Source organism: Bacillus sp. BML-BC051, assembly GCF_019656175.1.
GTDB classification, from domain to species: Bacteria; Bacillota; Bacilli; order Bacillales; family Bacillaceae_G; genus Bacillus_A; species Bacillus_A mobilis.
Genome location: NZ_BPLI01000003.1, coordinates 1 through 54,907, shown reverse-complemented (window position 1 = coordinate 54,907; position 54,907 = coordinate 1). Strand labels below are relative to the sequence as shown.

Genomic DNA, 54,907 nt, shown 5'->3' with positions numbered 1-54,907 from the left:
AGTTCTTTGTATGTGATTTCCTCACCTTCAAAAGTTACTGCGATATGATTTGGTGTCTTCTCTACCTGTTCTTCGAACAGTTCAACTACCGTCTTTTCTCTTGGATACTCACTAGAAGTATTGTTAAATTCTCCTGTGATAAGAGCTTTTTCTTCCTCTGGTGTTGCGTCTATTTCTATTAGTTTTTTCTGTGGGTTTAAAGCAATTTCTTGCAGTACTGTTTTTATCCTTGTAAGTATGCTTTGCATTTCACTTTTTTCATACTCATTTGGATTGTACATCATATCCCACCCTAACTCTGTACCATCAAAATGTACACTGAGAGACATTGCATAATTCGTTTGTTCTCTTGCAGATTCCATTCCTATCTGAAGTCCGTTTTCACCACTCTTTAATCGCTCTTCATCTACATAATAGTTCTCAAATACAAATAATGTTTTTATCAGGGCAGAACCTAATTGTGTTTGTTTTTGGATTTCTGCCAATGAACAATAATCATAATTACTACCTTCAATCCCCTGTTTCTGAAGTACTCGTAACAATTCCGCGACCGTCATATCTGCTTCTCTTTTTACCCTGACTGGTATTGTATTTACAAATAGACCTACGATTTCTTCAATTCCCTTTATCTTCGCATTTCTTCCTGATACAACTTTTCCAAACACTACATCATCCGTACGATTGTATTTTTGTAAAACAATACCCCAAGCGGCTTCCATAACAGTATTTATTGTCACATGATTAGCTAGTGCCACCTCATTCAATCTTTGGCTGATTTCTTTATCTAAACTTACTCGTATACGGTTCATTTGTTCTTCGGTCGGTGCTGGCTTTTTCATTGGCTTTATGTCTGCAGGCTCTTCATATGCTGATAAAAGCTCTGTCCAATATTCCATGCCTTTTTCTTTGTCCTGACTTTCAAGCCATTTTATATATGTACTATACTTGGCAGTTTCTCTTCGCTTTTCATCAATACTATTTTCTATGTCTTCCATACACACACCATTTTTTAACTGTTCGTAATATCTTAGAAAATCACCGAATACCAATGACAAACACCATCCATCCATTATGATATGATGGATGCTCCATATCAACTTATGTACCTCATTACCTAACTTAATATACTTTACCCTTAACAACGAATCCTTTTGTAAATCAAAACCACGTTTCACATCAAGTCTTGTAACTTCTAAAATCTTCTTTTCTTGCTCTTCTTCACTAAAGTTAGACAAATCCAACACTTCGTACTCAATGTCTTTGTTTCTCAATACTACTTGTCTTGGTTTATTGATTTTTTGATGTAATATAACGGTCCTAAGTACATCATGTTTTCTTGATAAGAGCTTAAGCGATTGTCCAATTTTTTCTTTATCAACCGCTCCATCCAAATTATATACACTTTGTACTACATAACTTGTTGATTTTTTGTCTAATATATTTTGGAAAAGCATTCCTTCTTGCATTGGTGTGAGAGCATAGATATCCTCGATTGTCGAATTTACAATCGTTTGTTTCCCCATTATGACATGACCTCCATTTATCAAACTAATTCATTAATATAGATAGTTGCATAATTTTAATTCCTTGATAGACACAATCTATTCAAAGATTGCGTACTAACATTATTTTACACCTTTTTACATTTTTTTCATATATTTAAATTGAAAAAATGTAAAATCTAAAAAAACAAGTGTTATCGATAAACCCAAAAATATAATAACAATTTGATCATTTGCGAAAATTCAAGGATTTCATTATACAAGAAAACGAATTATCAAATTGATTCATAGAAAAATCGCATAATAATTAACGGTATTCCCCGTGTAAAAAATTCACAATTCGCCTTGTATAGATATTGCCTTGTCACTGTATAAACAACAACTAAATTACAAGTTCAAAATAAAATTATACGAACAGAAAAAACATTTTATCAATTCCGAGCGGGATTAAACAATAAATATATAGAAAAAATGTATCATTGAACTTCTGATTATTTTCCCTTTTTGATATAATAAAGATATTGTAAACATTTTTTGTAAATCATGGTTTACAAACTTATAAAATAATACACATCACTTATTAAGAAAGAAGTTGAAAACCACATTGTTAGAATTATATTTAGCTAATATCACTGATTATTCCGAAAAGGATTATTTATCATTTTATATAGCCGCTGATGATTTAAAAAAACAAGAAATAGATGCCTTTAGACAAAAGGAAGATAAGCAAAGATCTTTACTATCAAACGATATGTTAATGAAACTATTAACTGCATCTACCCAACAAAAGGTTGAAATCCAAAAGAACAAATACGGTAAAAAATATTTGACAAGCAATGAAATTTTTTTCAACATTTCTCATTCTGGTAACTGGATTCTAATAGGCATAAGTAACTATACATTAGGAGTTGATATTGAAAGGATAGAAATTCTCGATTTCATCAGCCTTTCTACATTTTTTTCCAAACCGGAACAGGATTACCTTAAAAGTGTAGATACCCCTCGCCTCAAGAATGAATTCTATCGAATTTGGACAGCTAATGAAAGCTATGTGAAGTTCTTAGGAAAGGGATTATCGATTCCATTAAATTCTTTCGTCGTACCCTTAACAAAGAATGATAATCTTGTTTTGAATTTATCAAGAGATTCTCGTGAAAATTCAAAAATCCAATCGTTCTTTTTGGAAGATTATAGTATAAGTATTTGCAGTCAAAAGCTCGATTATTTATCATTTCATTATTATCATCCCACAGATGAAATCATCAGGGTAAATAACAATAAAAATTACATTCTTTCAAAAATAAAACCATGGCAATAAAAAATCACCCTATTCTATACCTTAAAGCTATTCAAAATACCCGTAAGAATAGCTTTGAATCTCAAATTTCTTTCGTTATAAATGAAAAAGAGAGATGGTCTTCTTGTATCACCTCTCTTCCTAGCACTATTTTAGTTTTTCAATCCGTTTCTCCATCTCTTTTTGCGTCATCGGTCCAATAAACTTATCTTGAATGACACCTTTCGTATCTATAAAATACGAGGTTGGGATCGTAATGACTTTATACGCTGTTGTCACATCAATGTTCTTGTCCAATAAAATAGGAAAAGTAATTCCTTTCTCCTTAGCAAAATTGCTTACCTTTTCTACTCCCCCACCTTTTTCTGAAGGCGTATAATTTATTGCTAAAATTTCTACGTTCTCTTTATGTTCTTTATAGAAAGCTTCCATATCCGGCATTTCTTGCTGGCAAGGCCCACACCACGTTGCCCAAAAGTTTACAATCACTTTCTTTCCTTTTAAATCTGATAACTTTACATTCGTCCCATCTAACTTCGTTAATGTAAAGTCTGGCGCACTCTTCCCTATTTCAATACCATTACTTGCAATCATCTCTTTCATAGCAGCTTCACTTTTTTCTTGCTTTCCTTGTACAGCCTGATCATTTTTACCAAACTGTTCATAAGCTGCATATCCCGCTAAACAAAGTAACACTACAATAATCGTAAGCTTCCGCCACATTTTATATCACCCTAACGTGTTTATCTTCTTGTAACTTAATCACTCAAATACTATATACCTTATTTTAGCTTATACGGACAAGCTTGGAAATATTCACAGTCTAAATAATCTAAATATTCGTAATTAAGATGGAATATTTCCCTTTTTATCATATAATTAGAAGAGCAAATGAAGTGTTGCTTATCTTCTTATGGACCCATTCATCTTTTTACTCTCGTAGTTATAAACCTATAACAAAAAGGGGGATTGTTTATGAATTCATTCGAAAAAACAACATTATATATTCTTAGTTTTCTTTTATACCCAGTCGGTATTATTACATGGATCATTTCACTCTTTAGTAAAGATCTTGAAAAAAAGAAAGTAGGGCGTATTTGTCTCTACGTCTCTCTAGTCTCATTCGTCCTTTTCTTAATTCTTGGAATTGCCACTTTCCTTATGACTGCTACCTTTAACGTTGATCTGAATCATTCAGAATCTATCGAGTATCAAATTAATGATGCTGAATAAGGATAAGAGCAGTGCTCTTATCCTTATTCACATTTCTTAAAAAATGAATGACTATATATTAATTTTTCAGGACTTCCACATGCAACAATACTACCTTCTTTCATTATGACAACACGATCTGCTAGTATTGCTTTCTCCACATCATGCGTTGCCACAATTCTCGTGACCTTGCTTCCTAATCCTTCTATCATATCCCAAACAGTTTCTTGATTACTCGGATCTAATCCTGCAGTCGGTTCATCTAAAATAATAAGATTCGGATTTGAACCCATTGCTCGCAATATTGCAAGACGTTTCCTTTCTCCTCCTGAAAACTCTTCACCACTTTTATGTAATACAGTTTCAATCCCCCCAGATAAATCTCTAATAATTGGTTTCACATTTACAAGTTCAATATTTTTTTCTAATCGATCTTCTAAATACTCTTCTCCGAAATACATATTCTCTTTTACTGTCGTCCGAAAGAAACGAGGTTCTTGCCACACTGTAGTCATACGTGCCTCATTACCATAGTAAACAATGCTACCGTTTGATGGTTTATACAACCCTGTCATTAATTTTAAAAGCGTTGTTTTTCCTGCACCACTTTCCCCCACAATAATAACGAGTTCACCAGGGTAAATTTGCAAATCAATATTATGAATTCTGCATTTCTCTTCATCATTCTCCTGAAATGAAACATTTGTTACCGTCATCCCTATCGCTCTTTCTACCTTACTATCTGCCACTTTTTTATCTAAAAATGAAAAAACTCTATTTGCCGAAGCGACTGCAACTTGTGTCATCATTAATAAATCGCCAACGTAACGAACTGGAAAAAAGAGCATTTCAATTGTAGCTAATACCGCAACAAGTGAGCCAACTTCCATTTCCCCCTTCATTATTTTCTGCGCACCTATAATGAGAACAACGATATATGCTCCTGTTTCAATCATTGTTCCAACTACTCCAATACAATGTTGCATCATCGTCTTCTTTACTTCTGTTTTATAAGATTGTGCCGTTACTCCTTTAAATAAGCACATGGCCCACTTTTCTTTTTGCAAACTACGTAAATCTTGTGCTCCTTTTACAAACTGTGAAACCATCTCTACAACACTTGATTGATTGCTTTGAGCAATGCTTGCAATATTTCTTACCTTTTTCCCCATCACCACCGGAACCGTTGCACTTAAAAATAAAAACGGAGTTACCCACAATATAAACTTCATATCTATATGTTGTAGTGCTATGAACGCACCTATAAATTGCGCAACGGCGTGTATATATTCTATTAATATAGAACCATACAATCTGACCCAGTTTGGAATATCAGACACAACTAACGTCTCTAACTCTCCTTGTTTAATCTTCTCACTCTCTTCAAACGGTAATGAGAAAAAATGACGTAATACATCTATACGTTTCTTTCGCAATATTCGTTGACTTGCTTTGGAGCTTACATAATCAAATGAAAGATTGTTGATCCACATCAACAAGCGACTAACTGTAAACAAAGTAATGTAAAAATACACCTCCTTTAACTCCCGTTGAATAAGGTTATCTACAATTAATCCCATTAAAATCGGTCTAGATAAGTTTAAAATAGCTGCGAAGGATCCACTGCATACAGCTGCTATTACTAACATTTTTTCTTTCTGTAACGGTAACAATATTCTTTTATATTTTTTCATGACCTTTCCCCCATTTTTTAAAGTAAAAAGAAAGGGATGAAACCAAATGGTTTCATCCCTTTTCATAAAATAAGGAAGCTAACAGTTGTTAGCTTCCTTATCGTTCATTTCAATTATTTAGTTCGACACTTTAGACTCTTCAATTTTCTCACGAAGAACCATTTGTAAGATACCACCGTGACGGTAGTAGTCAATTTCAACTTCACTATCGAAACGAGCTACTACTTCAAATTGTTTTTCGTTGCCATCTGCATCAGTTGCAACTACTTTTACAAGATCGCGTGGTCTAACTGTTTTGTCAATTTGAATTTCAAATGACTCGTTACCAACAAGACCTAATGTTTCAGCGCTTTCGCCATCTTTAAATTGAAGTGGTAATACACCCATTAACACTAAGTTACTGCGGTGAATACGTTCGAAGCTTTCTGCGATTACTGCTTTAATACCTAATAAGTTTGTACCTTTCGCAGCCCAGTCACGAGAACTTCCCATACCGTAATCTTTACCAGCAACAACTAGAAGGCCTGTGCCCTCTTCTTTATATTTCATAGCAGCATCATAGATAGATGTTACTTCACCAGTTGGCCAATGTGTTGTATATCCGCCTTCTGTTCCTGGTGCGATTTGGTTTTTAATACGGATGTTCGCGAATGTACCACGCATCATAACTTCATGGTTACCACGACGAGAACCGTAAGAGTTGAAGTCAACTGGTTGTACGCCGTTTTCTAATAAGTAACGTCCAGCTGGCGTGTGCTTACCGATTGAACCTGCTGGTGAAATGTGGTCTGTCGTTACAGAATCACCAAATTTACCAACTATGCGTAAGCCTGATAACGTTTCAACTTCACCTGGCTCTTTTGATAAACCTTCAAAGAATGGTGGGTTTTGAATATAAGTTGAATCATTATCCCAAGTATATAGAGCTTCATTTGAAGTTTGGATTTCGTTCCAACGCTCATTGCTGTTAAATACTTGTGCATATTCTTTTTTGAACAGTTCAGATGTAACAACACTTTGAACTACATCTTCAATTTCTTTAGCTGATGGCCAAATATCGTTGAAGTATACAGCATTGCCATTTGCATCTTTACCGATTTCATCATTTTTCAGGTCAATATCAACAGTACCTGCAAGTGCATATGCCACAACAAGTGGTGGTGATGCTAAGTAGTTTGCTTTTACAAGCGGGTGAATACGACCTTCAAAGTTACGGTTACCAGATAAAACAGATGTTACTAATAAATCGTTTGCTGCGATTGCTTCTTCTAATTCCTCTGCTAATGGACCAGAGTTACCGATACAAGTCGTACAGCCGTAACCAACTGTTTGGAAACCTAATTGATCTAAATATGTTGTTAAACCTGATTTATCTAAGTACTCAGTAACAACTTTAGATCCTGGTGCTAATGATGTTTTTACGTACTCAGGTACTACAAGTCCTTTTTCAATTGCTTTCTTCGCAACTAGACCTGCCCCAATTAATACGTATGGGTTTGATGTATTTGTACAGCTTGTAATTGCAGCGATTGCAATTGCACCTGTTTTCATCGTTACTTCTTTATCTTCTAATGTAACCTTCACTTCTTTATCGAACTCTTGCTCATTAAATCCAAGTCCTTGTGTTCCAACTGGTGCTACAACAGCTTTGTGGAACGCATCTTTCATATCTGAAAGTGGAATTAAATCTTGTGGGCGTTTCGGTCCAGAAAGGTTAGATTCAATTGTATTTAAATCAATTTCAACAAGATCAGTGTAAATTGGATCTTTGCTGTCCGCTGTATAGAATAAGCCGTTCGCTTTACAGTATTCTTCCACAACGCGAATTTGCTCTTCATCTCTACCTGTTAAACGTAAGTATTCTAATGAAATATCGTCGATTGGGAAGAATCCACAAGTTGCTCCATATTCTGGTGCCATGTTTGAAATTGTTGCACGGTCAGCTAAAGGCATGCTCTTTAGTCCATTACCGAAGAACTCAACGAATTTACCAACTACACCTTTTTGACGTAATACTTGTGTTACTTTTAATGCAACGTCTGTTGCTGTAGTACCACTTGGAAGTGTACCAGTTAATTTCACACCGATTACTTCAGGTACTGGGAAGTATGAAGGCTGTCCAAGCATTCCTGCTTCTGCTTCAATACCACCAACGCCCCATCCAAGAACGCCGATACCGTTAATCATTGTTGTATGTGAGTCTGTTCCAACTAATGAATCTGGGTATGCAACTAAGTCACCTTCAGCATTTTTCACAGCATGAACAACTGGCGCTAAATATTCAAGGTTTACTTGGTGTACAATACCTGTAGCTGGTGGAACTGCACGGTAGTTATCAAATGATTTTTGTGCCCAGCTTAAAAATTTATAACGTTCTTCATTACGTTTAAACTCTAAGTCCATGTTGAATGCAAGCGCGTCTGCCGTACCCGCTCTATCAACCTGTACAGAGTGGTCAATTACAAGGTCTACAGTAATTTCTGGATTAATTTTATCAGGATCCCCACCCATATCTGCCATTGCTTTACGAAGCGAAGCCAAATCAACAACAGCTGGTACACCAGTGAAATCTTGTAAAATTACACGAGATGGTTTAAATGGAACATCGATATCTTGCACATCTTTCGTTCCCCATTTCGCTAAATTTGTAACATGCTCTTCTGTAATTACACGTCCGTCTACTTGACGAAGTACTGATTCAAGTAAAACTTTCACGGAATATGGTAATTGAGATACGTTGCCAACCCCTGCGTTTTCAAGCGCTTTCAAATCATAATAATGATACGTTTTTCCATCTAATTCAAAAGTTGCACGTGATTGAAATGGATTATGTTTGACCATTATGTTTCCCCCCTGTTAAACGTGACTAAGTTGTCTGAATATAAAATGTAGACAAACTTTTCAATACCTTACGATAATATCTTATTACAACTTTCTAAATAAGTAAATAATAAGAAACTTATAGATTATCATAAGTTTTCTTTATGTTTCTAAATTTGAATAATGTTCATGCTCCTTATGAATACTATTACCATAAAGTAAAGTGCTCTATTAGCGCTTTGCTTACAGTTCATACATACTATGAACTGCTTATCATTCAACACACAAAAAATGTTATAGAGGTGAAATAAAATGGGTAAAAGAAAAGCAAATCATACTATTTCAGGAATGAATGCGGCATCTGCACAAGGACAAGGTGCTGGTTTCAATGAAGAATTTGCAAACGAGCCTTTAACTCCAGCAGAGCGACAAAATAATAAGAAACGTAAAAAGAACCAGTAACGAAAAATCCCAAAAGGTCCATTTTCCTTTTGGGATTTTTTCTAATGTTTATAACGTAGTAATTCTGAAACCGTTACAAATCGATAGCCTTGTTTTTTCAACTCAGGTAAAATTTTTGCTAACGCTGCTACTGTTTGACTACGATCATTTCCTCCATCATGTAACAATACAATATCTCCACTTTTAGCATTTTTCACTACATGATTTACAATGGATTCAACCCCGGGATTTGCCCAATCACGCGGGTCTTGATGCCACGACCATAGAACCGTTTGATAACCCGCTTCTTTCGCGGTTTTAAATACAGCATCGTTAATATATCCGCCAGGTGGACGGAATAGCAAAGGTTCTTTCACCCATTTTTTAAAATATTTCTTCCCATCTAAAATATCATTTTCTAATTTTTCGTCTGATGAATTACTCGCATACAAATGATTCACCGTATGGTTTCCAATTTCATGTCCCTCTTTTAACACTTCTTTCACTAAATATGGATTACGTTGCACTCGAAATCCAATCATAAAAAATGTCGCTTCTGCTTTATATTGACGTAATAAATGTAAAACTTGTGGTGTATAAGTTGGATCTGGTCCATCATCAAATGTAATGGCAATAATCTTTTCATTATTAGGTACTTCCCACGTTACATAGCCCGTTGGTTCTAGCTCTTTTCTGAGCAACATTTTCGCTTCCACTTTTTCAACTTGAAATATATGTACTGCGCATAATAAACAAAAAACGAATAGAAAAATCTTCTGTTTTAGCATAACGTTCGTCAAAGTAATAAGGTTGTCGAATACACAACAATCTCATTTACTTTTCTAATTGATCTACATTTCGCATAATGTTTTGGAGATTATTTTCGTATTGCTCAAGTTGTGGGCGTTGTGTTTCCGAAGCTACTTCTAATGCATTTTGAATTTGTTCATACGCTTCCTGAACCTCTTGGCGTAACTCTTTTAAATCATGATCGTAGTTTGGATCATTTTTCACAATGTTATTAAATGCGTTTTCTGCTTGTGTAACTCCTTGCTGCGCTGCTTGAAAAGCTTGTTGTTTATCTTTATGATATGGCACTATATAATCCCCTTTCCATAATAGTTAGTCCCATTTATCTTTACCTTTTTTTCTAAAAACATTCTCGTATAAATTTGCAAACTTCTCTCATTCTAAAGAGAAAGAGGAGGTGTCACATACAATGGGCAAAAACAATCGTGAAGCGAAAGAAAAAAAGGGACAACCTGAACCATTAAGCGGATCTCATAAAGTAAAAAACCGTAACCATTCACGCCAAAAAAATCATGCACATCATGATATGTAAAACAAAAGGCTCACACTAGCTACCTTTGCCACATACAATGTTTATATTTTTCCATTTATTCTTCACCCCTACTTCATTCATGCATAACATAGTATGAATTGAGATTTTACGGAGGGTGTCTTACATGGGCAAGAAAAAGAAGGATTGTCTTTTTCATGTTGATGGTTTCGAAGAATGGATGGATCAATTTTGTTCTGATTCTTGTAGTAACTTTAGTTTTCCAAATCAAATTCATATTGACCTTTGTGAAACTGAACAAGAGTACATTTTGGAAACAGATGTACCAAATGTATCCGAACAAAATGTAGTTATTAAAAAGATGGAGACAGGCCTAAATATTTGTATACTTCATAATAATAGTGCTTTGCAGCGGACCATTCCTTTACCCGCTACTATTATTTATAAGAAGATGCTGGCCTGCTTAGAGAATGGATATTTAGCCATTCATATTTCCAAAAGTGAAGTTGCTGATAAACATGAAGAAAAAGTTCTTTTTCAAATTGAGAATTAAAATAAAGTAAAACTTTAATCAATGGAAGTTTTACTGCCCGCAAATAGCGGGATAAATACAAAAATAAGCCCCAGCCGTCTACTGGGGCTTATTTCACTTCGCATGTAATTCTAAATTACAATTTTTATCATCTCTTTTTTTCAATAAACCTTTTGTAACTAAAAGTACAGGAAATGCTACAGTTGAAAATATAGCTAGCGCTGAAAAGACAATAAATCCATTTTGGTACCCGTAGTAATCGAGAAGTACTCCTCCAAGCCATGGACCAATTACTGCTCCAATTCCTGAAAATCCCATTGCTCCAAAATATGTGCCTTTTAAATGTGAAACAGCTATACCATCTATAAATACATCCGTCATTGAAAACATGAGAACTTCTCCAATGGTAAAAATAATTGTGCAAATAGCAGCACCTAGCGTAGATTCTACTATTCCAAACCCAAACAGTCCTCCGCTCACAAATAAAGTTCCAACCATAATGGATACTAACGGTGTATACTTTTTACACATTTGAATAACAGGGTATTGAATTACGACTACAACAATCGCATTTAAAGCTAACATATATGAAAATAATCTCACTCCATCCTGAAATATATGTGCATTTGCAAAATATTGAGATACTGTTGTCGTTAAGTGAGAAAAACCACAATTACTCAAAATAATACCGACTAAAGCAACTAAAAATACGACATCCTTTCGCAAAATACGAATTGCATTTAACATTGTGACAGGCTTTTCTGTATTTACTTTCTTTTTTTCAATTGGATACTTCTTAAATTGAAACGCTAATATAGCTGTATATAGAATGTATACTCCAGCTGCTACTAAAAACGGAATTGTTGATTTTGCGCTTCCAATTTGTAATCCGACAAGTGGGCCAATTGCTACTCCAACATTGATTGCACCGTAACGCAAATTATATACGAGTAAACGATACTCTGGTTTCGTTAAATCTGATAATAATGCTCTTGACGTCGGTTCAAAAAAGGACCTACATAATCCATTCAAAGCATTTAATAAAAAGAAACTTAAAACATGATCTGCAAGTGAAAAACCTATGAATACAAACACCCAAACGATCATGGACCATATTATAATCATATTTCGGCCGAACCGATCCGATAAATTCCCTCCGATAAAACTAGCAAATACTCCAACAAATGCACTCGTTCCGATAATGGCACCTGTCATTCCAGCTGATACGCCTTTCACAGTCGTTAAATAAATTGCTAAAAAAGGAATGCTCATTGACGTGGCAAACCTCGCAAATAAAGTCCCTATTATAATTGTCATTCCTAACGGATGAATATTTTGCAACTTCCCCTTCATCTAAAAAACCTACTCTCCCTGTTCTTACATGAAAAAAGAAAGCAAAGGATCTGCTTTCTTTTCCCTTTTTATACTTGAGCTGTTGATACTCGAGTTGTTCTCGTTATATCCATATCTATGCCATATGTAAACTGTAATTCTTTACAAACATCTTTAATTAAAATTGCGACATTGTATTTCTCATTAAATTGTAAAACGATACTTTCTACTTCTTCATATGTATACTTATATTCCCCTGTAATGACACTTTTTAGATCAAAGCATTCATTTATACAAAGTTGCACAAGTAGCTGGTCATATTTCTCTATTACATCTTCTTTCTTCCACAGTACCTCTTTTACGTATAACCGATCGAACTTCACACTTTCTCGATTACAGTCCGTTAAAATCCGGGTCATTTCATTTAATTCTCGATACAATTCAGAAATATTTTTGCTTAAACTAAGCATTTTATCTACGCCGTTTTCATATAACATATTCATTCCACCCCCGCATTTTCTTTTTCTTATTATAGCAAGAAAATTCTAAAAATAGTTTCTTTCTTCTGAAATATTAGGAAACTAATTTCAATTGCTTTACAATGAAACTATTGAACACGAAAGGGGAAAGAAAATTGAAGCAAAAATTATATTACACTGACACTTATAAGAAAGACTTTACTACTAAAATTATAAAGCAAGATTATGATAAAGACGGTAACTTATACGTTGTTTTAAACGAAACAGCATTTTATCCGACAGGTGGCGGGCAGCCCCATGATACTGGAACTTTAAATGGCATTGCAATAACCAATGTTGAAGAAGTCGATGAAGAAATCCGCCACTTCATTACAGAACAATTACATACAGAAGAAGTTGAAGGTAAAATCAATTGGGAGCGCCGTTTTGATCATATGCAGCAACATGCAGCTCAGCACATTTTATCCGCTGCTTTTTGGGACCATTTTAACATACCTACAATTGGATTCCATCTTGGTAAAGAGACGGTAACGATTGATTTAGAAACAGAAAATCTGCATGCAGAAACAGTTGAAAAAGCAGTACAAATTGCAAACAAAATTGTTTTTGAAAACCATCCAATCCGCATCCAGTGGATGAACTTAGAAGAAGCGAAAACGTTGCCCCTTCGTAAAGAACCGACTTTAACAGAAAATATACGTGTTGTTATAATTGAAAACTTCGACTACAACGGCTGTGGCGGAACACATCCGAAATATACAGGTGAAGTAGGTCCTATTCAAGTATTAGGATGGGAGCGCAATAAAGGCGGCATACGATTAACGTTTATAGCTGGCTGGCGCACACTAAAACTTATGGGGCAACAGCAACAAATTATAAAAAATGTTTCTAAGCAATTAAACAGTAGCGAGAATGATATTCCAGCAAAAGTATCACAACTTCTTACTTCCCAAAAAGAAAACGAAAAAGCAATACAAACAATGAATGAAAAATTATTATATGCAGAGGCAAACGAACTACTTCAACAATCTTTAGAAATACATGCTGGCATACTTATTTCTAAAGTATTTACAAATCGTTCTATGCAAGAAATCGCAAAGCTTTCTGCTATTATTACAGAACAACAAGAGCATGCCCTTACATATTTCGTTATCGAAAATGATGACAAACTACAATGCATCCTCGCTTGCGGAAAAACAGTCACACTTGATATGAACGCACTTTTAAAAGACGCTCTTCCTGCTATTGAAGGAAAAGGTGGCGGAAATAAAAAGAGTGCGCGCGGCGGCGGAAAAGCGGTTATGACCGGAGAAGAATTTTTAAATCAACTTGTTTCTTCTTTACAGTCAGCGGTGTGAAATATTTTTGCGAAGGATAGCTAATAGCTATCCTTCATCTATACTTACAGGCCTATATTTTGTTTCAATCCTTGATAACTCCCTGCATTTGCAAACCCTTCATTTACCAGTTTTATAAAAGTTTCCGAAAAACCATAATGACTTAATTCGTTAATCGGTACCATTTGCACATCATGAATCGGATTATGATCGAACTCGTTAGAAGGTAGCGTAATTTCACCTTCAATCTTTTCAAGCAGAAACGTAATATGTAATAAAGATGGACTAGCATCTGGTTTATCACAAACATAGAGTAGCTTCTTAATTTTAACTTCTAATCCTGTTTCTTCTCTCATTTCTCGAATCATCGCTTCTTCTAACATTTCACCATTCTCTATCCTTCCTCCAGGTAAAGACCAATCGCGATTAGCAACTTTTTGCTTTACTAGCAATACTTTTTCATCTTCAATTAAAATTCCCGTAACACGAACTTGCATTACATTTTCCATATGTAATCTCCTCTTCCTGTTATATTTACAAATTAATCCTTCCACACAAAGAACGTATGTTTTATAATTAAAGAAAATTATGGAAGAAAGAAGTTGTTACATTCATGCGTCCAACTTTAACAAAATTTATATCACTTGAAGATTTCCAAAACTATTACTGGTTAAAAGCAGAACTCCAAACATTTTGTCGTGAGCATGGTTTGCCAGCTAGTGGCTCTAAGATTGAAATAACAGAGCGTATCTCACATTATTTACATACTGGTAAAATATCGAAAAACAGCTCTGATCAAAAAGTGAGTAAAGCTTCCCTCTCTTATAAGGACCTTTCCCTTCAAACGATTATTACTAAAAATCACCGCTGTAGCGAAGATGTTCGTGCTTTTTTCAAAGACAAAATTGGAGCAAACTTCCGCTTTACAGTAGCTCTTCAAAAGTTTTTTAAAGAGAATGTTGGAAAAACATATGAGGACGCGATAACGTTTTGGTATGAAGAAAACGAACGAAAAAAAGATCCTACATACAAAACAACTATTAGCGCGCAGTTTGAATACAATCGTTTCACTCGCGACTTTTTCGAAGATCCAAATAATAAAGGAAAATCAAGAGCTGATGCTATCGCCGCTTGGAATGAAATAAAAACAAAACCTGGTAGCAATGCTTATGTTCCTCAAAAAGTAGAAAACTAGTTCTTTTCTAGTCTTCTACTTTTTCAAATAATAGCGCTAACCCTATCCCACCACCAATTCCCAACGTCGCAATTCCATATTTTATATACTCTCTTTGCGCTTGATAAAACAAACGTGTCACAAGCATAGCTCCAGATGCACCGTACGGATGACCGAGCGCAATTGCTCCACCATTGACATTCAATTTTTCATATGGAATTTGTAACTCCTTTGCACAAGCAACAACCTTTGAAGCAAATGCTTCATTTATTTCAAAATAATCGATGTCCTCTACTTTCATATTCATTTCGTTTAATAATTTGTTCACCGCAAATATCGGACCAGTCCCCGGAAGATTTGGATCCACTCCAACTACAGCACTACGAACGAAACGAAGTACAGGCTTATATCCTAATTTTCGGGCTTGCCCCTCTTCCATCACAAGAACAGTACATGCTCCGTCATTTACACCGCACGAATTACCTGCCGTTACTGTACCATTTTGTAAAAATGCAGGCTTAGTTCTTTTAATCATTCTTTCATACTTCATTTCTCGTTTTATAGCTTCGTCAAAAGAGCCATTAAACGGAAGTATTTCATCTTGTAAATATCTATTTTCTAATGCTTGCAGTGTCCGTCTATAACTAAGACAAGCGTATTCGTCTTGCATTTCTCGCGTTATATTATAACGCTCTGCAACATATTCAGCCGCCACTCCCATATTAGGATCACCAATTGTTTCTGGTGAAAATCGCGCTTTATTTTGAAATGGTGATGTACTTGTACTCTCTACTCCTCCTGCAATATAACAATTACCTGCCCCGCCTTGAACGTAATGACATGCGGTGCGAATCGCTTCCAATCCAGCACCACATTGCCGGTCAATCGTTACACCAGGAATATAATAGCCAAGTCCTGCCTCTAAAGCAGATAACCTTGCAATATTCCCTCCTGGTCCCACAACATTACCTAATATGACATCGTCTATTTCTCTCTCAATTCCTTTACTTAAAAACGTAAGAAGCGGCGCTGCTAATTGCTGAACTTCATAATCTTTAAACATCCCATTCTTCTTCCCAATGGGCGTCCTTTTCGCTTCTACAATAACCGCTCTATTCATATATCTTCTCCCGGTTTTCAATCATATTTTTTGCTGCAATACGAGCGATTTTCCCGCTGTCTGTATACGGTATTTCATCTACAAAATACCATTCTTTCGGTATTTTAAACGAGGATAATCGTTGTAAGCAAAAACTTTTTAATTGTTGCTTCGTAGCACTTCCTTTTACGATGGCGACAGGTTTTTCACCCCAATAACTATCTTTCACACCAACTACAACTATTTCATCAACTGCTGGATGTTCATGTAATACACTTTCTATTTCTTCTGGGAAAATATTAATTCCTCCAAATAAAATCATATTCTTCTCTCTACCGACAATATAAATAAAGCCTTCTTCATCTTCATAACCTACATCTCGTACTGTCATCCAGCCATCTGTAGTCAACTCCGGAATGAAAACCTGATCCAATATGTATCCCATAAAAAACTGATCACTTTTCACATAAACAGTTCCTATCTCGCCTTTCTGCACTTCTTCTCCTTCCTCATTACATATTCGAACTTGCACATTGTGACAAGGTTTCCCTACTGAATTTGGCCTTCTATCGCTCTCTTCATCAACTAGTGCTGTTACAAAACTTAGTTCCGATGCACCGTAAAATTCATATTTTCGTGCATAAGGAAATATACTCTTTATTTTTTCTTTCGCTTCAGCTTCCCATTTCGCTCCTGAAGAAATAATTTTCATTTCATTTTCTATTACTCTGTTTTCTTTATATAAAGATTCTAGCATTGTCGGAACTGTATACATGACCGAGATATGTTCCGTTTCTAACTTATCCAACACTTGATCTGGAATAAACTTTCTCATAACGTGCACCGTTTGCCCTACATATAATGCACTTATTGTGCCATATAAGAAAAGAGAATGAACGAGCGTCCCAGCTATTAAAATAGAATCTTCTTTTTTCATATGAAAGTCCTTTATATTGCAATCAAAACTATGAACCCACGATTGTTGTGCACGTAAAAATGCTTTCGCCTTCCCAGTCGATCCTGATGTAAATCCCATATAGAACGGAGCATGTTGCACATTTTCTATAGGATAATATGTAGGCAGGTAGTTCTCTATCCTACTTTTCCACTCATCAATTTCTATTACTCTTTCTTCATCCGGTAAATCATTTACCTTATATCGCTCTATCACAATCATATCCGGATTACTGATTACAATTCTTTCTTTGAGCTCATCCTGTTTCCACTTTATATCTAATGGCACACAAACCCATCCGGCCATAGCAGCACCAGCAAATAGTTGTAAAAATTCTATACTATTCTCTAATACAATTGCTATCGTTTTATTCTTCGATTCTTTTTCATTCAACCAGTTTGCTACTTTACACACTGACTCAAACCATTCTTTATATGTTAAAATTCGATCATTTTCCTTTATCGCTATTTTATTTGATTGTATAGAGAGATGTTTTTTATATTCTTTTGTAATTCCCATATAAGTTGTCCTTTCTCTACAAAATAATAAAAAGAAACACGCAATGAACGTGTTTCTTCTCTTTCTTATCCTGCATTTGTATATTTCCCACTCTTTAGAGCAGGCGTAATAATATGTTTCAATGAACGATGTAATTTCGTTACAAGAATCGCTGCTATAATCGCTTTTATGCAATCACCTGGTAAAAATACGGCACTTACTTTCATCGTCTGCCATATAGAAACATCCATAAAGAAAGCTTGTACAATAATACCAAATACATAAACTACGAAAATACCACCAATTATATTAATACATAATACCTTTATTATAGAAACTTCACGTAAACGCTCAATTAAATAACCAATGACAAACGCTCCAACGATATAACCGAGTAAATATCCTGCACTTGGCCCAACAAATACGCCTGGACCACCGCGTCCACCAGCAAGTAATGGTGCTCCGACTCCAACTATAAGTAAGAAAATAAGCTGACTTAACGCACCAAGGCGTGATCCTAACAATCCACCAGCAAGCATAACACCGAGTGATTGTAATGTAATCGGAACTGGTGTAATAGAAAGAGCAATTGGAGGTATTAACCCTAACACTCCCATAATAGAACTAAATAAAGCGACGAAAACTAAGTTTTTTGTATTCATATTTGCTTCTCCTATTTGTAAACTTAAAATGATTTTTAGATAACATATTATAGGAGTTATATTATCTTTCTATTTAGTCTTTGTCAACTTATTTTAAATATAGGTTTACAAATATTTTTTCAATTATTTCTCTTTATGCAAATGCTCAAGTTCTTTCCGAAGCGCCTGTTTTAAAAACTTCCCAACAGATGTTTTCGGTATTTCTTCCATAAATACAATATCGTCTGGTAACCACCACTTCGCAAACTGTGGTTTTAAAAATTCATATATTTCTTCTTTTGTTACTGTACTATTTTTCTTTTGAACGACGCAGGCAATTGGTCGCTCTTGCCACTGCGGATGAGGAACGGCAACGACAGCTGCTTCAAATATAGCATCATGTGCCATTAATGCATTTTCAAGGTCAACTGAAGAAATCCACTCACCTCCGCTTTTAATAACATCTTTCGTACGGTCAACAATTTTCACGCAGCCTTCCTCATCAACTGTAACAACATCACCAGTATATAACCAACCGTCTCGGAATCCTTCGACAGTACGATCATCGTTATAATAGCTTTCAGCGATCCAAGGTGCTCGTAAACATAACTCTCCCATCTCAGTACCATCCCACTTCACTTCACCGTTTGTACCGACTACTTTCATCTCTACACCAGGGACAAGATATCCTTGTTTTGAGCGGATTTCTAATTGCTCTTCATATGATAATTCTCTTTCATAACTTTTTAAACGTGCAAGTGTTACGAGTGGGCTTGTTTCAGTCATACCATATGCATGTACGAAAGGAACATTATATTTTTGTTCAAATGCTTTAATAACGCTTTTCGGTGCAGCAGCACCACCGCATAATATTCTCGTTATACTAGATAAATCGTAACTATTATTTTCTAATTCTTGTAATACACCGAGCCAAATTGTCGGCACACCTGCTGCTATCGTTACTTTTTCAGCTTGAATCATCTCTAATAAAATTTTTGGCGTAAACATTGGTCCTGGCAGAACTTGTTTTGTTCCAAACCAAGTAGCTGCAAAAGGAAGCCCCCAAGCGTTCACATGGAACATCGGTACAATTGCCATTGCCGCATCACTTTCCGATAAAGCAGCTGTATCCGCTAAGCCGAGTGCCATACAATGCAATACAGTACTACGATGCGTATATACAACACCTTTTGGGTTTCCTGTAGTCGCTGACGTATAACACATACCAGCAGGTGTATTTTCATCAATATCTTTTACAAATTGGAAAGTTGGATCGCCTTCTTCTAATAGCTTTTCATAATGATATACAGGTTCTAGCGTAGTATTGGGAAGTTCATCTTTATCAGTCATAATAATATAGGCTTGTACAGTTGATAATTGTGATTGAATATTTTCAACGAGTGGTACGAGATCTTCATCTATAAGTAGAATACGATCTTCTGCGTGCTGAATAATGTATGAAATATGTTGAGGAGATAAACGAATATTAATTGTGTGCAAAACAGCAGCAATACCAGGAATAGCAAAATATGCTTCCACATGTCGATGATGATTCCACGCTAACGTTCCTATACGCTCGCCTTCTTTAACTCCTAATTTTTTTAACGAACTGGAAAGCCTTCTTGTCCTTTCACCTAACTGCTTATACGTTAACGTCGTAACTGTATCATGTGTCCGTGAAACAATTTCTTTCTTTGAAAACAGTTTTTCTGCTCTTTCCATCATAGAACTAATTGTTAGCGGTACATTCATCATCATATGGTTACATCCCCCTTTAAAGCGTTTTCATTTTCCGTTTATTATAACAGACTTCCATAAACAATTACGACATTTTTCTGTATTTTCTGAATTATTTCTTTGGAAATAATTCAGAATGATAAAAAACATGTTTTGAATACGTTGATTCGAAACATGTTTTTTATTTTTTATAAACTATCTACCTTTTTCCTTACTTTCTTCTATACATTTTTGTATGTCATATAGCGACAGTATATGTTGTCATCTCCTTATATAAGGCATATTCATATATGTATGTAAAATATTACTCCTATTAACTTCCCTAATAAAAACACTTTTCAATAATCATAACGGCTTCTGCTTAAACTTTTCATAATGTCGTACTTTTAATAAAAGGACATTCCCGCAATCTGTACAAATATAAGCATCTACTGGTGAAGATGTGAACATCGTCTCCTTTTTCCGTATTTGTGCATATCCGACAAACTCACCTTCTCCTATGTTTTGAGAACCACAATTAGAGCATGTCTGCACGTCTTTCTGTTTCATGAGAGCACCACCTTTAATCTGTTTCCACTCCCTTCGACAGTTCACTTCCATTTCCCTTCCAAAAAACCTCTTATTCTCTTACGTTTCAACAGGAATCTCAGAACAAACATCGTATATGTACTATGAGATATATTAATTAACGGAGGAATTTTATGAGTACAATTATGACGCTCAATACAGCACAAGAAATAGAAAACGCAGAAATACATATGCTTTCTTCTAGATTAGCGCTACTACAAGCAACAAGTGGAAACCCAATGCAAATACAAATGAAAAAATTTGGGAGCGCCACTGCCTTTTCATCAAAAGTAATTGCTGGTCCGACTTTTAACACTGTAAAAGGTATTACATTTACAAATACATATGAGATAGATGAAATCATCTCTTATTATCAATCGCTACAAATCCCTTGTCGTTTTGAAATTACACCCGCTCAAGGTACAGCTGAATTATTTCAATACTTATCTCAAAAAGGATTTTACCAATCCAGCTTCCATACCGCTTTATATAGTATACCGAGAGAAGATCCATCCCTGCTTCCTTCTAACATTTCAGTACGCCAACTGAAGGAAGGTGAATTTCATATTTTTGCAGACATATATGTACGTGGATTTAATATGCCATCCTTTACAAAAGATGGCGTCCATCAAAATAACGAAATTCTCTACAATAAACCCGGTTGGCATTTTTTCATAGGCGAAGTTCAAAACACTCCTGCTAGTATAGGAGTTCTCTATATAAATAACGGTGTTGCTTCATTAGCTGCATCTGCTACTTTGCCAGAATTTCAACGTAAAGGCTGTCATACTGCATTAATTCAAAAACGAATTGAAACAGCTATTGAATCCAATTGTAATTTAATAGTTGGACAAGCAAGGTTCGGTAGCGGCAGCCAAAATAATATGGAACGGGCCCATATGAAAATTGCTTATACAAAATCAATATGGACTGCAAAAGACATGTAATTTACATTCTTTCTCTTCTCATTACAATTTTATACATTTTATGACAATTCCTTTTCTATCTTATTAATCATTTGAATATTCAAACTAGATTTGTTACGCTATTACTAGATACATCATTCAACTTGCAATATGAAAAGAGAATTCTAATCAAACTACAAGGAGGAGAAATGTATGACTAAACATGATCATGGTTTAAAAGAAAAAGTAGAAGGTGCTATTGATAAGGTAAAGGGTGAAGTAAAAGAAGTTGTCGGGAAAGTAACTGACAACAAAAAATTACAAGCCGAAGGAAAATGGGATAAAGTAAAAGGCACTGCTAAAGATACGGTTGGTAATGTAAAAGAGAAAGTACATGAATATAAAGAGCATAAAGAAAATAAATAAAAAAGAACAAAGATTTATGGCGGTGCAAGTAGTAAGTTACTAGATTTGAGAAAAGAGAATTTTTATTTTATATTTACCCGTAAAATCATTTTAAAACGACAAAAAGATGCCTGAAGGCATCTTTTTGTCTATAAACAACTATTTTACATCTTACTTTGTGAAATTTGGTTTTAGGTCACCTGTATAAGGTTCGTGCTCAACAAAGATTTTTATATCATTTCCATTCGCATCTTTCCCGATTCTTGTATACGTAAATTTCTCTTTATTTAACTCTGTAAGTTCAAGGACCGCACCATATTTATTATTTCCTAACGAAGCGTGAGCCCTTATTTTATTACCATGTACAACATCAAAGAAACCATAGTCTCCACGACTTTCTCCTGTATTCATATTGAAAAACTCGTATTTATTTGTATTTTTATCGTATTTTGCTAGACTGATTAAGTTTGAGTTATATTTTGTTACATTATTACCCCGTTCGTCTAATACCACCGTTCCGTTCCATAGTGTACTAGATAAAATTTCATCTCCATCAACGTCTGTAACTATTTTACCTGTCGAGCTTTCTAAATTTTTATCAGGTCGCGTGAAAGATAGTTCTTTTTCATGGTAAGGAACATGTTCAACAAACACTTCTACATCGTTCCCTTTTGCATCTTTCCCCATTCTTTTATATGTAAATTTCTCTTTATCTAATTGCGTTAATTCAACAACAGCTTGATAATTTTGCGTTTCAGAAATTAGCACTCTTTTCTTTCCATCATTCGTTATAAAAAAGGTACCGCTATCATTACGACTCTCTCCTGTATTTGCATTAAAAAATTCATACCTTGCAGTTTTAGCATCATATTTTGCAAGCCCAATGAAATTTTGATTTTCTTTCGTTACATCATTATGATCTTTGTCATAGACTTTTGTCCCTTGCCAATTTGTTTCACCAAGTATGCTAGCTAGTAGTTGCCCTTTCGTTTGTTGAGTTCGCTCAGTTTCTTGTATTGCTTTATATAAAAATTGTGCGTACTGTTCACGCGTCACATCCATACTTGGAGCAAATCTCCCTTCTCCTACTCCTTTTGCAATATTATTTGTTTGAACAGCACTAATTGCGTTTCTTGCCCATGAGTTCGATGAAACATCATTAAAAGTGTGATCACTCTTTGCCTTTAAATGAAAAGCATTTGTAAGAACTTGTGCCATTTCTGCACGTGTTAAGGATGCCTTCGGTCTAAAGTTCCCATGCTCGTCACCCGTAAACACACCCATTTCTGTTAAAGATAAAATTTCCTTTATATAGCTTGTTGAATCTTCACTTACGTCACCGTATGGGTTTTGATAATTTTTGTTTTCTTCCATATTAAAATAACGATACATTAAAGCTGCAACTTGTTCGCGTGTTACGTTATCTCCAAAACCAAATCTTCCATCATCATAGCCAAAAATGATTTTCTCACCTGTTAATTGCTGAATCGCCTCATATGCCCAGTGCCCCTTTGGAACATCTTTGAATACACCAGTATGATTCGTGTTTGGTGTAACTGCTTCTGCTTTCACCTCTCCAGTCGTTTCACTTAATAGACTTCCACCTAAAACTGCTGATATGATACATGTTTTTAAAATTGTTTTATTCATAGCTTCCCAATCCCTTCCTTCATTTAACAAAGAATTACACCACTTTTCTTTCAAAAGAAAAGTCTATGTGAGCAATTCATGTTATAAATTTTGATTACAGCTAATTGGATACAAAGTGTTACACATCCAAATTTCTTCTTTGTAGTATCCATAGCTGTTATATATAGGAATTATAAATAGCAACTATAAATTGCCCATAAATAAATTATTAAAAAAAGATAAAATTAAGATAATATATTTTTAATCTCAATCCAAAAAAAACGTTATTCTTTCTCATCTAGCTTGTTAAGAAAGAATAACGTTTTTTAATTCTAGGATCCCAGCAAAAAAGAGGTCTTATTTTATATGTCCAAAAACAATTTCACGGCCCTTTCCAAACAAAACATCGGAAAGAAGCCGTGGCAAATACTTATTTTATAATTGGAGAAAATTTACTTCCCTTCATTCTTCTCTAACACATACAAATCTTCTTCAATATTAGATAGTTTCTCTGTTACAAGCTTTCTAGCATCTCCAATTGCTTGATTGTATGCAAACGGTCCTACTAATTTAATCATTTCTTCAATTAAACGCTCTGCTTGGAAACGCCCAATTTCATCTAAATCTTCTTCAACGAAAAATTGCTGAATTTGTGCTACAAGCTCTTCTTTTTTATCATTTGGTATTTTTATATTCATCATCATTTGTTACTCCTCTATATTTAAGATATTATGTTTCTTAACTCTACCATAGAAAAACGCTTTCCAGGACAACTTTTTGTAACGCCTTCTAGCTCCCTATGACCGAGTATATTTTCTTTCGTTATAGCAAACTGCTTCATAAACATATTACATAAAGAATACAATGCATTCATTTGTGCGGTAGTTGGATCATATTTATCAAAATTACCCGTTATACATATCCCAATTGTATCTCTATTATTATCTTTCGCATGTGCTCCAATATGTAAACCTCGTCCTTCGACTACAGTTCCATCTGCTTCAATAAAATAATTGTAACCGATCCCGCTCCATCCTCTTACTTTTTGATGAAATTCATGTGTTTTATACACATCCCATCCATCTTCGGATGTATGGTGGATAATCAGTTTATTTACTTTTTCTAAAGGCACTAATTCATCTTGAAATGTTAAATTAACACATTTAATTTCCATTTGAACATCCTCCCTTAAAAATCAATAATCATCATTGTTTTATCATCTGGTCGTATTCTCTTTTCCTCTTCTAGCTCTTCAATAATTGCTACATATTCATTTATACTATTCTTTCTTATATATGCAACAGTTTGTTCGAGTGGCCAATCTGGGTGGAATAATCCGTCTGAACAAATAAAAATCCCGCTTACTTCATCAATATATAATTCACCACGCTGTAAATAATGTATCGCTTCTTTCATTCCATTTGCAACGGAATACCCGCCCTGCATATTTGCAAGATAACGATTATATTTTAACTGTTCCCGCACATCTTGAAAAACATGTTCTTCCGGTACAGATAACCCCTTTTTACGATCTTCTTCTCTTTTCTTTTTTGCTCGTTTACTAATTCCTTCAACCGTGTCTTTCGTTAATACTTGCATCGTTCCATTTTGAAGTATTGCGACAATCATACAGTCCCCTAATTGTGCATATTCAATTTTCTCACCAACTATCTGGACTGCCGCGATACATGTGCACCACAAATGCTCTTTTTTTCTTGTGTCTACTTCATATTCTAACATTTTGCTTTGCAATGCTTCATTTGCTTTTGCAACGGCAACTTGTAAACTATGATTTTCACGTAATGAAGCAAAATAACTTGCAAATAAATGGGAAGCGATGTATGCTCCATTATGTCCCTTTTCATCACAAAATGGGACAAGTGGTGTGGCACCGTCACATACACCATAAATCTTTTTTTCTTCATTACAAAAATAAGAATCCTCACATTCTTGCTTCAACGGGCTTTTCTGTTGATATGTTTTTATCTTCACAACTGTATCCCCTTTCAAACGATAAAATACTCCAATTCTTTTGATTAATCTAATTTCCCGAAATAAACTGTTTTTACCCAAAACTTTCAATATCATATATAATCTTGAAATAATATGAATTTTTTAGTGAAGGACGGGAAAGAAATGGTTAGATTTCTTGGTGTTATTATTGGTTCTATTATTATTGCGATTGCCTTTAATCTTTTCCTTATCCCCCACAAAATTTTAAGTAGTGGAATTGGCGGAATTGCTATTATTTTAGGGATTGTAACGCCTGTAAACACAGGTATTATTAACTTCGTATTAAACTTACCTATCCTTATTTTAGGATACATAGGTCTTGGAAAAAAAGTAATTTTTAACACTGTTATCTCTGTTATTGTATTATCTGTTGCATTATACTATGTTCCAGTGAAAGTCGTAGCTACAGATCCACTTTTATCATCTATCTTTGGTGGTGTCATTGCGGGAGCTGGTATCGGTCTTGTTTTTAACTGTAATGGTTCAACTGGTGGATTTGATATTATCGGTATGTTGTTATCTCGCAAACGAGACATTAAACTTGGTGGATTCCTTATTATTTTAAATGCAATCGTTGTAGTAATTGCAGGATTCTTCTTCACTTGGGATGTTGCTCTTACAAGCTTACTTTCCATTTATGTAACTGGTAAAGTTATCGATGCTATTCATACGAAACATCGAAAGGTTACACTTATGATTGTAACAAATGAAGCAGAAAAAATGAAAAAACAACTTCTTTCAACTGTTGTACGTGGAATTACATTACTTGATGGCGAAGGTGCTTATTCCAGCGAAAAGAAACGTGTACTTATGACGGTCGTTTCTCGTGAAGAATTGGCAAGTATGAAATTAATAATTTCTGAAATTGATCCTCATGCATTCGTTAACATTACAGAAACGGTTGAAGTATTAGGATTGTTTAGAAAAGGTTAAAAAACTAGGTGGATTTCCACCTAGTTTTTATTTTCCATAAATTCAATTCGATTTCCGAACGGATCTGACACATAAAATCTAATTACATCTGGTCGTGCATGATCATCTATTACTTCAATACCTTGCTTTATTAACTCTTGTTTAAATTCATCTATTTTTAAAACATAAAAAGCTGGATGCGCCTTTTTAGCTGGATTGAAGTTTTGCTCAACTCCGATATGAATCTCTTGATTTCCACACTTAAACCAACATCCACCACGCTTCTTTAATTCCTCTGGCTTCGGTATTTCCTCCATACCAATTTTTTCACCATAAAACTCTCGTGCTTCTTCTTCACACCCTACAGGCGCAGCGACTTGTACATGATCGATACCTTGAATATAATTTTTCATTTTCTCTCCCCCTCTTCTACCCTAATGTTATAAGGAAACCCTACTCCTGTAACTTACAAAAGATTTATAAAACAATATAAGCTCCCCTTATTAACACCTTACACTCAATTTTCCAAAATAAAGAAAACAAAATTTATTATATAACTTCCATTTTTTATAGAAATATACATTGCATCTATATTATAGTTATGAATAGACAAATCTTTTTAGATGCTATTTGTACGGAGGAACTATTATGAGTCGTAAAAAATATTCATCAACTCAAAAAAAACGTCATCCGAACATTTCTAGACGTTTGCGAAAACATATACAAGATTGCTCTTTAACAGAAATGTATGCATCTCTGTTCGAACACAATCCTGATAGTATTATTTCATTAAATTTAGAGGGAGTTATTCTCCATATAAATCCTTCTGCCGAAAGAATATTAGGTTACACTTCTTTAGAATTAGAACAAAAAAATATTATCTCTATTTTAGAAGCCCATATTTCTGAGCAAGTAATACAAAATATAAAGAATACGGAAGCGGATAATCAACAAGAGTATATGTTATCTATTTATCATAAAAATGGATTCTTATTAGACGTCGTGACAAAACTAGTTCCTATATTTATCCAAAATCGTTTAACTGGCGTATATGCCATTATGAAACCTCTTGAAAAATCAGAAAGAATTGAGAGTATGCTAAAAGAAAGTGAGAAGAGATTACGTACATTAGTGAACTCTATGCCTGCGTTTGTTATATTTAAGGATCATGAGGGGCGCTGGCTTGAAGCAAATAACTATGCACTTTCTTGCTTCAATTTTCACCATGTACCTTACCACGGGAAAAAAGATAGTGAACTCATTCAATATAACGAAGCGTACCGAGAAGCTTTTTTACATTGTGAAGAAGTCGATGAACTAGCATGGCAACAAAGACAAATTCTGCATGGTGAGGAATTTATTATACATAGAGATGATTTTGACCTAATCTTAAGTATATCGAAAGTTCCACTTTATCATCCTGACGGCTCGCGTAAAGGTCTTATCGTAATGGGAAGAGACGTTACCGAACTGAAAGAAACAGAAAAATTATTACGAAAATCAGAAAAACTTGCCGTAGTCGGACAACTGACAGCTGGAATTGCCCATGAAATTCGAAATCCACTCACTTCACTAAAAGGTTTTTTAACATTGCTGCTCCCTGAAATAAGTGAGGAAAATAAATGGTATGTTGATGTTATGTTAAGTGAAATTTCACAAATGGAATCTATCACAAGTCAATTTATGGCCATGTCTAAACCACAAGTATTATCAATTAAAACTTGTAACATACAAGCTTTGATTGAAGAGGTAGTTACATTTATTTTACCAACTGCTATTATGCATAGTGTTCACATCATTATGGATCATTTTGATTACAAACATGATATTCAATGTGATGGTAACCAATTAAAACAAGTTTTTATAAATATATTAAAAAATGCGATAGAAGCGATGCCAAATGGCGGAAATGTTTACATCCAAACAAAACCATTTGAGGATGCTTTCATTTTAATACGAATTATCGATGAAGGTTGCGGTATCCCAGAAGATCGTATCTCTCGTCTAGGCGAACCATTTTATAGTTTAAAAGAAAAGGGAACTGGACTAGGATTAATGATGTGTTACAAAATAATTGAAGAACATCATGGTAAATTACACATTTCAAGCGAATTAAATAAAGGTACGATCGTTGATATTCAGCTACCACTTTCTTCATCTCCTCTTGCGATTCAGTCCCAAATAAAAAAAGAAGCATCTGCTAACAATTAGCAGATGCTTCTTTTTTATTTGTTTTTATAATACTGTATTGCCATACCATTCTTTTGCTTTTTCTACTTCACCCATTGTTAATTGATGACCTCTATTTTCCCAATGTATTGTTACATTAGCGTTTGCATTTTCTAATAGTACCTTCAATTCCTCTGACTCTGCTGATGAACAAATCGGGTCATTTGTCCCAGCAGCGATAAACACGGATTTTCCTGCTAAATTAGGCAATTGTGTTCCTCTTCTAGGCACCATTGGGTGATGAAGCACAGCGCCTTTTAATGCATTATCGTAATGGAATAATAAGCTTGCAGCAATGTTTGCTCCATTTGAATAACCGATAGCTACAATGTTATTTCTATCAAATTCATATGTTTTTGCAGCTTCATCTAAAAACTCATTTAATTCCTTCGTACGGAAAATCAAATCCTCTTCATCAAAAATGCCTTCTGCCAATCGGCGGAAGAAACGTGGCATGCCATTTTCTAATACATTCCCCCTAACACTTAATACAGATGCTTCCGGATCAACTATTTCTGCAAGTGGTAATAAATCTAATTCATTACCACCTGTACCATGAAGTAATAACAACACTGGTTTTGACGTATCTTTTCCTTTTTGAAAAACATGTTTCATCATAATCCTTTTCCCCTTTCAATCACTTTAATCTAAATTTCTCACTTCAAATGGTAAAAGTGTTTGTTCAATTTGTTTTCTATGTGGTTCATATTGCTCCGGTAACTTTAATTCCTCACCCATCGTCTCTAACGATTCGTCATGAGCGAAACCAGGAGGGTCTGTTGCAATTTCAAATAAGATTTCCCCGTGTTCTCTAAAATAAATTGCGTTAAAATAATTTCGATCTTGTACAGGAGTTACGTGATATCCAAAACGAGACACATGCCCTTTCCAATCTAATTGATCAGCATCATCACTCGCTCTCCAAGCAATATGATGAACTGTACCAACACCCATTTGGCCACGTCCGATTGTTGATAATCTCAAGTCGATAATATTTCCAATATCAGCAGAAGAACGGAATCGAACAAATTCACCTTCTTCTCCAATTTTCTCAAGACCCATAACATGCTCTAATAATTCAGCAGTTTTTTGAGGTTGTGCAGATAAAAGAACAGCACCGCCAAATCCTTTAATTGCCACTTCTGGTGTAACTTCTCCAAAATTCCAATTATTTAATTCGCCTTCTTCTCTTTCAACTAATTCTATATGCAAACCATGTGGATCATCAAACTCTAAATACTGCTCTCCAAATCGAGTCATTTTTGTATAAGAAACATCGAATTTTTCTAATCTATTTTTCCAAAACTCCATTGCACCCTTTGGTACGACATAAGACGTAATGCCTACTTGACCTTCCCCAATAATGCCTTGACGAGCACCTGCCCATGGGAAAAACGTAATAATTGTTCCAGGCTTTCCTCCTTCATTACCAAAATAAAGATGGTACGTGTCTGGATCATCAAAATTCACTGTTTGTTTCACTAAACGTAAACCTAACACACCAGCATAAAAATCTACATTTTCTTGTGGATTTCCTACGATTGCTGTAATATGGTGTATCCCCATTGTTTTCTTTTCCATTTTCTCCGCCCCTTTTTATTTCATTTTTAAAACTTTTATACATTCAATTTCATTATTCATTTTGTCCATACTGCAAAGTAAAATCCTCTATTATAATTTTATCTCGGATTCGAGATATTAATCATAAAATTACACATCAATATCTAGCTTATCGAAATTATCTCAAATTCGAGATAATCCCCAAAAAATATTTACTCCCTCTGAAATCTTTATTCGTAACACAAATTATCTTGAACTTGAATTTATTATAAGTTACTTACTTTTAGTTGTCAACAAGTTCCTTATTTTCATTTTAAATAAAAAGAGAGTAAACGCCAGTTTCGTTTACTCTCTTCTCTAATTATTTCGTTTCCTCTTCCAGCACTGCTTCCATCTCATTAAATTCACGATGAATTGCTTTCACTGGTTCTTTCGTTAATAAACTTACAACAATAACAGCTAATAAGCTAAAGAAGAATCCAGGTACCATTTCATACACAGTCGCTTTTAAACTTGGAATTTGTACCCAAGCAATAACAACCACTGCACCTACAACCATACCAGCAAGAACGCCCCATTTATTCGTTCTCTTCCAATATAAGCTTAATAAAATAGCGGGTCCGAATGCTGAACCAAATCCCGCCCAAGCATAACCGACAAGTGTTAAAATTGTATCACTAGGATGATACGCTAAAGCAACTGCGATCATAGCTACTACTAATACTGACAGCCTACCGATAAATACAAGTTCTTTGTCACTTGCGTCACGACGGAAAAATGTTTTATAGAAATCTTCCGTTACCGCACTTGAAATAACAAGTAATTGCGAGGAAATACTACTCATAATCGAAGCCAAAATAGCTGATAATAAAAACCCAGTAATGTACGGGTGGAATAGAATATTTGAGAATGTTACAAAGACCATTTCTGGGTCTTGTAACGTCGCTTTATTTTTAGCGTAATAAGCAATACCAATTAAACCAGTAAGCATTGCACCTATAATTGAAATTGTCATCCAACCGATACCGATTCTACGAGAAGTTTTTAAATCTTTAATAGAGGTAATCGCCATAAAGCGCACAATAATATGCGGTTGACCAAAATACCCGAGACCCCATGCTAAAAATGAAATAATACCAAGAATTGTAGTCCCTTTAAACATATCTAAACGCGATGCATCAACTTCCTTAATTGTATTGAATGTTTCTGTTACACCGCCCACATCTGTAAAAGCAACAATTGGTACTAATACAAGAGCAATAAACATAATACACCCTTGCACAAAGTCGGTCCAACTTACTGCTAAAAAGCCACCGAATAGTGTATAAGCAACTACGACACCGACAGTTACAAATAAACCAACTTTATAATCTAGGTTGAAAGAGTTCTCAAACAAACGTCCACCTGATACTAAACCAGCCGACGCATAAAATGTGAAAAATACTAAAATGACGATAGCGGAGACAAAACGAAGTATTTTTGTACGATCTTTAAAACGATTCTCTAAAAAGTCTGGAATCGTAATTGAATCATTTGCCACTTCTGTATACGTTCGCAAACGCGGGGCAAGAATTAAATAGTTTGCATAAGCACCTATTAATAAACCTATCGCAATCCATACACTTGATAACCCTGTTGCATACATCGCACCAGGTAATCCCATTAGCATCCAACCACTCATGTCAGAAGCACCAGCTGATAAAGCTGTAACTGCTGGACCGAGTCCCCTTCCGCCTAACATATAATCTGATAAATCGGATGTCTTCTTATAAGACCAATAACCGATATACAACATACCTGCCATATAAATAGCAAGCGAAACCATAATCTCAATCTTCACCAAATCTCTCCCTTAGTTACATAAGCCATTCAAAATTTCGAAAAATGACTTTTTCTATTTTCTTGTTTTCGCTTATGGTTCCCTACCTTACCAAACATTTTTTGTTCTTTCAAGTGAACAAGCCAATTTCACTACATGTAAAAACCTTTATAAACGCCTTTATCCCAGTGGATTACCCGGCTTTCAACATAAATTAAAGTAAAAATGTTCAGAAAATTTTTCGTGCACTTTTTCACTCCTCATTTCCAAATTAAAAAGCCATACAAATGTATGACTTTTAATCTATTAAACATAGCTTATTTTCTATTTACTAGTAGGAAACAGTTCCGAAAGAGGCACCACCCGCCCCACCTCATCTTTAAACACAATATGCTCTCTCGTTAAATGACGTGGACTCTTTACTCCCGCTGCTCCCGCAAGTGAGAACAAACTATATCTCATACTAACAACATAATTCATGACGCGCCATTTCTTCTCATACGGATCTAACGCTTTTTGATAATGAGGATTCGTCGTCGCCACACCAGATGGACATTGCCCCGAATTACATTGAAGCGCCATGATACAGCCACTTGCCATCATAAACCCGCGTGCTGAATTTATAGCATCAGCACCAATAGCTAAAGCAATTGCCACTTTATCTGGTGTAATTAATTTCCCTGAGGCAAACACTTTGAATTTATTCCGAACACCATAATGACTCGCTGTATCAATACAAGTTAATAATGCTGGAATAAGCGGCATTCCCATACTATCTGCCATCGATTTATATGTTGCTCCTGATCCACCTTCTGAACCATCAATTGTAATGAAATCTGGATAGATGTTTAACTCTTTCATCGTTTTGAATAAATCTTCCAACGGCCCCTGCTGTCCAATTACAATTTTCATTCCAACTGGTTTACCGCCGCTTTCTTGCAGCTGTTGAATAAAATAAAGTGTCTCTGCTGCATTATTTAAAAATGAAAATCGATTCGGTGAATTAATCGTTTCTCCTTCTCGTACATTTCGAACAGAAGCAATTTTCTCATTTACTTTTTGTCCCTCTAGATGACCGCCACGTATTTTAGCCCCTTGCCCAAATTTCAATTCGAATGCTTTAATATTTCTTTCTTTCGCTTTCTCCATGAATTGCTCCATTGAAAAATTACCATCCTCATCACGGTAACCAAATAAACCCGGACCAATTTGCGCAACGATATTTGCACCTGTATGTAAATGCTCCGGTATTACACCACCTTCTCCCGTATTAATCCACGAACCGCCAGCCATCTTCGCACCAAATCCACTCGCTAATATATAATTTTCGCCAATCGCACCGTAAGAAGTTGCTGATGCTCCAAACATGCCATACAGTTTCCATGGATATTTACGATTTTCACCGACGATAACCGCATCATCTTCTTCATATAACCAAAGATTCGTTGTATCCGCTGTCAATTTTTCTCTTCGTGAAAATAAACCTTCTTTATGAATCACATACTTTTTCCCTTCACGTCCTTGCGCTACATTCACACTTAATTCTTCTGTTAATATCGGAAATAATGTATTAGCAATATAATAACCAGATGTATCAAAATCTCGTTTTGATCCAAAGCCAAGTATTTCAGAACGGTACTTCGCTAAAAACATTACACTTTGAAAATCATACCGTGAAAAAGGCTTTCCATCCGTATCATGATCAAACCAATATTGCCTAAATTCCGGCCCTATCTTTTCAAGTAAATAACGCATCCTTCCTAAGTATGGATGTAGCTTTAATATAGAATGATGCGTCCGTTTTTTAATAAAAAATGTAATAATAAAAAAAATGATTAATAGTAGCATGAATAAGAGCAATATACTAATAATAACGAGTAGCGTTTCACTCATCCCGCTTCCTCCTATGAAAATCCATAATAAAAGGAGAACACCTGATGTGTTCTCCTTTTATCTTTATTCAAATTAATGTAACAAGATGCTCTTTCGCATCATATTCAACTAAACTTTCAGCATTTTTAATTCGATGAACAAAATCTGGATTAGCAATTAAAGGTCTTCCGAATGCCGCTACATCAATCGTTCCTTCTTGCAACGCTTCTTCAGCCTCTTTCGGATTTAAATTCCCTACTCCTACGATCGTACCATCCCAATATTTTCTTACTAATTGATGAAAATTCTTTCCGTCAGCAATAACTGCCGTATAATTCATCGTTGAAGGGTGAATCATCGTTAATCCAACTTCTTTGAACATATTTATAAACGTTTCAATTGCAAGCTCAGGGTTTTCCCACATATAAGTAGGATTATCACCTTTGAAAGCAGAGAAACGAAGAAGTGTTTTATTAGCTCCAACAGCTTCTATTACAGCCGCCGTTACTTCTTTCATAAACGTTAACCTTTCCTTTAAGTCTCCGCCGTATTTATCAGTACGCTTATTTGCAAACTCATAAGTAAATTGATCGATTAAATATCCGTGTGCACCGTGTATTTCTACTCCATCAAATCCAGCTTCAATTGCATTCTTCGCAGCTTGTGCGTATTGACCGATCACTTCTTGTATTTCTTCTAACGTCATTGCTTCTGGCGTATCAAACGGTTTACGAAAACGTGGAACATTTCCCTCTGCAGCGATAGCAGACGGTGCTTGTGGCATTTGCCCACCAATTATTTCGTGATGACTCATACGTCCAACATGCCATATTTGAGCAATAATCGTTCCGCCTTCTTTATGTACTGCCTCTGTAACAGGCTTCCACGAATCGATTTGTTCTTGTGTATAAATTCCTGGTACTCCTGGATTTCCTTTTGCTCTTGGGCTAATGACGATTCCCTCTGTAATAATTAATCCAACTCCATCAGCTGCACGCTTTCTATAGTACTCGACTACATCAGTACCAACTACTCCCGTTTCATGATTTGCGAAACATCTCGTCATCGGTGCCATTGCTATACGATTACGAAGAGACCAAGATCCAATTTGAATCGGATCAAACAACTTCGTTTCTTCAATGTTTTCAAAAGATCCCCAAGCGTTTATATTTGTTCCTTCATAAATACTTGCTGCTTTATTATTTGAACTTGTCATTTTTCTTCCCCCTAAAAATATTCTTACTATAATCGCATCATACTTACTTTTAAATAGTAACGTCAATTTATACGCTTTAAACACGAAATATTCGAATATAAAACAAATAGAATGCTATAAATAAACTAAAAAAGCTTCCTTAGTAGGAAACCTTTTTTAGTTGACCATATATGGTTGTCAATTTGTTTATCTCTTTTATATAAAGAATATAAACAATTATTATCTCTTCACATATAAAAAATTCCTTAGCAGTAGAAGTGAGAGTGGTTCAGTATTCTTCTAAAAATAATAACTTATAAACCTAAAACAATGAAAGCCCTACCTCTCTTTCATCCTTACGGCTCCTCGTCCGTGCCAGTGTGAATCAGGATTGCAAAAATCAAGTAACTATTCTATCGAAGTGTTTAATTAAACTTCGAACATTCGTAAAGAATTAAAAAATAAAAATGGATTTGATTGTAGTAATAACAAAAGAGGTTAATGCTCTAAAAGTGGTTTGAAAGAGTTGAATGTCTTTGAAATGATTAATTTTCTATAATTATGTTCCCAAAAAATTCAAAACCTTTTTTGGGATCTAATACATTATTTGTAATGAATCTTAACAAAAGCTTTTTATTTGACTTTCTGTGATACCTTCAATTAATCCCAGTTCACTAATCAAAAATTCGTGTGCGTTATCTAACATTTTCTTTTCGCTTGCATTAAGTGCTTTTTCTTTCTGCATACGTAATAAATCACGTACAACTTCAGCACCTTCTTGTATTTTACCCGTCTTTATTTTATCAGTGTTCAATTTATACCTTTGTTTCCACGTAAGTAATCTATCAGATTCTCCATGTTGAAAAATATTCAATATGTGTGCTATTGCTGTTATATCCGTGACTGGTCGTATATTTGAGCTCAATATTCTCCCTGCCGGAATCATTACTTCCATATTACTACCCGACATTTTTATAACATAATATTGTTGTTTTTTCCCTGCGATTTCCTTCTCTTCTATGGCTTTAATTATACCTGCTCCTTGCATTGGATAAACAATGTTATCGCCAATTTGAAACAAATAATCCACCTCCATATATGGTAACCTTCTCAATCTTAACACACATTCACTTTTTTAGCAAAATTTTTATTTTATCATAAAATTATTTTTAGTGTCAATCCTTTCAAACCCAAAAAATAAAGTCGTAAAATATCACTTAAAACCCACAATCTTCTTAACTTTCCCACACATATATACACTCTAATTTCGCCTTCTCTTTTTACATAAAAACACATTACTACATATGAGTAGTAATGTGTCTCTTTTTATACGGAATCGGTAAAAACCCTCTATTAACTTCACGTTATATACTAACCTGCTTACGGACTGTTTCCCTCGCTAAAAGAAAACTCATAATCACTTGCGCAGCTACTCGGCTCGTCATATCCCTAAAATCGAGGGTTGGATCGATTTCTACAATATCCATACCTTGCACAAGCGGTTCTTTACCAAGGAATTCAATCGCATCAAGTAAAGTCATACTATCCATTCCGCCAGGGCCAATTGCTGGACAACCTGGCGCGAATGCTTGATCTAGTACATCCATATCAAGAGAAATATAAATAGAAGTCACGCCTTGCTTTCTTAATACTTCAATACTTTCCGTCATAATATCTTTTATTTCTCGCTCTCGTACATCTTTCATTGTATACACTGTCACCCCATGTTCTTTTGCATATTCATGGTATGCTCGTGCATTTGAAAAATTACGAATACCGATTTGAATGAGTTGTTTTCCTGTAATGACACCATTTTCTAGTAAACTACGGAAAGGGGTACCATTTGACGGACCACCATCATCTAAATTACGTAAATCATGATGGGCATCAAATTGAATAATACCGATCTTTCCTTTACTGTTTGCAAATCCTGTTATACTCGGAAAACTAATCGAATGATCCCCGCCAAGAACGATTAGTATCATGTTCGGATTTACTTTCGTTACATGACCAACTGTTTTCGCAATCCGGTTATGATTTTCTTTTATATCCGTCACATGCATCGTAATATCGCCGCAATCATATAAGACACTTTCTTTCATGTCGTGTTCTTCTGTAATTGCGTACGTGCTATATGCATCTAACATCGTACGAATTGTTTTTGGTGCAAAACTCGCTCCTGAATGACTAATAGATGGTTTAGAAAGGGGTGCTCCAATTAAGGCAGCACCGAATATTTCTACACCTTCCTCCCAATCTTTAATCATCTCACTCCATTTCGTCACTTCACGATCGATAAACTTTGCATTCTTCTTTAAATAGTGGCCGTGCTCCACGATTGTTCACCTCTTGTATATGCAATATTACCATTCTTCCATACTGTATTTACATGACTTACGCCGTAATGATACGGTACGTAAGCATAATTATAAGCATCCCATAAAACTACATCTGCCTTGCGACCAACTCTAATTTTCCCAGCTACATCGCCTCGATTAATAGCATAAGAAGAGTTAACTGTTACTGCATTCCAAACTTCTTCTGGTGTCATTTTCAGCTTCAGCATTGCGATGCTCATAATAAGCTGAATGTTTTCAGTTGGACAGCTGCCTGGGTTAAAGTCTGTAGCTAATGCAACTGCAACACCTTCATCAATCATTTTTCGGCCGCGGGCAAAGCTTTCTTTATTTAAATAGAAAGTTGTTCCTGGTAATAAAGTGGCTACTGTATTAGAGTTTGCAAGCATTTCAATTCCTTTATCAGAAGCGCCAACTAAATGGTCGGCTGATGCTGCACCAATTTCAGCCGCTGCTTCCGCACCACCAAGAGGGTCAATTTCATCTGCATGAATTTTCACATCAAAGCCAAGCTCTTTCGCTTTTAATAAAAACTCTTTTGATTCTTCAACAGAAAACACGCCTGTTTCACAGAAAATATCAACGAATTCAGCTAATTGCTTCTCTTTCATTTCTGGTAGTAGGTCTAACATCCATTGTAAAAATTCTTTTGATTTCCCTTTATACTCTTTCGGAACTGCATGAGCACCTAAAAATGTGGAAACTAAATCAATCGGGTGCTCTTTTTGTAATTGCGCAGTTGCCTCTAATTGTTTCCATTCTGTCTCATCATCTAATCCGTAACCACTCTTCGCTTCTACAGTTGTAACTCCGAAAGATAGCATACGGTCTAAATGGAATTTCGCTTTTTGAACAAGTTCTTCTTTCGACGCCTGTTTCGTTGCATTTACAGTTGAAAGAATACCTCCGCCTTGTTCTAAAATTTCTAAGTACGGAACTCCTTGCAATTTTAGTGCGATTTCATTTTCACGAGATCCACCAAATACAAGGTGAGTATGCGGGTCAACAAGACCAGGAGAAACCATTTTCCCTCCGCAATCAATAACTTCTTTCGCTTGTAATCCTTTCGCTTCTTCCGCTATTCCAACGAAAGTAATTACGCCATTTTCAATTCCAATCACACCGTTTTCGATAACAGGAAGCGTGTTCATCGCTTCCCGTCTTAACAAGCCATCTTCTTGATCCATTGTTAGTAATTGACCGATATTTATTAGTAAAGTGTCCAGCATGTTTTCTCCTCCTTATTTCATCATTGGAATGTTAACGCCTTTTTCTTTCGCAGTTTCCACAGCTAAGTCATATCCCGCATCAACGTGACGAACAACACCCATACCAGGGTCAGAAGTTAATACGCGTTCAATACGTTTTGCTGCTGCTTCTGTTCCATCTGCAACGATAACCATTCCAGCGTGAAGTGAATAACCCATACCAACGCCACCACCGTGGTGAACAGATACCCAGCTCGCACCGTTTACACTGTTAATTAATGCATTTAAAATTGGCCAGTCGGCTACTGCATCACTACCGTCTTTCATCGCTTCTGTTTCACGGTTTGGAGATGCTACTGACCCGCAATCTAAATGGTCGCGGCCGATAACGATTGGTGCTGATAATTCACCATTTGCAACCATTTCATTAATGATGCGACCAAATTTCGCGCGCTCACCGTAACCAAGCCAACAAATACGTGATGGAAGACCTTGGAATTCAACTTGCTGACGAGCCATACGAATCCAGTTACATAAATGCTCATTGTCAGCGAATTCACGTAAAATTACTTCGTCTGTTTTATAAATATCTTCTGGATCACCAGAAAGTGCTACCCAGCGGAATGGTCCTTTTCCTTCGCAGAATAATGGACGGATAAATGCTGGAACGAATCCTGGGAAATCAAACGCATTTTTCAAACCTTCATCGAAAGCAACTTGGCGAATGTTATTTCCGTAATCAAATGTAATTGCGCCTTTTGCTTGCATAGCAAGCATTGCTTCTACATGTTTTGTCATGCTTTCTTTTGATAATTGTACGTAACGTTCTGGATCTTCTTCACGAAGTTTTGCTGCTTCTTCTAATGTGTAGCCTACTGGAATATAACCGTTTAATGGATCATGAGCAGATGTTTGATCCGTAACTAAATCTGGCGTAATATTACGCTTCACTAGCTCTGGTAAAATTTCTGCCGCATTTCCTAATAAGCCTATAGAAATCGGTTCTTTCTTCTCTTTATACTCGTTCGCAACTGCTAACGCTTCTTCTAACGATTCTGTATACATATCACAATATCTCTTTTCAATACGACGATCGATGCTGCGCTTATCAACATCAATAGCAATAACAACACCGCCGTTCATCGTTACAGCAAGAGGCTGTGCACCACCCATACCACCTAAACCAGCAGTAAGTGTTATTGTACCTTTTAATGAACCATCGAAATGTTGACGTGCCGCTTCTCCAAACGTTTCATATGTTCCTTGTAAAATACCTTGTGTTCCAATATAAATCCAGCTACCTGCTGTCATTTGTCCGTACATCATAAGACCTTTTTTCTCTAGTTCACGGAAGTGATCCCAGTTCGCCCACTTCGGTACTAAGTTTGAGTTCGCTAAAAGAACGCGTGGTGCATCTTCATGTGATTTAAAGATTGCAACTGGTTTTCCTGATTGAACAAGTAATGTTTCATCGCTTTCTAACGTTTTTAATGAATCTACAATCGCCTGATAACTTTCCCAGTTACGAGCTGCACGGCCAATTCCTCCATATACAACTAATTCTTCTGGTTTTTCAGCAACTTCAGGATCTAAATTGTTCATTAACATACGAAGTGCAGCTTCTTGAACCCATCCTTTCGTTTGTAACTCAGTACCTCTTGGCGCGCGAATTGTTTGTTTAACTTTTTCCATTTCAATCTCTCCCTTTTCTCATTTTATAGTGCTGCGTTTACATCTAATCTTTCTTTTATTGAATAATTCGTTTTTAACCAATACGCAATATTTTCAATATCCGTTGAGAATATACGGTCATTAGTAATAGAAGGTACTTGCTGACGACCTTGATGGTAGAAGCTCTTTGTCACTGTACTCATCTTTTCAATACCGCGATATTCTGCAGCTTGCATCGCACAAATCATTTCAATTGAAAGAACACGTCTTACGTTTTGAATAATTTGATGTGCATGGCGTGAAGCGATTGTTCCCATACTTACGTGATCTTCTTGGTTAGCTGATGACGGGATTGAATCAACACTCGCCGGATGTGCTAACGTTTTATTTTCAGAAACAAGTGACGCTGCTGCGTATTGCATAATCATTGCACCAGACTGAAGTCCTGGTTCTGGACTTAAAAATGGAGGTAAATCATTTAATTGCGGATTTACTAAACGTTCAATACGACGCTCTGAAATATTTGCAAGTTCCGCCATTCCTACTTTTAAGAAGTCCATCGCAAACGCAATCGGTTGACCATGGAAATTCCCACCCGAAATTACTTTTTCTCCGCCATCAAAGATTAGTGGATTATCTGTTGCTGCATTCATTTCAATTTCTAATTTTTCTTTCACATAATTTAAAACTTGCCAAGAAGCACCGTGTACTTGCGGGATACAGCGAAGTGAATAGGCATCCTGTACTCGTAGTTCTCCTTGTTTTGTTGTTAATTTGCTATCATGAAGGATGTCACGAATTCTGCTCGCTACTTCCACTTGCTCTTTATAACCACGTGCTTTATGAACATTTTCATCAAATGCATCAATAATGCCTTGTAACCCCTCAATTGTCATCGAAGCAATGAATTCAGCTTGATAAGCCGTTGCTTCTGCTTCTATATAAGAAAGAACTCCTTGCGCTGTCATCGCCTGCGTACCATTGATTAATGCAAGCCCCTCTTTCGCTTCAAGTTCAATCGGCTCAAGACCTTCTTCTGTAAGAGCCACCATCGCATGAACGCGTTTCCCCTTATAGAACACTTCACCTTCACCTAGTAATACAAGCGCAAGATGAGATAAAGGTGCTAAATCGCCACTCGCACCAAGTGAACCTTGTTGCGGAACGACTGGATGAATTTTACGATTTACAAACTCAAGAAGCATATTTACAACAAGCGGTCTAACGCCAGATACTCCTTTAAGCATCGTATTCGCTCGTAAAATTAACATACCGCGTGATACTTCTTCAGGGAATGGATCGCCTATTCCGCATGCATGTGACTGAATTAAATTGTGTTGAAGTGCTTTTACATCATCTTTTTGAATAAGCACGTCACTGAACTTTCCAAATCCAGTTGTAATACCGTAAACGACTTTTCCGTCCTCTACAATTTTCTCAACTACTTCGCGGCACTCTGCCACCTTTTGCATACTATTTGGACAAGCTGTTACACCTTCTCCTTCAAGTAACAACCTCTTCATTTCTTCAATTGTCAATGTGTGTCCTGTTAACGTAATCATTCTTTTTCCTCCTTAAAAAGGCAAAAGGGGACCTTATCTTTTTAAGACAGACTTCTGTCCTAAAAAAAGTAAGGCCCCCTTCTAACTAATAGACTATGGGCAAATCATATGTGATTAATTCCTAAACCAATCGCCTCATGCTCAGATCCTTTTACAGGTGCACCAATCGTTCCATATAATGCAACAGCAACCCATTCGCCTTCTTTTTTTCCGTCGTATGGTGTACCGCGCACAATCGCAAAGCGAAGTCCTACTGTACGAAGAACGTCTGCTAACTGAATTTGACCTCTCGTCACTCCGTACAAAGCTTCCATAATTGCATGATAAAGTGCATGTGTTTCTCTGTAAACGTCTGTTTCAATAACTTGGGTGCTCTTAGCCGCTGTTTCCATTGCTGCTACAACTTTTTGCGAATTCATCGAACCCACTTTCCCCGTACAATACTTCCAACCTTTAGGAATAGATAATACAGGGCTTTCATTCTCATCCGCAAGTGCCAACAACATGGCCATACGACCAATTCGATGTGTTCCTTGAAGAAGCATGTGACTCTCTCATTTCTTTTAATTATTTGAATATTTCTTAATTTAAGAATATATGAAAACGGTTAAATCGTCAATAGTTTAAACTCACATTCAAACAATTTTTTCATCTCCTCCATTTGTGTACACAAATGATTTACACAAATTTTCTATGCGTGCTATAGTCTCACTAACAGATGCAAAGGAGCGAGATTTCATTGACGAAGCGAAAAGATATTCATTTTCGAATTGAAGAAAAATTACTTGAAAGGTTTGAATCTGCACTTCATTACGAAGGTTTAAAGAAAACTGACGTATTAACGCACGCGATTCAGCAATTTTGTACGAAAGTGGAATACGAAAAGATGAATGATGTAAAACGCCAATACAACGTAAGCAACCATTTACAGACACGTATCGATACACATAAACATTATGAAGAAAAACATGTGAATTTAGATGAAGTCGTCATATATCATTTACAACTTCAAGGAGTCGAAAAAATATTAGAGGTTGGGTGCGCTAACGGGAATTTTCTTTCCCTTTTACAAACTAACGGGCATACAGGACTTTTAACAGGTTTGGATCAATCGAAAACGATGCTTTCTGAAGCTACAATAAAAAATAGCATAATTGAATGGAGACTAGGTGATGCTGGTAAACTTCCTTTCGAAGCTAATTGCTACGACTGGATCGTCGCAAGACATATGTTATACCACATGAAAGACGTCGAAAGAACAGTCCAAGGATTCCATAAAGTAATACGTCCTGGTGGCTCACTTTTAGCTACAACAAATTCTGACGTTACATTACCTCGTATAGTTGAAATGTGTAACCGCATGTTAGACGCATTTGATTTACCGAAAACAACATCATCAGTCACTCCATTTTGTTTAGAAAATGGTAAAGAGATATTACAGTCTGTTTTTCCAGCTGTCGAAGAAACTATTATTCACAATGCACTCGTTTTCCATCATGCTACTCCAATTATCAACTATATTTCTAGCATGTTTCCATCACTAAATATACCTGACAATACATGTCTTCACGCCGAAATGAAGGAATGGCTAAAAAAAGAAGTAGAAAATGAATTGGCAATTCATAACGGTATATGGCGCGATCCGAAAACGTTAGCCATTTATCGATGTCAAAAAGAAAAAAGCTAGCAAATGCTAGCTTTTACACATTCTCAGGCAAAAGCTCCTCCATCATCACATTCCCCTTACCACCATAAAAATTTATATTATGTTCGTTTGTTACTCCAAAATAAGAGGCAATCGCTATTCCGAATGGTACGAAAGCATGTCCTTGTGCTGTAATAATATTTGAGTGTTGCACAACTTCTTCATATACAAAATTCCCCAATGGAAAACAATCTAATTTTTGATAATCCATAGTCACCGTATACGAGATCGCTTTGAATAAGCCTGCTTTTGCTAGTGCATACGGTCCAGCACAAATCGCAGCTACTAATTTTTCTTGTTCATAAAATTGGCGAATGACTGTAAAGAGTACTTCTGCATCCTTCATATGTATTGCATCTCCGCCTGGAATAATAATCCCCTCATATTCTTCTACACGCACTTCACTTAATTCTATATGTGGTTGCACTTGCAAACCTGTTTCACTAATAATCAATTCTTTTGTTACACTTGCTGTAATGATTTCAAATTTATTTTTCAGCAATGCTGTAGCTACCGTTATTTCAAACTCCGCAAATGTTGGATATACGAATAAAAGTATTTTTTTCATAACCCTCTCTCCTTCAACCATCTCATAAAATATGCCTCTAATTCGTCCATTGTTAACCTATTCGTGTCTACATAAGTTACAGGAAATTGTTTATACCATTCCTTTTCAGTTTCTATTAATTTAAATTGCTCCTCAAATGTACTTCTATTTCTTGTCCTATCGCTATTTTTTCTATCATATACATTCTTTTTCGTGACATCTAAATAAAAAATCGCATCTGAACAACATTCTCTTAGTTTATATAATTCATCTTTCAATTCAGTTTCTATATCCCACTCTTTCCCTATAGTCATTGGATAAAAAAGTGTGGAAAATTCAATGTCTTCTGTTCCACGATCAAAAATAACGACTGAATTTTTCACATTTTGAAACTCCTTTATTTTTGCTTCCATAAACATTTTTTGGTTTATAATAAATCCTTCTTTTGAATTCATATCCAATTTTAATTGTTTTCGCTTTTCTACAATTGGATATGGATTTTCATATATAACTGAAAGTCCACATCGCTCTAACCTTTTAGCCAATGTTGTTTTTCCACTTACCATCGGTCCTTGGAGTGAAATTACATTTGCCATTCCTCTCATTCCCTTGCACTTTAGTACATCTACAATATACAGAATTTTCAATACCATCAACAATATATATATCATCTTGTTTCTTATTCTTATCTAACTTATAATAAAAAATAGAGATTGTGACGGACGCATCAATAATGTAAGCTTGGAAATCCAAGCTTACATTATTTTTTGCTTTCCCTTTTCTAATAAAAAGAGTATACTAGTTTAGAACGTATGTTCTTAACGATTACATACAGTAAGGAGATAGAACAATGGTATACGATACAAAAGCAATTTCTTGGAATGAGTCTTTAAAACAACTTCAACGCCGCTATACAAACAAACAAGTTGACCGAAAAGAATTTGAGGATATTGAACTGATGGAATTCTTCCGCGATAACGACTACATTTCTTTACCTACACATATAAGCGGCCTATCAACAGCACGTTTTACTTCTTACTCTATTTTCACAACTGAAGATAAAGATCGTAAAGTTGGCACATTAATCATTGAATATGTAGAAGATGATAATAATAATTTATGTGTGGAACAACTATACTTTGTTTAAATGATAACGCTTGGTCAAAATGACCAAGCGTTCTTGCTTTCTATGAATCTCACTGTTTATAATATGAATAATAGAAAACCGCAATCATTAAGGGGGGATACACTTGCTCGAAGGATGGTTCAGCTGGTTCATTGTGCTATGGACTGTTATTTTATTAGGACTTATGTCTATCGGTGGATATTTTATGTTCAGAAAATTTTTAAAACGATTACCAAAAGAAGATGGGATGTCCATTTTAGATTGGGAAGAGCACTATATTAATAAAACTAGGCATTTATGGGATGACGAACAAAAACAATTGTTAGAAGAGCTCGTAAGTCCTGTTCCAGAACTATTTCGCGATGTTGCTAAATCAAAAATTGCTGGCAAAATCGGAGAACTTGCATTACAAGAAAAAGCCTCTCAAATCACACAAGATTTAATTATTAAAGGATATATTATTGCTACACCGAAGCGTGATCATAAATTTTTAGTAAAAAAACTACAAGAAAAAAAGATTGATTATTCTCATTATCAATCTTTACTCACAAAATCCTCATCGTAAAAAAGATTGCTAGCCTATAGCAATCTTTTTTAACTTACAGTTACCGATTTTACAGCTGTTAATCTAGCTTCTGCCAAGTCGATTTGTAATCCAATCGCACTTGTATAAATCGTATCGCCTGTACCTGTAATGTTTACTTGTGTAGATGTCGTATTTGGTGCAATAGAACCTGTTGCATTTACATTTGTAATATCAAATTCAGCTCTCGCATTTGCATTAGTAGTTGTTCCAGAAAAATTTCGATCTGCAAAACTACCTATTGTATTTAAATTTCCATTAATGTCATTCACTTGCCCTCTAAAAAAATTCCCCGACGGATTATTCGGTCCCGTTAATGTTACAGAGTTCAATTGAAAGTTATCTCCTGTAAAATTCGGATCACCATTCACTGCCATTACAAAACTCCTTGCCGTCACCGTTCCTGTAGCTGGTGTAAAGAATCCTGAAAGAGTTTGTGGTGTCCCTGATAATAAAAACCCTGGAAATAAACTCACATTTCTCATCGGATATGAGGAATCACGATATACAACAATTAACGACCATCCCGCACCATAACCGACTGGCTGACGTGTAGGTAATCTTGTTACGCTATATCTTCCTGCTGCTCGATTTGGTAACCCTTGTAGTAAAGATGTAACGTCTGCTGCTCGATTATAAACATTAGCTATAAAGGGTAAATTCGTCCCTTCCGATGACCACGCTGAATTAATTGTCACTTGTGTACTCGTTCCATCAGGCGTAACTAAATTTGGAGGATTCGCATCAACAACAGCAGTTGTAACAGCAGTATCCAATCCCCCTGACCAAACAAGTAATGCAAAATCTACAACAGCTGTAACAGGAACAATAGTAGTTGCCGGATTTAATTCAGCCCATGAACCATCTAATGTCCAATCATTTGTTGTACCTCCAAATGTATTCGGATCCGTCGATGAAGGAACTCCTCCAAAAGTAGAATCTGTATTTAATGTTATAAGCGCATTGTAAGCAAAGTTTGTATTAGCAGTACCTCGCATTCCCATCGTATTGCCTGTGTGTATCATAAATAAGTTATCATTTTTACCGTAAGCTTGAACGAAAGCCAATAGAACTCACTCCTATTAGGATAAAAATTTTCATTAACTTTTCCTATTATTTCAACTTACAGTTACTGATTTTGTAGCAGTTAAACGTGCCTCCGCTAAATCTATTTGCAAACCAACAGCACCAGCGTAAATATAATCAAATGTATTTGGGATATTAACCGTAGTAGAAGTGGATGCAGCTGTTAATACGCCATTTGCAGGTACATTTGTCACATCAAATTCCGCACGACGGTTAGTCGCAGAAGTACCAATTGGCATATTTCTATCCCCAAAACTTCCAACTGTATCTAAATTTCCTAAATAATTATTTACCTGTGAAGCAAAAAAGTTGTTTATTAAATTATTAGGTCCTGAAAGTCCAGTACCATTTAAGTTAAATCTATCACCTGTCGCATCTGTATCACCATTAATTGCCATTGTAAATACACGAGCATTAACCGGCGATACAGCTGGAGTGATGAAATTTGAAATCGTCGCTGTCTCACCCAATGTAGAAATGAGTAAACCAGTATATAAACTAACATTCCTGACAGGATATGAATTATCACGATACACAACAACTAATGCCCATCCTACTCCTGTTCCTTGCAAAGGTGGATTTGCCGTTGGAACACGTTCTACAAAATAATCACCTACAGCACGATCAGGGAGCCCTTGAAGAACACTTGTCACATTAGCTGCACGTGTATAAATCGTACCTTGAAATGTCCCACTCGATCTTGTTTCTCCCCACGCAGGCGTACTTGTAATAGTATGAGTCACATCATCCGGGGTTCTGAATGTCGGAGTATTCGCATTTACTACCGCTTCTGTAACAGTTCCTCCCAATGTTCCTTGCCAAACTAACATTGCAAAATCTACAGTGGCTGTTGCTGGTACGTCTGTTAGTGAAGGATTTAACCTTACCCAAGAACCATTTAATGTCCAATCATTCGTCGTTCCTGCGAAAGTTAATGGATCTGTAGAAGACGGAACTCCTGCAAAAGTTGATCCAGTATTTCTTGTAATTAATGCGTTGTATTGATAAGCCGTCGCTGTTGTAATACCACGCATACCGACTGTATTTCCTGTATGCACCATAAATATAGAATCCGTTTTCGTATATGTTTGTACGAAAGCCAAAAATTTCACTTCCTTTCTATATAAAATAAATATTTTCTCGCTATTTCATTTAATGCGAGCAAAAAGAAAAAGTTCCATTTATATACGTACGAGCTCATTTAGGCAAAAAAAAGCCTTTGCCTATTCCTATTCATTTATATTTGAATAGGATGCAATGACGAGCTCATTTTTCATAAATATTTACAAATAGAACCATTGATCGGATTTAAATTCATTTAGAAAGGACGAATCTAATGGCAATAGCAACAATAGGAAGTCGTTTAACCTATACAATCGTTGTTCAAAATACCGGTACACTTCCTGCCCAAAATGTTACATTTACAGACCCCATACCAGCTGGCACCACTTTCGTTCCAAACAGTGTAACTGTTAACGGTGCTCCAACAACTGGCAATCCCTCAACTGGGATTCCTATCAATAACATTCCTGCTGGTGGCTCTGTTACAATTACTTTTCAAGTAGATGTAACAAGTATTCCTACCCCACCCGTTGCCAGTAACATAGCATCATTTGGATACACATTTCAACCAGCTCCTAATGCCCCCACTATTAATCGAACAGCAACAAGCAATATCGTTAATACAGATATTTTCACAGCTAATGTCGCATTAACAAAAGCAGTAGATAAAACAATCGCTACCATCGGTGATACGATTACGTATACCATTACTGCTACAAACGCAGCTCCATTAGCTGCCAATAATGTTATCGTTACAGATACACCTCCTGCTGGCACATCGTTTGTTCCAGGTAGCGTTACAGTTAATGGTACTTCTACTGCCGATAATCCTGCTACTGGTATAAATGTTGAAACGATTGCAGCAAACGGGAGTGCTACAATTACTTTTCAAGTTCGAGTTAATAGCCTTCCTACACCTAACCCTATTCCGAACAGTGCAACTTCAAGTTTTCAATACAATCCACCAAGTCAACCACCAATTAACAGAAACTCTACAAGTAATATAGTTGAAACACAAATTAATGCTACTATCATTAATCCGACTAAAAATACAAATCAACAAATTGTGAATATTGGTGACATCATTACTTACACCATTACTGTTCCAAATAATGGTAATATTTCAGCAACGAATGTTTCTATCACCGACCCTATCCCTACTGGTACTACTTTTATTCCAAACAGTGTTACAGTTAATGGAACCGCACAATCTGGTGTAACACCAACAAATATTCCGTTAGGTACGATTCCTGCTGGCCAAACTACAACCGTCACATTTCGAGTCCAAGTCACTTCTCTACCAACTAATGGCACGATTACTAACGAAGCCAATGTAACATATACGTCACAGCCGAACCCGACTGAACCCCCAACTACTACGACGACAACACCACCTCCAACTACTACTTCTGTACGAACTGCAATTGTAAACCCAACGAAAACTGCTAGTCCACAAATTGCTGATATTGGCGATATTATTACGTATACGATTACTTTACCGAACACAGGAAATATACCCGCAACTAATGTTATTGTGACTGATCCGATCCCGGCTGGAACTACTTTCGTTCCAAACAGTGTGACAATAAATGGGACCGTACAACCTGGTGTAAATCCATCTGGCGGCATACAAGTTGGGACCATTGCAGCTGGCTCCACATCAACGGTTACTTTCCAAGTTCAAGTAAACTCCCTCCCTGCAAACGGAGTCATTCGAAATGTGGGAAATGTAACATTTACCTATCAACCTGACCCAACAAAACCCACAATTACAACAACAAACCCTACTCCACCTACCACTGTACCCGTTAATACAGCAATTACGAATCCGATAAAAACGGCTGATAAAACCGCTGTTGATATTGGCGATATCATTACCTACACTGTCACATTTAACAACGATGGCACTATCCCTTCTACAAACGTAATTTTTACAGACACAATTCCTGCCGGTACAACATTTATTCCAAATAGTGTAGTTTTAAATAACGCTCCTGTTCCAAACTCGAACCCTGCAACCGGAATTCCAGTTGGTACAATTAACCCCGGTGAAACAAAAACACTATCATTCCAAGTTCTTGTTACACAAGTACCAGCTGGTGGTGTTATTACAAACGAGGCTTCAACAACTTATACGTATCAACCTGATCCGAACTTACCACCTGTTACAACAACGGAACCGACTACACCTACAACTGTCGCAGTTAATACAGCTACAGTTAATCCAACCAAATCTGCTAATCGTGCATTTGTCGATATCGGTGATACCATTACGTATACAATTAGCTTACAAAATAATGGAACTGTTCCCGCTACTAATGTAATCCTTACTGACCCTATACCAAATGGAACAACTTTCATTCCAAATAGTGTTACAGTCGGCGGAGTGTTACAACCAAATGCGAACCCTGAAAACGGTATATTAATTGGGACATTAAATCCAAATCAAGCGACTACAATTACTTTTCAAGTCCGCGTTATTAGTGCTCCTCCAAACGGAATTATTCAAAACCAAGGTACCGTATCCTCAACATATGTAGTAACTCCTTCAGAACCTCCTGTCACTAAAATCACACCAACTCCTATAACTGAAACACACGTAGATACCGTCATTGTTACACCGACAAAATCAGCTAATCGTCAATTTGTCGATATCGGAGATACAATTACCTACACTGTCACATTCCAAAACTTAGGAACCGTTCCTGCTACAAATGTGAACCTTACTGACCCTATACCGCCTGGAGCAACATTCATTACAAATAGCGTCACAATTAATGGTGTGCCTGCACCTGGTGAAAACCCAGAGCTCAGCATTTCACTTGGAACAGTCAATGTCGGAGAAACGATTACAGTTACCTATCAAGTTACAGTTACAAGCTTGCCTCTGGACGGAACAATTAGAAACCAAGCATCCTTCACTTATCAATATCAACCGAATCCAAGTGAGCCTCCCGTTACAACAACTACTACCACTCCAAGTGTGAACATCCCAATTAACAATCCAAATCCGACGACTACAAAGTCTGCTGATCGACAAATTGCTGATTTAGGAGATACGATTACTTTTACCGTAACATTCCAAAATAGAGGGACCGTTCCTGCTACAAATGTTATTGTGAAAGATACACTTCCATCTGGTGTTTCATTCGTTCCAGGCAGCGTTGTCGTAAATGGAGCATCACACCTTGGAGAAAATCCCGAAATTGGTATACCAGTCGGCACTGTGAATCCTGGTCAAAGTATTACAGTTACGTTCCAAGGTGTAGTAAATAGTATCCCGTCCGGGGGAGTTATTAGAAATCAAGCAAATATAACATTCACATATGAGCCAAACCCGAATGAACCTCCTGTTACGACAACAATTACAACTCCCGAAACAGAAACAGCAGTTAATACCGCAACACTGAATCCACAAAAAACGGCAGATCGCTCTTCTGTCGCATTGAATGACATCATTACCTATACGCTCTCATTTCAAAACACGGGCACTGTACCTGCTACGAATATAACAGTAATAGATTCTATCCCCGCTGGTACTGTATTTGTTCCAGATAGTGTTACCATTAATGGTATTCCTCAAGCAGGAACCAATCCATCATCAGGAATTTCACTTGGAACTTTAGCACCCTCCGAACGAGTGACCATTACTTTCCAAGTACGGGTAGTAAACATTCCTGCTAGCGGCGAAATACGCAATCAAGGGAGTGTAACATTTAATTATCAACCTGATCCAAACTTACCTCCAGTCACAAAAACAGAAACAACTCCTGAAACAACGACTCCTATCCAAACTGTAGTCATAAGTCCAACAAAAACGGCAAACCTTACGTTTGCAGAAATTGGCGATATTGTAACTTATACTGTCACATTTACAAACCAAGGAACTATACCTGCTACAGGTGTAACAATTACAGACTCTTTGCCACCTGGTACAACTTTTGTTACGAATAGTGTTACAGTAAATACTATCCCTCAACCTGGTGTAAGTCCGATTACAGGTATTTCCGTCGGTACAGTTAACCCTGGTGAAACCGTCACTGTTACATTCCAAATACAAATAAATGCTATTCCACCTAACGGAAAAATAGAAAATACAGCAAGCGTGACCTATATTTCGCAACCAACTCCTGGCGAACCGCCCATTACAACGACAGAAACAACTCCTACTGTCACTTTACCTGTTCGTACCGCTAACCCGAACCCGCAAAAAACAGTAGATCGTGAGTTTGCAAGTATTGGTGATACGCTCACTTATACTATTACCCTTCAAAATACTGGTAATATACCTGCAACTGATGTCATTATTACTGATTCTATCCCTACTGGAACTACATTTATTCCTGGAAGTGTTACGATTAATGGCATTCCACAACCTAATTTAACACCAACAACAGGAATCCCAGTTGGAACATTAAACCCTAGACAAATAGTGACTGTTACTTTAGAAGTACAAGTAACTGCTTTACCACCAAATGGCATCATCTCAAATACAGCAAATGTCACTTACACATCTCAACCAGACCCTACTCTTCCACCTATTACAACAACCACACCTACTCCAATCGCAGAAACAATTGTACAAAATGCAGAGTTAGAATCAACAAAAACCGTAGATTTACCAATCGCTAACATTGGAGATGCACTCACTTATACGATCACCCTTGAAAACAATGGAAATATTCCTATGACAAATGTATCTGTCATTGATCAACCACCAGTAGGCACACAATTCATTGTAGATTCTGTTACAGTAAATGGTGGTTCACAACCAGGTGTCGATCCAAGTATTGGGATACCTATCGGTACAATACAACCAAATCAAATCGTAACCATCACGTTCCAAGTAACGATTACAAATATACCTCCTAACGGGGTTGTTACAAATGTTGGTTCAGTCAACTTTACATCTCAGCCTAATCCAAATGAACCTCCTATTACAGAAACAGAAGAAACACCACCAGTTAATACTGAAATCATTAATAGTATTATTAATCCATCGAAAACAGCTGATCGAAACAACGTTGATATAGGTGATATTATTACGTACACCGTTACCTTCCAAAACTTACAAACTGTACAACTGACAGACATCGTTTTTACAGACCCCATCCCAACAGGAACTACTTTCATTCCAAATAGCGTTACAATTAACGGCACTCCAACTAGTAATATAGATTCAGCCCTTGGCATACCCCTTGGCACATTAAACCCTAGCGAATCGGTCGTTGTAACTTTCCAAGTTCGTGTTGTTTCCATACCACCTAACGGAATTATTGTAAATGAAGCTACTATCACCTACACATTCCAACCTAATCCTGGAGAACCACCAGTAACGGTAACTACTCCAACGCCGCCTACTACTACAAATGTCAACACTGCAACAACGAACCCTACAAAATCTGCTGATAAAGTATTTGCTTTATTAGGTGACACAATCACTTATACAATCTCCTTGCAAAATACAGGTACTGTCCCTGCAACAAATATACTTGTAACCGATCCTATTCCAGCCGGTACCACTTTCATACCGAATAGCGTTACGATAAATGGTGTTACACAACCAGGCATCATTCCTAGTTCCGGAATTCTTATCGGTACACTAGAACCTAACACTTCAGTCGTTGTAACTTTCCAAGTTCAAGTAACATCAATACCACCAACAGGCTTTATTGAAAATGAAGGGACCGTTTCATTCCAATATGAGCCAGATCCTACTAGACCACCTGTATCTATTACTACACCTACTCCTACTACAAAGACACAAGTAAGTGAAGTTACTACTAACCCGAACAAACAAGCAAACCCTCAAGTTATTAATCTCGGTGATACTGTCACTTATACAATTACGTTCCAAAATGTCGGGAATATAAATGCGACAGATGTTATTATTACAGACCCTACTCCAGCTGGTACTACTTTCATAGTGAATAGTGTGACGATAAATGGTATTTCTTCACCTGGAACAAATCCAAATAGTGGTGTAAATGTCGGAACCGTAACCCCGGGGCAAATTATTACATTAACTTATCAAGTTACTGTAACTGCGCTCCCGCCAGACGGTATTATTAAAAACACTGCAACTGTCACTTACACATTCCAGCCAAACCCTGGCGTACCACCTATTACCATTACAGATCCTACTCCAACTGTTGAAGTATCCGTTATTACGCCTACTCCTAACCCAAATAAACTAGCAGACAAACAAATTGTAGATATAAATGAAATCATAACGTATACCGTAACCTTCCAAAATCGCGGATCAGTCCCTGCAACTTCCGTTATCATTACTGATCCATTAGCAAATGGGCTAACATTTGTTCCAGGTAGCGTTGTAATAAATGGCGTTCCAGACCTTGGAGCAAATCCTGTAGCGGGTATACCTGTAGGTACAGTCAATCCGAACGATACAATTACTGTTCAATTCCAAGCGAGAGTAACAAGCGTACCACCTGGTGGTATCATTCGAAATCAAGCAACTGTTACTTTCACATATGAACCAGTTCCTGGTGAACCTCCTATTACCATTACAGACCCTACGCCAATTAACACAACGAATGTAAATACAGCTATATTAAATCCACAAAAAACAGCTACGCCGGAAACAGTTACACTAGGTGATATCATTAATTGTCGATAGGTAAGTCTTTGAGGTTATCTCCAACTTTTCCCCCGATCCGCACGGTACGTGCCACTTTCACGGCATACCGCGGTCCACCTATATTGTAGTTTTCTTTTCATCTAATAATGATAAGCTCTAAGCAAACAACGCTAGTTGTTCATGTTCCATATCCACTTCATTTTGTGATTACATACAGATTTCCTCATTTTTGACTAATTTCCG

48 protein-coding genes and 1 pseudogene are annotated in these 54,907 nt (G+C 36.2%); 15 read left to right on the top strand and 34 right to left on the bottom strand.

The features are described from left to right. Positions 1 to 1,523 (bottom strand): condensation domain-containing protein (locus K5S59_RS01060; protein WP_259653013.1); only part of this gene is annotated, 1,523 nt, incomplete at its 3' end. A gap of 583 nt (positions 1,524 to 2,106) precedes the next feature. Between K5S59_RS01060 and K5S59_RS01055 the strand changes: the two genes are divergently transcribed. Continuing rightward, complete coding sequence (locus K5S59_RS01055; RefSeq protein WP_120450731.1) at positions 2,107 to 2,820, top strand: 4'-phosphopantetheinyl transferase family protein; 714 nt, start codon at positions 2,107 to 2,109, stop codon at positions 2,818 to 2,820. Positions 2,821 to 2,946: 126 nt separating this feature from the next. Here the strand turns inward: K5S59_RS01055 and K5S59_RS01050 are convergent, their stop codons facing one another. Further along, on the bottom strand, positions 2,947 to 3,522 hold the full coding sequence (locus tag K5S59_RS01050; RefSeq protein ID WP_120450733.1) for a TlpA family protein disulfide reductase: 576 nt from the start codon (positions 3,520 to 3,522) through the stop codon (positions 2,947 to 2,949). A 252-nt stretch (positions 3,523 to 3,774) separates the two neighbouring features. Here K5S59_RS01050 and K5S59_RS01045 point away from each other — a divergent pair, with 252 nt between their 5' ends. Next, entirely contained in the window at positions 3,775 to 4,032 is a 258-nt protein-coding gene (locus tag K5S59_RS01045) for a hypothetical protein (protein WP_073515911.1), read from the top strand. Positions 4,033 to 4,055: 23 nt separating this feature from the next. Here the strand turns inward: K5S59_RS01045 and K5S59_RS01040 are convergent, their stop codons facing one another. Both K5S59_RS01040 and acnA read right to left on the bottom strand, forming a co-directional pair. Beyond that, positions 4,056 to 5,705, bottom strand: a complete 1,650-nt coding sequence (locus K5S59_RS01040; RefSeq protein WP_120450735.1) for an ABC transporter ATP-binding protein — start codon at positions 5,703 to 5,705, stop codon at positions 4,056 to 4,058. 117 nt (positions 5,706 to 5,822) lie between these two features. Beyond that, a complete protein-coding gene (acnA, locus tag K5S59_RS01035; RefSeq protein WP_063262466.1) occupies positions 5,823 to 8,546 on the bottom strand; it encodes an aconitate hydratase AcnA in 2,724 nt (907 codons plus the stop codon). A 291-nt stretch (positions 8,547 to 8,837) separates the two neighbouring features. Between acnA and sspO the strand changes: the two genes are divergently transcribed. After that, positions 8,838 to 8,987, top strand: a complete 150-nt coding sequence (gene sspO / locus K5S59_RS01030; protein ID WP_063262465.1) for an acid-soluble spore protein SspO — start codon at positions 8,838 to 8,840, stop codon at positions 8,985 to 8,987. 41 nt (positions 8,988 to 9,028) lie between these two features. Here the strand turns inward: sspO and pdaB are convergent, their stop codons facing one another. Together pdaB and K5S59_RS01020 are read right to left on the bottom strand one after the other, a co-directional pair. Further along, a complete protein-coding gene (pdaB, locus tag K5S59_RS01025; protein ID WP_212982012.1) occupies positions 9,029 to 9,754 on the bottom strand; it encodes a polysaccharide deacetylase family sporulation protein PdaB in 726 nt (241 codons plus the stop codon). 46 nt (positions 9,755 to 9,800) lie between these two features. Continuing rightward, positions 9,801 to 10,064 (bottom strand): hypothetical protein, encoded by a 264-nt coding sequence (locus tag K5S59_RS01020; protein WP_120450737.1) that lies wholly within the window; start codon positions 10,062 to 10,064, stop codon positions 9,801 to 9,803. Positions 10,065 to 10,185: 121 nt separating this feature from the next. On the opposite strand from K5S59_RS01020, the gene K5S59_RS01015 reads away from it, so the two are divergent. Together K5S59_RS01015 and K5S59_RS01010 are read left to right on the top strand one after the other, a co-directional pair. After that, positions 10,186 to 10,308, top strand: a complete 123-nt coding sequence (locus K5S59_RS01015) for a small acid-soluble spore protein P (RefSeq protein ID WP_000517650.1) — start codon at positions 10,186 to 10,188, stop codon at positions 10,306 to 10,308. A 124-nt stretch (positions 10,309 to 10,432) separates the two neighbouring features. Beyond that, positions 10,433 to 10,819, top strand: coding sequence for an Hsp20/alpha crystallin family protein (locus tag K5S59_RS01010; protein WP_212982011.1), 387 nt, complete (start codon positions 10,433 to 10,435; stop codon positions 10,817 to 10,819). A 93-nt stretch (positions 10,820 to 10,912) separates the two neighbouring features. Here K5S59_RS01010 and K5S59_RS01005 read toward each other — a convergent pair whose 3' ends face one another. Continuing rightward, positions 10,913 to 12,151: an MDR family MFS transporter gene (locus tag K5S59_RS01005; RefSeq protein ID WP_120450741.1), complete on the bottom strand. Its 1,239-nt coding sequence runs from the start codon at positions 12,149 to 12,151 to the stop codon at positions 10,913 to 10,915. 68 nt (positions 12,152 to 12,219) lie between these two features. Continuing rightward, a complete protein-coding gene (locus tag K5S59_RS01000) occupies positions 12,220 to 12,627 on the bottom strand; it encodes a hypothetical protein (protein ID WP_120450743.1) in 408 nt (135 codons plus the stop codon). A gap of 137 nt (positions 12,628 to 12,764) precedes the next feature. Here K5S59_RS01000 and K5S59_RS00995 point away from each other — a divergent pair, with 137 nt between their 5' ends. Then, entirely contained in the window at positions 12,765 to 13,967 is a 1,203-nt protein-coding gene (locus tag K5S59_RS00995) for an alanyl-tRNA editing protein (protein ID WP_162937144.1), read from the top strand. 44 nt (positions 13,968 to 14,011) lie between these two features. On the opposite strand, the gene K5S59_RS00990 is transcribed toward K5S59_RS00995, so the two are convergent. Further along, a complete protein-coding gene (locus K5S59_RS00990) occupies positions 14,012 to 14,455 on the bottom strand; it encodes an NUDIX hydrolase (protein WP_097819598.1) in 444 nt (147 codons plus the stop codon). Between the two features lie 104 nt (positions 14,456 to 14,559). Here K5S59_RS00990 and K5S59_RS00985 point away from each other — a divergent pair, with 104 nt between their 5' ends. Next, the gene (locus K5S59_RS00985) at positions 14,560 to 15,141 is read left to right on the top strand and encodes a DUF6434 domain-containing protein (protein WP_120450745.1); all 582 of its coding nucleotides are present in this window, start codon (positions 14,560 to 14,562) and stop codon (positions 15,139 to 15,141) included. A 7-nt stretch (positions 15,142 to 15,148) separates the two neighbouring features. Here K5S59_RS00985 and K5S59_RS00980 read toward each other — a convergent pair whose 3' ends face one another. The 5 genes from K5S59_RS00980 to K5S59_RS00960 all read right to left on the bottom strand — a co-directional run bounded on the left by K5S59_RS00980 (position 15,149) and on the right by K5S59_RS00960 (position 20,599). After that, complete coding sequence (locus K5S59_RS00980; protein ID WP_001077973.1) at positions 15,149 to 16,240, bottom strand: acetyl-CoA C-acyltransferase; 1,092 nt, start codon at positions 16,238 to 16,240, stop codon at positions 15,149 to 15,151. After that, positions 16,233 to 17,693, bottom strand: a complete 1,461-nt coding sequence (locus tag K5S59_RS00975) for an acyl-CoA synthetase (protein ID WP_120450747.1) — start codon at positions 17,691 to 17,693, stop codon at positions 16,233 to 16,235. The genes K5S59_RS00980 and K5S59_RS00975 overlap by 8 nt, the downstream gene beginning before the upstream one ends. Positions 17,694 to 17,758: 65 nt before the next feature. Further along, positions 17,759 to 18,334: a biotin transporter BioY gene (locus tag K5S59_RS00970; RefSeq protein ID WP_061678569.1), complete on the bottom strand. Its 576-nt coding sequence runs from the start codon at positions 18,332 to 18,334 to the stop codon at positions 17,759 to 17,761. A gap of 123 nt (positions 18,335 to 18,457) precedes the next feature. Next, complete coding sequence (locus K5S59_RS00965) at positions 18,458 to 20,071, bottom strand: long-chain fatty acid--CoA ligase (protein ID WP_098873143.1); 1,614 nt, start codon at positions 20,069 to 20,071, stop codon at positions 18,458 to 18,460. A gap of 324 nt (positions 20,072 to 20,395) precedes the next feature. Further along, entirely contained in the window at positions 20,396 to 20,599 is a 204-nt protein-coding gene (locus tag K5S59_RS00960; protein WP_000810212.1) for a hypothetical protein, read from the bottom strand. A 152-nt stretch (positions 20,600 to 20,751) separates the two neighbouring features. Between K5S59_RS00960 and K5S59_RS00955 the strand changes: the two genes are divergently transcribed. Both K5S59_RS00955 and K5S59_RS00950 read left to right on the top strand, forming a co-directional pair. Continuing rightward, a complete protein-coding gene (locus K5S59_RS00955; protein WP_000104272.1) occupies positions 20,752 to 21,564 on the top strand; it encodes a GNAT family N-acetyltransferase in 813 nt (270 codons plus the stop codon). 171 nt (positions 21,565 to 21,735) lie between these two features. Beyond that, a complete protein-coding gene (locus K5S59_RS00950) occupies positions 21,736 to 21,948 on the top strand; it encodes a CsbD family protein (RefSeq protein ID WP_000160409.1) in 213 nt (70 codons plus the stop codon). A gap of 150 nt (positions 21,949 to 22,098) precedes the next feature. On the opposite strand, the gene K5S59_RS00945 is transcribed toward K5S59_RS00950, so the two are convergent. The 4 genes from K5S59_RS00945 to K5S59_RS00930 all read right to left on the bottom strand — a co-directional run bounded on the left by K5S59_RS00945 (position 22,099) and on the right by K5S59_RS00930 (position 25,566). After that, positions 22,099 to 23,577, bottom strand: coding sequence for a DUF4822 domain-containing protein (locus K5S59_RS00945; RefSeq protein ID WP_033656379.1), 1,479 nt, complete (start codon positions 23,575 to 23,577; stop codon positions 22,099 to 22,101). A gap of 431 nt (positions 23,578 to 24,008) precedes the next feature. Then, the gene (locus K5S59_RS00940; protein WP_001994665.1) at positions 24,009 to 24,260 is read right to left on the bottom strand and encodes a DUF2164 domain-containing protein; all 252 of its coding nucleotides are present in this window, start codon (positions 24,258 to 24,260) and stop codon (positions 24,009 to 24,011) included. A 17-nt stretch (positions 24,261 to 24,277) separates the two neighbouring features. Further along, positions 24,278 to 24,730, bottom strand: a complete 453-nt coding sequence (locus K5S59_RS00935) for a peptidoglycan recognition protein family protein (RefSeq protein ID WP_000402964.1) — start codon at positions 24,728 to 24,730, stop codon at positions 24,278 to 24,280. A gap of 14 nt (positions 24,731 to 24,744) precedes the next feature. Continuing rightward, a complete protein-coding gene (locus K5S59_RS00930; protein ID WP_002072651.1) occupies positions 24,745 to 25,566 on the bottom strand; it encodes a protein phosphatase 2C domain-containing protein in 822 nt (273 codons plus the stop codon). A 126-nt stretch (positions 25,567 to 25,692) separates the two neighbouring features. On the opposite strand from K5S59_RS00930, the gene K5S59_RS00925 reads away from it, so the two are divergent. Continuing rightward, positions 25,693 to 26,502 (top strand): YitT family protein, encoded by an 810-nt coding sequence (locus tag K5S59_RS00925; protein ID WP_098259283.1) that lies wholly within the window; start codon positions 25,693 to 25,695, stop codon positions 26,500 to 26,502. Between the two features lie 20 nt (positions 26,503 to 26,522). Here the strand turns inward: K5S59_RS00925 and K5S59_RS00920 are convergent, their stop codons facing one another. Then, positions 26,523 to 26,894 carry a VOC family protein gene (locus K5S59_RS00920; RefSeq protein ID WP_000800775.1) on the bottom strand — a complete coding sequence of 124 codons (372 nt, stop codon included), beginning with the start codon at positions 26,892 to 26,894 and terminating at the stop codon, positions 26,523 to 26,525. Positions 26,895 to 27,129: 235 nt separating this feature from the next. Here K5S59_RS00920 and K5S59_RS00915 point away from each other — a divergent pair, with 235 nt between their 5' ends. Next, positions 27,130 to 28,692 (top strand): BA3702 family sensor histidine kinase, encoded by a 1,563-nt coding sequence (locus K5S59_RS00915; protein ID WP_000087670.1) that lies wholly within the window; start codon positions 27,130 to 27,132, stop codon positions 28,690 to 28,692. Positions 28,693 to 28,716: 24 nt separating this feature from the next. Here the strand turns inward: K5S59_RS00915 and K5S59_RS00910 are convergent, their stop codons facing one another. The 11 genes from K5S59_RS00910 to hutP form a co-directional block, all read right to left on the bottom strand. Then, positions 28,717 to 29,328 carry an alpha/beta hydrolase gene (locus K5S59_RS00910; RefSeq protein ID WP_098239561.1) on the bottom strand — a complete coding sequence of 204 codons (612 nt, stop codon included), beginning with the start codon at positions 29,326 to 29,328 and terminating at the stop codon, positions 28,717 to 28,719. Between the two features lie 24 nt (positions 29,329 to 29,352). Further along, a complete protein-coding gene (locus tag K5S59_RS00905) occupies positions 29,353 to 30,291 on the bottom strand; it encodes a ring-cleaving dioxygenase (RefSeq protein WP_000412752.1) in 939 nt (312 codons plus the stop codon). Between the two features lie 340 nt (positions 30,292 to 30,631). Continuing rightward, positions 30,632 to 32,110 carry a sodium/proline symporter PutP gene (putP, locus tag K5S59_RS00900; RefSeq protein ID WP_000687614.1) on the bottom strand — a complete coding sequence of 493 codons (1,479 nt, stop codon included), beginning with the start codon at positions 32,108 to 32,110 and terminating at the stop codon, positions 30,632 to 30,634. 303 nt (positions 32,111 to 32,413) lie between these two features. Further along, the gene (locus K5S59_RS00895; protein WP_000005180.1) at positions 32,414 to 33,982 is read right to left on the bottom strand and encodes an FMN-binding glutamate synthase family protein; all 1,569 of its coding nucleotides are present in this window, start codon (positions 33,980 to 33,982) and stop codon (positions 32,414 to 32,416) included. Positions 33,983 to 34,049: 67 nt separating this feature from the next. Further along, entirely contained in the window at positions 34,050 to 35,177 is a 1,128-nt protein-coding gene (locus K5S59_RS00890) for an alkene reductase (protein WP_000204413.1), read from the bottom strand. A 598-nt stretch (positions 35,178 to 35,775) separates the two neighbouring features. Continuing rightward, a complete protein-coding gene (locus tag K5S59_RS00885; RefSeq protein WP_000486326.1) occupies positions 35,776 to 36,237 on the bottom strand; it encodes a CarD family transcriptional regulator in 462 nt (153 codons plus the stop codon). Between the two features lie 283 nt (positions 36,238 to 36,520). Continuing rightward, a complete protein-coding gene (gene hutG, locus K5S59_RS00880; protein WP_120450749.1) occupies positions 36,521 to 37,492 on the bottom strand; it encodes a formimidoylglutamase in 972 nt (323 codons plus the stop codon). Continuing rightward, on the bottom strand, positions 37,471 to 38,742 hold the full coding sequence (gene hutI / locus K5S59_RS00875) for an imidazolonepropionase (RefSeq protein WP_000887547.1): 1,272 nt from the start codon (positions 38,740 to 38,742) through the stop codon (positions 37,471 to 37,473). The genes hutG and hutI overlap by 22 nt, the downstream gene beginning before the upstream one ends. A gap of 12 nt (positions 38,743 to 38,754) precedes the next feature. After that, positions 38,755 to 40,413, bottom strand: coding sequence for a urocanate hydratase (gene hutU, locus K5S59_RS00870; RefSeq protein WP_000416710.1), 1,659 nt, complete (start codon positions 40,411 to 40,413; stop codon positions 38,755 to 38,757). 23 nt (positions 40,414 to 40,436) lie between these two features. Then, positions 40,437 to 41,954 (bottom strand): histidine ammonia-lyase, encoded by a 1,518-nt coding sequence (hutH, locus tag K5S59_RS00865; protein ID WP_000631837.1) that lies wholly within the window; start codon positions 41,952 to 41,954, stop codon positions 40,437 to 40,439. A 104-nt stretch (positions 41,955 to 42,058) separates the two neighbouring features. Next, positions 42,059 to 42,499, bottom strand: coding sequence for a histidine utilization transcription antiterminator HutP (gene hutP / locus K5S59_RS00860; RefSeq protein WP_000926521.1), 441 nt, complete (start codon positions 42,497 to 42,499; stop codon positions 42,059 to 42,061). A 194-nt stretch (positions 42,500 to 42,693) separates the two neighbouring features. Here hutP and K5S59_RS00855 point away from each other — a divergent pair, with 194 nt between their 5' ends. After that, on the top strand, positions 42,694 to 43,641 hold the full coding sequence (locus K5S59_RS00855; protein ID WP_120450751.1) for a class I SAM-dependent methyltransferase: 948 nt from the start codon (positions 42,694 to 42,696) through the stop codon (positions 43,639 to 43,641). A 13-nt stretch (positions 43,642 to 43,654) separates the two neighbouring features. Here K5S59_RS00855 and K5S59_RS00850 read toward each other — a convergent pair whose 3' ends face one another. Beyond that, positions 43,655 to 44,227, bottom strand: a complete 573-nt coding sequence (locus K5S59_RS00850) for a DJ-1/PfpI family protein (RefSeq protein WP_000722202.1) — start codon at positions 44,225 to 44,227, stop codon at positions 43,655 to 43,657. Next, the gene (locus tag K5S59_RS00845) at positions 44,224 to 44,811 is read right to left on the bottom strand and encodes an AAA family ATPase (protein WP_236078353.1); all 588 of its coding nucleotides are present in this window, start codon (positions 44,809 to 44,811) and stop codon (positions 44,224 to 44,226) included. Before K5S59_RS00845 ends, K5S59_RS00850 begins: the two co-directional genes overlap by 4 nt. 245 nt (positions 44,812 to 45,056) lie before the next feature. Here K5S59_RS00845 and K5S59_RS00840 point away from each other — a divergent pair, with 245 nt between their 5' ends. Together K5S59_RS00840 and K5S59_RS00835 are read left to right on the top strand one after the other, a co-directional pair. Continuing rightward, a complete protein-coding gene (locus tag K5S59_RS00840; protein ID WP_000262403.1) occupies positions 45,057 to 45,353 on the top strand; it encodes a hypothetical protein in 297 nt (98 codons plus the stop codon). Positions 45,354 to 45,456: 103 nt separating this feature from the next. After that, on the top strand, positions 45,457 to 45,897 hold the full coding sequence (locus K5S59_RS00835; protein ID WP_000889383.1) for a DUF2621 domain-containing protein: 441 nt from the start codon (positions 45,457 to 45,459) through the stop codon (positions 45,895 to 45,897). A 29-nt stretch (positions 45,898 to 45,926) separates the two neighbouring features. On the opposite strand, the gene K5S59_RS00830 is transcribed toward K5S59_RS00835, so the two are convergent. Both K5S59_RS00830 and K5S59_RS00825 read right to left on the bottom strand, forming a co-directional pair. Continuing rightward, on the bottom strand, positions 45,927 to 46,982 hold the full coding sequence (locus K5S59_RS00830; protein ID WP_000896222.1) for a hypothetical protein: 1,056 nt from the start codon (positions 46,980 to 46,982) through the stop codon (positions 45,927 to 45,929). 51 nt (positions 46,983 to 47,033) lie between these two features. Further along, positions 47,034 to 48,104, bottom strand: a complete 1,071-nt coding sequence (locus tag K5S59_RS00825) for a hypothetical protein (RefSeq protein ID WP_212981919.1) — start codon at positions 48,102 to 48,104, stop codon at positions 47,034 to 47,036. A 233-nt stretch (positions 48,105 to 48,337) separates the two neighbouring features. Here K5S59_RS00825 and K5S59_RS00820 point away from each other — a divergent pair. Further along, positions 48,338 to 54,691 (top strand): annotated as a pseudogene (locus K5S59_RS00820) (DUF7619 domain-containing protein); the annotation flags it as partial. Between the last annotated feature and the right edge of the window lie 216 nt (positions 54,692 to 54,907).

Coding starts and splice junctions, on each gene's coding strand:
- K5S59_RS00910 (WP_098239561.1), bottom strand. CDS start 29,328: ATGATGAAACATGTTTTTCAAAAAGGAAAAGATACGTCAAAACCAGTG.
- K5S59_RS00970 (WP_061678569.1), bottom strand. CDS start 18,334: ATGAATACAAAAAACTTAGTTTTCGTCGCTTTATTTAGTTCTATTATG.
- pdaB (WP_212982012.1), bottom strand. CDS start 9,754: ATGCTAAAACAGAAGATTTTTCTATTCGTTTTTTGTTTATTATGCGCA.
- K5S59_RS00850 (WP_000722202.1), bottom strand. CDS start 44,227: ATGAAAAAAATACTTTTATTCGTATATCCAACATTTGCGGAGTTTGAA.
- K5S59_RS00895 (WP_000005180.1), bottom strand. CDS start 33,982: ATGAGTGAAACGCTACTCGTTATTATTAGTATATTGCTCTTATTCATG.
- K5S59_RS00965 (WP_098873143.1), bottom strand. CDS start 20,071: ATGATGATGAATGTACCGCTAACAATTAGTTCTATGATGGAAAGAGCA.
- K5S59_RS00925 (WP_098259283.1), top strand. CDS start 25,693: ATGGTTAGATTTCTTGGTGTTATTATTGGTTCTATTATTATTGCGATT.
- hutH (WP_000631837.1), bottom strand. CDS start 41,954: ATGATTACGTTAACAGGACACACATTGACAATTGAAGAAATGAAGAGG.
- K5S59_RS00985 (WP_120450745.1), top strand. CDS start 14,560: ATGCGTCCAACTTTAACAAAATTTATATCACTTGAAGATTTCCAAAAC.
- K5S59_RS00945 (WP_033656379.1), bottom strand. CDS start 23,577: ATGAATAAAACAATTTTAAAAACATGTATCATATCAGCAGTTTTAGGT.
- K5S59_RS00950 (WP_000160409.1), top strand. CDS start 21,736: ATGACTAAACATGATCATGGTTTAAAAGAAAAAGTAGAAGGTGCTATT.
- K5S59_RS00840 (WP_000262403.1), top strand. CDS start 45,057: ATGGTATACGATACAAAAGCAATTTCTTGGAATGAGTCTTTAAAACAA.
- K5S59_RS00890 (WP_000204413.1), bottom strand. CDS start 35,177: ATGACAAGTTCAAATAATAAAGCAGCAAGTATTTATGAAGGAACAAAT.
- K5S59_RS00920 (WP_000800775.1), bottom strand. CDS start 26,894: ATGAAAAATTATATTCAAGGTATCGATCATGTACAAGTCGCTGCGCCT.
- K5S59_RS00980 (WP_001077973.1), bottom strand. CDS start 16,240: ATGAATAGAGCGGTTATTGTAGAAGCGAAAAGGACGCCCATTGGGAAG.
- K5S59_RS00915 (WP_000087670.1), top strand. CDS start 27,130: ATGAGTCGTAAAAAATATTCATCAACTCAAAAAAAACGTCATCCGAAC.
- hutP (WP_000926521.1), bottom strand. CDS start 42,499: ATGCTTCTTCAAGGAACACATCGAATTGGTCGTATGGCCATGTTGTTG.
- K5S59_RS00990 (WP_097819598.1), bottom strand. CDS start 14,455: ATGGAAAATGTAATGCAAGTTCGTGTTACGGGAATTTTAATTGAAGAT.
- K5S59_RS00905 (WP_000412752.1), bottom strand. CDS start 30,291: ATGGAAAAGAAAACAATGGGGATACACCATATTACAGCAATCGTAGGA.
- K5S59_RS01005 (WP_120450741.1), bottom strand. CDS start 12,151: ATGAAGGGGAAGTTGCAAAATATTCATCCGTTAGGAATGACAATTATA.
- acnA (WP_063262466.1), bottom strand. CDS start 8,546: ATGGTCAAACATAATCCATTTCAATCACGTGCAACTTTTGAATTAGAT.
- hutU (WP_000416710.1), bottom strand. CDS start 40,413: ATGGAAAAAGTTAAACAAACAATTCGCGCGCCAAGAGGTACTGAGTTA.
- K5S59_RS00955 (WP_000104272.1), top strand. CDS start 20,752: ATGAGTACAATTATGACGCTCAATACAGCACAAGAAATAGAAAACGCA.
- K5S59_RS01000 (WP_120450743.1), bottom strand. CDS start 12,627: ATGTTATATGAAAACGGCGTAGATAAAATGCTTAGTTTAAGCAAAAAT.
- K5S59_RS00845 (WP_236078353.1), bottom strand. CDS start 44,811: ATGAGAGGAATGGCAAATGTAATTTCACTCCAAGGACCGATGGTAAGT.
- K5S59_RS01040 (WP_120450735.1), bottom strand. CDS start 5,705: ATGAAAAAATATAAAAGAATATTGTTACCGTTACAGAAAGAAAAAATG.
- K5S59_RS01010 (WP_212982011.1), top strand. CDS start 10,433: ATGGGCAAGAAAAAGAAGGATTGTCTTTTTCATGTTGATGGTTTCGAA.
- K5S59_RS00935 (WP_000402964.1), bottom strand. CDS start 24,730: ATGGAAATTAAATGTGTTAATTTAACATTTCAAGATGAATTAGTGCCT.
- K5S59_RS01015 (WP_000517650.1), top strand. CDS start 10,186: ATGGGCAAAAACAATCGTGAAGCGAAAGAAAAAAAGGGACAACCTGAA.
- sspO (WP_063262465.1), top strand. CDS start 8,838: ATGGGTAAAAGAAAAGCAAATCATACTATTTCAGGAATGAATGCGGCA.
- K5S59_RS01050 (WP_120450733.1), bottom strand. CDS start 3,522: ATGTGGCGGAAGCTTACGATTATTGTAGTGTTACTTTGTTTAGCGGGA.
- K5S59_RS00975 (WP_120450747.1), bottom strand. CDS start 17,693: ATGGGAATTACAAAAGAATATAAAAAACATCTCTCTATACAATCAAAT.
- hutI (WP_000887547.1), bottom strand. CDS start 38,742: ATGCTGGACACTTTACTAATAAATATCGGTCAATTACTAACAATGGAT.
- K5S59_RS01045 (WP_073515911.1), top strand. CDS start 3,775: ATGAATTCATTCGAAAAAACAACATTATATATTCTTAGTTTTCTTTTA.
- K5S59_RS00940 (WP_001994665.1), bottom strand. CDS start 24,260: ATGATGATGAATATAAAAATACCAAATGATAAAAAAGAAGAGCTTGTA.
- K5S59_RS00960 (WP_000810212.1), bottom strand. CDS start 20,599: ATGAAACAGAAAGACGTGCAGACATGCTCTAATTGTGGTTCTCAAAAC.